At 66.2% G+C, this 57671-nt stretch carries 48 protein-coding genes (1 of these 48 only partly in view); 31 read left to right on the forward strand and 17 right to left on the reverse strand.

Annotated elements, in window-relative coordinates:
- The first annotated feature begins 9 nt into the window (after positions 1 to 9).
- From C7H85_RS01250 to C7H85_RS01265, 4 genes are all read left to right on the forward strand, one after another.
- Positions 10 to 1143 carry an efflux RND transporter periplasmic adaptor subunit gene (locus tag C7H85_RS01250; RefSeq protein ID WP_245879570.1) on the forward strand — a complete coding sequence of 378 codons (1134 nt, stop codon included), beginning with the start codon at positions 10 to 12 and terminating at the stop codon, positions 1141 to 1143.
- Positions 1140 to 4199 carry an efflux RND transporter permease subunit gene (locus C7H85_RS01255; protein ID WP_106727906.1) on the forward strand — a complete coding sequence of 1020 codons (3060 nt, stop codon included), beginning with the start codon at positions 1140 to 1142 and terminating at the stop codon, positions 4197 to 4199. The genes C7H85_RS01250 and C7H85_RS01255 overlap by 4 nt, the downstream gene beginning before the upstream one ends.
- A gap of 147 nt (positions 4200 to 4346) precedes the next feature.
- Positions 4347 to 5447 carry an efflux RND transporter periplasmic adaptor subunit gene (locus C7H85_RS01260; protein WP_106727907.1) on the forward strand — a complete coding sequence of 367 codons (1101 nt, stop codon included), beginning with the start codon at positions 4347 to 4349 and terminating at the stop codon, positions 5445 to 5447.
- Positions 5444 to 8494: an efflux RND transporter permease subunit gene (locus C7H85_RS01265; RefSeq protein ID WP_106727908.1), complete on the forward strand. Its 3051-nt coding sequence runs from the start codon at positions 5444 to 5446 to the stop codon at positions 8492 to 8494. The genes C7H85_RS01260 and C7H85_RS01265 overlap by 4 nt, the downstream gene beginning before the upstream one ends.
- A gap of 125 nt (positions 8495 to 8619) precedes the next feature.
- Here C7H85_RS01265 and C7H85_RS01270 read toward each other — a convergent pair whose 3' ends face one another.
- The gene (locus C7H85_RS01270; RefSeq protein ID WP_106727909.1) at positions 8620 to 9660 is read right to left on the reverse strand and encodes a PLP-dependent cysteine synthase family protein; all 1041 of its coding nucleotides are present in this window, start codon (positions 9658 to 9660) and stop codon (positions 8620 to 8622) included.
- Positions 9661 to 9783: 123 nt separating this feature from the next.
- Between C7H85_RS01270 and C7H85_RS01275 the strand changes: the two genes are divergently transcribed.
- On the forward strand, positions 9784 to 10242 hold the full coding sequence (locus C7H85_RS01275) for an Lrp/AsnC family transcriptional regulator (protein WP_106727910.1): 459 nt from the start codon (positions 9784 to 9786) through the stop codon (positions 10240 to 10242).
- A 231-nt stretch (positions 10243 to 10473) separates the two neighbouring features.
- Here the strand turns inward: C7H85_RS01275 and C7H85_RS01280 are convergent, their stop codons facing one another.
- Positions 10474 to 10803 carry an antibiotic biosynthesis monooxygenase gene (locus C7H85_RS01280; protein WP_106727911.1) on the reverse strand — a complete coding sequence of 110 codons (330 nt, stop codon included), beginning with the start codon at positions 10801 to 10803 and terminating at the stop codon, positions 10474 to 10476.
- Between the two features lie 103 nt (positions 10804 to 10906).
- Positions 10907 to 11701 (reverse strand): AraC family transcriptional regulator, encoded by a 795-nt coding sequence (locus C7H85_RS01285; protein ID WP_106727912.1) that lies wholly within the window; start codon positions 11699 to 11701, stop codon positions 10907 to 10909.
- Between the two features lie 92 nt (positions 11702 to 11793).
- Between C7H85_RS01285 and C7H85_RS01290 the strand changes: the two genes are divergently transcribed.
- Positions 11794 to 12768, forward strand: coding sequence for a bile acid:sodium symporter family protein (locus C7H85_RS01290; RefSeq protein WP_210433566.1), 975 nt, complete (start codon positions 11794 to 11796; stop codon positions 12766 to 12768).
- Here the strand turns inward: C7H85_RS01290 and C7H85_RS01295 are convergent.
- Complete coding sequence (locus C7H85_RS01295) at positions 12752 to 13912, reverse strand: Na/Pi symporter (RefSeq protein ID WP_106728589.1); 1161 nt, start codon at positions 13910 to 13912, stop codon at positions 12752 to 12754. The genes C7H85_RS01290 and C7H85_RS01295 overlap by 17 nt on opposite strands.
- Before the next feature lie 163 nt (positions 13913 to 14075).
- Here C7H85_RS01295 and C7H85_RS01300 point away from each other — a divergent pair, with 163 nt between their 5' ends.
- The 7 genes from C7H85_RS01300 to cobO all read left to right on the forward strand — a co-directional run bounded on the left by C7H85_RS01300 (position 14076) and on the right by cobO (position 20272).
- Entirely contained in the window at positions 14076 to 15311 is a 1236-nt protein-coding gene (locus tag C7H85_RS01300) for an RNA polymerase sigma factor (RefSeq protein WP_106727914.1), read from the forward strand.
- A 75-nt stretch (positions 15312 to 15386) separates the two neighbouring features.
- On the forward strand, positions 15387 to 16226 hold the full coding sequence (locus tag C7H85_RS01305) for a YciI family protein (protein ID WP_106727915.1): 840 nt from the start codon (positions 15387 to 15389) through the stop codon (positions 16224 to 16226).
- A complete protein-coding gene (locus tag C7H85_RS01310; RefSeq protein WP_106727916.1) occupies positions 16223 to 16600 on the forward strand; it encodes a YciI family protein in 378 nt (125 codons plus the stop codon). The genes C7H85_RS01305 and C7H85_RS01310 overlap by 4 nt, the downstream gene beginning before the upstream one ends.
- The gene (locus tag C7H85_RS01315; RefSeq protein ID WP_106727917.1) at positions 16597 to 16950 is read left to right on the forward strand and encodes a DUF1428 domain-containing protein; all 354 of its coding nucleotides are present in this window, start codon (positions 16597 to 16599) and stop codon (positions 16948 to 16950) included. Before C7H85_RS01310 ends, C7H85_RS01315 begins: the two co-directional genes overlap by 4 nt.
- A 346-nt stretch (positions 16951 to 17296) precedes the next feature.
- Positions 17297 to 18076: a CLCA_X family protein gene (locus C7H85_RS01320; RefSeq protein WP_106727918.1), complete on the forward strand. Its 780-nt coding sequence runs from the start codon at positions 17297 to 17299 to the stop codon at positions 18074 to 18076.
- Positions 18077 to 18102: 26 nt separating this feature from the next.
- The gene (locus tag C7H85_RS01325; RefSeq protein WP_245879529.1) at positions 18103 to 19650 is read left to right on the forward strand and encodes a cobyric acid synthase; all 1548 of its coding nucleotides are present in this window, start codon (positions 18103 to 18105) and stop codon (positions 19648 to 19650) included.
- 4 nt (positions 19651 to 19654) lie between these two features.
- Complete coding sequence (gene cobO / locus C7H85_RS01330) at positions 19655 to 20272, forward strand: cob(I)yrinic acid a,c-diamide adenosyltransferase (protein WP_106727919.1); 618 nt, start codon at positions 19655 to 19657, stop codon at positions 20270 to 20272.
- A gap of 129 nt (positions 20273 to 20401) precedes the next feature.
- Here the strand turns inward: cobO and C7H85_RS01335 are convergent, their stop codons facing one another.
- Together C7H85_RS01335 and C7H85_RS01340 are read right to left on the reverse strand one after the other, a co-directional pair.
- Positions 20402 to 20893, reverse strand: coding sequence for a GNAT family N-acetyltransferase (locus C7H85_RS01335; RefSeq protein ID WP_106727920.1), 492 nt, complete (start codon positions 20891 to 20893; stop codon positions 20402 to 20404).
- Positions 20894 to 21086: 193 nt separating this feature from the next.
- Positions 21087 to 21521, reverse strand: a complete 435-nt coding sequence (locus tag C7H85_RS01340; protein WP_106727921.1) for an IS1096 element passenger TnpR family protein — start codon at positions 21519 to 21521, stop codon at positions 21087 to 21089.
- Positions 21522 to 21844: 323 nt separating this feature from the next.
- On the opposite strand from C7H85_RS01340, the gene C7H85_RS01345 reads away from it, so the two are divergent.
- Positions 21845 to 22402 (forward strand): macro domain-containing protein, encoded by a 558-nt coding sequence (locus C7H85_RS01345; protein WP_106727922.1) that lies wholly within the window; start codon positions 21845 to 21847, stop codon positions 22400 to 22402.
- A 163-nt stretch (positions 22403 to 22565) separates the two neighbouring features.
- Positions 22566 to 24293, forward strand: coding sequence for a potassium/proton antiporter (locus tag C7H85_RS01350; RefSeq protein ID WP_106727923.1), 1728 nt, complete (start codon positions 22566 to 22568; stop codon positions 24291 to 24293).
- A gap of 94 nt (positions 24294 to 24387) precedes the next feature.
- On the opposite strand, the gene C7H85_RS01355 is transcribed toward C7H85_RS01350, so the two are convergent.
- The 6 genes from C7H85_RS01355 to C7H85_RS01380 form a co-directional block, all read right to left on the reverse strand.
- A complete protein-coding gene (locus tag C7H85_RS01355) occupies positions 24388 to 24738 on the reverse strand; it encodes a rhodanese-like domain-containing protein (protein ID WP_245879530.1) in 351 nt (116 codons plus the stop codon).
- Positions 24739 to 24873: 135 nt separating this feature from the next.
- Positions 24874 to 25323, reverse strand: a complete 450-nt coding sequence (locus C7H85_RS01360; protein ID WP_106727925.1) for a YtoQ family protein — start codon at positions 25321 to 25323, stop codon at positions 24874 to 24876.
- A gap of 82 nt (positions 25324 to 25405) precedes the next feature.
- Entirely contained in the window at positions 25406 to 26488 is a 1083-nt protein-coding gene (locus tag C7H85_RS01365; protein ID WP_106727926.1) for a PQQ-dependent sugar dehydrogenase, read from the reverse strand.
- Between the two features lie 60 nt (positions 26489 to 26548).
- Complete coding sequence (locus tag C7H85_RS01370) at positions 26549 to 27433, reverse strand: transglutaminase family protein (protein WP_106727927.1); 885 nt, start codon at positions 27431 to 27433, stop codon at positions 26549 to 26551.
- An 11-nt stretch (positions 27434 to 27444) separates the two neighbouring features.
- Positions 27445 to 30054 (reverse strand): circularly permuted type 2 ATP-grasp protein, encoded by a 2610-nt coding sequence (locus C7H85_RS01375; protein WP_106727928.1) that lies wholly within the window; start codon positions 30052 to 30054, stop codon positions 27445 to 27447.
- 71 nt (positions 30055 to 30125) lie between these two features.
- The gene (locus C7H85_RS01380) at positions 30126 to 33458 is read right to left on the reverse strand and encodes a transglutaminase family protein (RefSeq protein ID WP_106727929.1); all 3333 of its coding nucleotides are present in this window, start codon (positions 33456 to 33458) and stop codon (positions 30126 to 30128) included.
- A 308-nt stretch (positions 33459 to 33766) separates the two neighbouring features.
- Between C7H85_RS01380 and C7H85_RS01385 the strand changes: the two genes are divergently transcribed.
- From C7H85_RS01385 to C7H85_RS01395, 3 genes are all read left to right on the forward strand, one after another.
- Positions 33767 to 35221, forward strand: coding sequence for a circularly permuted type 2 ATP-grasp protein (locus C7H85_RS01385; protein ID WP_106727930.1), 1455 nt, complete (start codon positions 33767 to 33769; stop codon positions 35219 to 35221).
- Between the two features lie 2 nt (positions 35222 to 35223).
- The gene (locus C7H85_RS01390; RefSeq protein ID WP_106727931.1) at positions 35224 to 36210 is read left to right on the forward strand and encodes an alpha-E domain-containing protein; all 987 of its coding nucleotides are present in this window, start codon (positions 35224 to 35226) and stop codon (positions 36208 to 36210) included.
- A 125-nt stretch (positions 36211 to 36335) separates the two neighbouring features.
- Positions 36336 to 36614 carry a PTS sugar transporter subunit IIB gene (locus C7H85_RS01395; RefSeq protein ID WP_106727932.1) on the forward strand — a complete coding sequence of 93 codons (279 nt, stop codon included), beginning with the start codon at positions 36336 to 36338 and terminating at the stop codon, positions 36612 to 36614.
- A 25-nt stretch (positions 36615 to 36639) separates the two neighbouring features.
- Here C7H85_RS01395 and C7H85_RS01400 read toward each other — a convergent pair whose 3' ends face one another.
- Positions 36640 to 37566, reverse strand: a complete 927-nt coding sequence (locus C7H85_RS01400) for a LysR family transcriptional regulator (protein ID WP_106727933.1) — start codon at positions 37564 to 37566, stop codon at positions 36640 to 36642.
- Positions 37567 to 37921: 355 nt separating this feature from the next.
- On the opposite strand from C7H85_RS01400, the gene C7H85_RS01405 reads away from it, so the two are divergent.
- From C7H85_RS01405 to C7H85_RS01440, 8 genes are all read left to right on the forward strand, one after another.
- On the forward strand, positions 37922 to 39187 hold the full coding sequence (locus C7H85_RS01405) for an ABC transporter substrate-binding protein (RefSeq protein WP_106727934.1): 1266 nt from the start codon (positions 37922 to 37924) through the stop codon (positions 39185 to 39187).
- 73 nt (positions 39188 to 39260) lie between these two features.
- A complete protein-coding gene (locus C7H85_RS01410; protein WP_106727935.1) occupies positions 39261 to 40262 on the forward strand; it encodes a carbohydrate ABC transporter permease in 1002 nt (333 codons plus the stop codon).
- Positions 40259 to 41104, forward strand: a complete 846-nt coding sequence (locus C7H85_RS01415) for a carbohydrate ABC transporter permease (RefSeq protein ID WP_106727936.1) — start codon at positions 40259 to 40261, stop codon at positions 41102 to 41104. The genes C7H85_RS01410 and C7H85_RS01415 overlap by 4 nt, the downstream gene beginning before the upstream one ends.
- A 38-nt stretch (positions 41105 to 41142) precedes the next feature.
- Positions 41143 to 42504 carry a family 4 glycosyl hydrolase gene (locus C7H85_RS01420; RefSeq protein ID WP_106727937.1) on the forward strand — a complete coding sequence of 454 codons (1362 nt, stop codon included), beginning with the start codon at positions 41143 to 41145 and terminating at the stop codon, positions 42502 to 42504.
- A gap of 295 nt (positions 42505 to 42799) precedes the next feature.
- Entirely contained in the window at positions 42800 to 43912 is a 1113-nt protein-coding gene (locus C7H85_RS01425) for an ABC transporter ATP-binding protein (protein WP_106727938.1), read from the forward strand.
- Between the two features lie 30 nt (positions 43913 to 43942).
- Positions 43943 to 45604 carry a glycoside hydrolase family 13 protein gene (locus tag C7H85_RS01430; protein WP_106727939.1) on the forward strand — a complete coding sequence of 554 codons (1662 nt, stop codon included), beginning with the start codon at positions 43943 to 43945 and terminating at the stop codon, positions 45602 to 45604.
- Between the two features lie 514 nt (positions 45605 to 46118).
- Positions 46119 to 47798 (forward strand): glycoside hydrolase family 13 protein, encoded by a 1680-nt coding sequence (locus C7H85_RS01435; RefSeq protein ID WP_106727940.1) that lies wholly within the window; start codon positions 46119 to 46121, stop codon positions 47796 to 47798.
- 78 nt (positions 47799 to 47876) lie between these two features.
- Positions 47877 to 48485 (forward strand): sugar O-acetyltransferase, encoded by a 609-nt coding sequence (locus tag C7H85_RS01440; RefSeq protein ID WP_106727941.1) that lies wholly within the window; start codon positions 47877 to 47879, stop codon positions 48483 to 48485.
- Between the two features lie 230 nt (positions 48486 to 48715).
- Here C7H85_RS01440 and ppnP read toward each other — a convergent pair whose 3' ends face one another.
- Complete coding sequence (gene ppnP / locus C7H85_RS01445; RefSeq protein ID WP_106727942.1) at positions 48716 to 49030, reverse strand: pyrimidine/purine nucleoside phosphorylase; 315 nt, start codon at positions 49028 to 49030, stop codon at positions 48716 to 48718.
- Between the two features lie 250 nt (positions 49031 to 49280).
- Here ppnP and glk point away from each other — a divergent pair, with 250 nt between their 5' ends.
- Positions 49281 to 50246, forward strand: a complete 966-nt coding sequence (glk, locus tag C7H85_RS01450; protein ID WP_106727943.1) for a glucokinase — start codon at positions 49281 to 49283, stop codon at positions 50244 to 50246.
- A gap of 115 nt (positions 50247 to 50361) precedes the next feature.
- Positions 50362 to 50691 carry a PTS transporter subunit EIIB gene (locus tag C7H85_RS01455; RefSeq protein ID WP_158260047.1) on the forward strand — a complete coding sequence of 110 codons (330 nt, stop codon included), beginning with the start codon at positions 50362 to 50364 and terminating at the stop codon, positions 50689 to 50691.
- 39 nt (positions 50692 to 50730) lie between these two features.
- Here the strand turns inward: C7H85_RS01455 and C7H85_RS01460 are convergent, their stop codons facing one another.
- Entirely contained in the window at positions 50731 to 51762 is a 1032-nt protein-coding gene (locus tag C7H85_RS01460; protein WP_106727945.1) for a LacI family DNA-binding transcriptional regulator, read from the reverse strand.
- 242 nt (positions 51763 to 52004) lie between these two features.
- Between C7H85_RS01460 and C7H85_RS20190 the strand changes: the two genes are divergently transcribed.
- From C7H85_RS20190 to C7H85_RS01475, 3 genes are all read left to right on the forward strand, one after another.
- Complete coding sequence (locus tag C7H85_RS20190; protein ID WP_106727946.1) at positions 52005 to 53129, forward strand: alpha-amylase family glycosyl hydrolase; 1125 nt, start codon at positions 52005 to 52007, stop codon at positions 53127 to 53129.
- 41 nt (positions 53130 to 53170) lie between these two features.
- A complete protein-coding gene (locus C7H85_RS20195) occupies positions 53171 to 53599 on the forward strand; it encodes a hypothetical protein (RefSeq protein WP_483887914.1) in 429 nt (142 codons plus the stop codon).
- A 67-nt stretch (positions 53600 to 53666) separates the two neighbouring features.
- Positions 53667 to 54695 carry an early set domain-containing protein gene (locus C7H85_RS01475; RefSeq protein ID WP_106727948.1) on the forward strand — a complete coding sequence of 343 codons (1029 nt, stop codon included), beginning with the start codon at positions 53667 to 53669 and terminating at the stop codon, positions 54693 to 54695.
- 237 nt (positions 54696 to 54932) lie between these two features.
- Here C7H85_RS01475 and C7H85_RS01480 read toward each other — a convergent pair whose 3' ends face one another.
- Positions 54933 to 56624 (reverse strand): alpha-glucosidase, encoded by a 1692-nt coding sequence (locus C7H85_RS01480; RefSeq protein ID WP_106727949.1) that lies wholly within the window; start codon positions 56622 to 56624, stop codon positions 54933 to 54935.
- A 21-nt stretch (positions 56625 to 56645) separates the two neighbouring features.
- Positions 56646 to 57671: the 3' portion of an ABC transporter ATP-binding protein gene (locus C7H85_RS01485; protein ID WP_106727950.1), read on the reverse strand. The gene runs 108 nt beyond the window's last position; the window shows 1026 of its 1134 coding nt (coding positions 109-1134); the start codon falls outside the window, past its right edge — the gene reads right to left on this strand; the stop codon is at positions 56646 to 56648.

The raw sequence follows: 57671 nt of genomic DNA on the forward strand, positions 1-57671 counted from the left end.
TTGGCGATCGTGCTGTTGTCGCTGTTCTGGATATGGCGGGGGCAGCTCTATCAGGCTCAGGCCTCGGCGCCGGATCCTTCCCCGCCCGTTGCATCGGGCACGGCACCGCCCCGGGTGGAAGTGGCGGTATTCGAACAGCAGCATTACCGGCCCGAGCTGGTCCTGCAGGGGCAACTGCTTCCTGCCCGGCAACTGATGCTGCGCTCCCAGATCAACGCAACGGTGCAACGGCTGCCCGCCCTGGGCGCCGAGGCCGGCGCCGGCGAGCTGCTGCTGGAGCTGAGCGTGGATCAGCGCCAGGCCAGCCTCGACCAGGCCCGGGCCGAGCTGGCCCTGCGTCAGGCGGAGCTGAACGCCGCCCGCAAGCTGCGCCGGAACAATATGGTCTCCGAAACCAACCTGCTCAGCCTGCAATCGGCGGCGGCGGCGGCCGAGGCGGCGCTGGCCGTGGCCCGGCTGGAGCTGGAGCACACCCGGATCCGGGCGCCCTTCGGCGGGGTGGTAGAGCGATTGCCGGTCGAGCTGGGCACTTTCCTGCAGCCCGGAGACGAACTGCTCGCGCTGGTGGACGTGTCCCGTCTCAAGATGACCGCCATGGTGCCGCAGCAGCAGGTCGGCGGGCTCGCGCCGGGCATGCCGGTACGGGCCCGGCTGCTGGACGGCCGGCAGCTGGACGGCACCCTGACCTTCGTGGCCAGCGCCGCCGATCAGCGCAGTCGCAGCTTCGCCCTCGAAGCCGAGCTCGATAATCCCGAGCGGCTGCGGGTGGCCGGGGCCAGCGCCAGCCTGCACATCGGGCTGGCCGAGCGGCAGGCCCATCCCCTGTCTCCCTCCCTGCTGACCCTGGACGATCAGGGCTACCTCGGGGTGACCCTGGCCGACGAACAGGACCGGGTGCGCCAGGCCCGGGTGGAACTGCTCAGCATCACCCCCGACCAGGCCTGGGTTGCCGGGCTGCCGCCGCGGATCCGGGTGATTACCCGGGGCGCCGGTTTCGTCGCCCCGGGCCAGCAGGTGGCGGTGATCGAGCGCCAGCCCGATTTCGGGCCGGAGGCCGAGCAGCTGGCCGACCGCGGCGCCGAGCCGGAGCTGGTGATGGCCGTGCCGCCGGTGGTGGCGGACGACGCGGTCGCCGGACCATGAGGGTGTTGATCCAGGCCGCCGTGGAACGGAGCCGCGCCACCCTGATGGTGTTTGTCTTTCTGCTGCTGGGCGGATACACCGCCCAGCAGCTGATCCCCAAAGAAGCCGCCCCGGACGTGACCATTCCCCGCATGAATGTGTCGGTCAAGCTGGAGGGCATCAGCCCGGAAGACGCGGATCGCCTGCTGGTGCGGCCGATGGAGCAGGAGCTGCGCTCCCTGGCCGGTATCCGCAGCATGACCTCGACCGCCAGCGAAGGCCAGGGCGTGGTGTCGCTGGAGTTCGACGCCGGTTTCAATCCCCGGCAGGCGCTGCAGGACGTGCAGGAAAAGGTGAACGCGCTGCGCGGCAAGCTGCCCGAGAAGGCGGAGTCCCCCCGGGTGCAGGAAATCAACGTGGCGCTGTTCCCGGTGCTGTCGCTGGCCTTGTCCGGCCGGCTGACGGAGGCGGAGCTGGTCACCATCGCCCGGAAAATGAAGCTCGCTATAGAAAGTATTCCCGAGGTGTTGGAGGTGGTGATCGCCGGTGACCGGGAAGAAGTGGTGGACATAGTGGTGGATCCCCAGGTGCTGGATCGCTACCACATCGATTACCAGCAGCTGTTCAACCTGGTGTCGCGCAACAATCAGCTGGTGGCCGCCGGCAACCTGGAAACCGACACCGGCCTGCTGGCGGTGAAGGTGCCGGGGGTGATCGAGAGCCTGGAGGACATCCTCTCCCTGCCCATCAGGGTGGAAGGCGATATCGTGATCACCTTCGGCGAGGTGGCGCTGCTGCAGCGCGGCTTCAAGGCGCCCACCAGCCTGGCCCGCATCAACGGCGAGCCGGGGGTGGTGCTGGAGATCAGCAAGCGCACCGGGGCCAACATCATCGACACCATCGACAAGGTCAAGGCGCGGGTGGCCGAGGCCGGGACCCGGCTGCCCGACGGGGTGAGCATCAATTACATCATGGATCAGTCGGTGCGGATTGACGCCATGCTGGACGACCTGCTCAACAACGTGCTCACCGCCGTGGTGCTGGTACTGGTGCTGATCATCGCCACCATGGGGCTGCGTGCCGCCGTCATGGTGGGGCTGACCATTCCCGGCGCCTTCCTCTGTGGCCTGCTGATGATCTGGGCCATCGGCTACACCCTCAACGTGATCGTGCTGTTCGCCCTGATCATGGTGGCCGGCATGCTGGTGGACGGCGCCATCGTGATCTCCGAGCTGGCGGATCGCAACCTGCACCAGGGCCAGTCGCCCCGGGCGGCCTGGATCAACGCCGCCCACCGCATGAGCTGGCCGGTGTTCGCCTCCACCGCCACCACCCTGGTGGTGTTTCTGCCCATGCTGTTCTGGCCCGGGGTGGTGGGGGAGTTCATGAAATACCTGCCCGCCACCATTATCCTCTGCCTGCTGGCCTCCCTGGCCATGGCGCTGATCTTCCTGCCCGCCATGGGCGGGGTGAGCCGTTACCGTCCCCGCCGGGGCGAGCCCATCTACGTCCCCGGGCTGACCCTGTACCGGGCCCTGCTGAGCCGGCTGCTGAGGCGGCCGGGCCTGGCCCTGGCCGGCACCCTGCTGGTCATCGGAGTTATCTACACCGCCTACGGGCGCTTTCACCACGGGGTGGAGTTTTTCCCCAGCATAGAGCCGGACAGCGCCCAGTTGCAGGTGCGCGCCCGGGGCGATCTGTCCCTGCACGAGAAAGACCGCATCCTGCGGGAGGTGGAGCAGCGGCTGCTGGGGCTGTCCGAGGTGCGGGCGCTGTATGCGCGCAGCCTGGCGACGCCCGGCCACCAGATGGGCACCGACGTCATCGGGGTGCTGCAGTTCCAGATGACGGACTGGCACCGGCGCCGGCCGGCGGCGGAGATCGAGCAAAGCATAGCGGCGCTGACCCGGGACATTCCCGGCATCGTGCTGGAATTTCGCGAGCAGAAACAGGGGCCGGCCCGGGGCAAGCCGGTGGAACTGCAGATCAGCAGCACCGACGGCACGCCGCCGGGGCCCTTCGTGGATGAACTCCGGACCCTGATGGGCCGGCTGGGCGGCTTTACCGATATCGAGGACAACAGGGCGCTGCCGGGCATCGAATGGCGTATCGAGGTGGACAGGGCGGCGGCGGCGCGCATGGGCGCCGATATCCTGAGTGTGGGTAACGCGGTGCAGCTGGTGACCAACGGCCTGAAGCTGGCCAGCTACCGGCCGGAAGCGGTGCCCGACGAGGTCGACATCCGGGTGCGCCTGCCCCAGGGCTGGCGCTCCCTGGATCAGTTCTCCCGGCTCAGCCTGACCACCGAGCGCGGCCAGGTACCGCTGGCCCATTTCGTGACCCTGACGCCGGCGCCCAAAACCGGGCGCATCCACCGCATCGACGGGCTGCAGGCGGTGACTCTGAAGGCGGACATCGCGCCCGGATACCGGCTGGACGAACGGCTGGCGGCGCTGCGTCCCTACCTGGCCCAGCTGCCGCCGGAGATCGGGCTGGCGTTCGGGGGGGAAGACGCGGATCGGCGGGAGGCCGGCACCTTCCTGCTGGCCGCCTTCGGCGTCGCCATCTTCCTGATGATGCTGATCCTGGTGCTGCAGTTCAACAGCCTGTACCAGACCGCCCTGGTGCTCTCGGCCATCGTGCTGTCCACCGCCGGGGTGCTGATGGGGCTGCTGCTCAACGGCCAGCCGTTCGGCATCGTGATGGTGGGCATGGGCATCATCGCCCTGGCCGGCATCGTGGTGAACAACAACATCGTGTTGATCGACACCTTCAACCAGCTGATCGCCGAGGGCATGAGCCCGCCGGAGGCGGCGCTGGAAACCGGCTGCCTGCGGCTGCGGCCGGTGCTGCTCACCGCCCTGACCACGGTGCTGGGGCTGATGCCCATGGTGCTGGGGGTCAATATCGACCTGCTGGCGCCCAGCCTCGGCGTGGGCGCCCCCTCCACCCAGTGGTGGACCCAGTTGTCCAGCGCCATCGCCGGGGGGCTGACCTTCGCCACCCTGCTGACGCTGCTGTTGACGCCCTGCCTGTTGTTGTGGGGCGCCCGGAGCAGGCCACCGCCCTCGGCCTGATCCGGTTTTGCGGCGCCTCCCGGTGTTGTTGCGGAGGCGCCCTCCTTTCTGTGTGGACCCGCTCCCGCTTTGCGCCGGCCGCTGTTGTCCGGTGTTCCGCTCCGTTGGTATGCTGAGCATTGACTCTATTACCCGGACGGTATCGGCATGAGCAAAACAGGCGGCAGACAGTGGCTGAACGAGCATCGCCAGCTCGGGTGGTGGCTGTTGATCGGGCTGGTGGCGGTATTCTGGCTGTGGCGCGGCGAGCTGTACCAGGCGCAGGAGCAACTGGCCGAGGTACAGGGCACCCCGCAGGCGCCGCGGCTGACCATGGTCGAGGCCCGGTGGCTGCAGGCCCGGCGTTACCGGCCGGAGCTGGTGTTGCAGGGCCAGTTGCTGCCTGCCCGGCAGGTCAGCCTGCGCGCCCGCATCAACGCCATCGTCGTCCGGGTACCCGTTCTGGGTGAGCGGGTGGCCGAGGGAGAACTCATGCTGGCCCTGAGCGAGGACGATCGCCGGGGCAACCTGCTCCGGGCCGAGGCCGAGCTGGCGCTGCAGCAGGCTGAAGTCACCGCCGCCGAACGGCTGCGCCGCAACAACCTGGTGTCCGAAACCGAGCTCCTGGCCCAGAAAGCCGCCGCCGCGGCGGCCCGTGCCGCGCTGGACTCGGCCCGGCTGGCGCTGGCGCACACCCGCGTCACTGCGCCCTTTGCCGGCAGCATCGACGCCCTGCCGGTGGAGGCGGGCGACGTGGTGCAGGCGGGGGACGAGCTGCTGACCCTGGTGGATGTGTCGGCGCTGAAAATGACCGCCCAGGTGCCCCAGCAACAGGTGGCCGGGCTCGAGCCCGGCCTGCCGGTGACGGCGGTGCTGCTGGACGGCCAGGCGCTCGAGGGCACGCTTACCTTTGTGGCGCGCAGTGCCGATCCCCAGACCCGCAGCTATGCCCTGGAGGCCCGGTTCGACAACCCGCGGCAGTGGCGGGTGGCCGGTGCCAGCGCCAGCCTGCATGTCCGCTTGCCTGAACAGCCGGCCTACCGGCTGTCGCCGGCCCTGCTGACGCTGGACGGCGACGGCCGGCCCGGCGTCAAGACGGTGGATGAAGCCAACCGGGTGCGCTTTATGCCGGTGACCCTGCTCGGCATCACCCCCGGCGCGGCCTGGGTAGGCGGCCTGCCGGCGCGGGTGCGGCTGATCACCCGGGGCGCCGGGTTTGCGGCGCAAGGGGAGGAGGTGACGGTGACCGAGCGGGAGCCGGCAGCATGAGGGCGATGATACAGGCGGCGGTGGAGCGCAGCCGCGCCACCCTGATGGCGTTTATCTTCCTGCTGCTCGGCGGCTACGGCGCCTACCAGGCCATCCCCAAGGAAGCCAACCCGGACGTGACTATCCCCATGATGTACGTGTCCATGGGGCTGGAAGGCATCAGCCCGGAAGACGCCGAGCGGCTGCTGGTGCGGCCCATGGAGCAGGAGCTGCGCGCCCTGGAAGGGGTCAAGAAGATGAGCTCCACCGCCGGCGAGGGTCACGCCTCGGTGATGCTGGAGTTCGATGCCGGCTTCGACCCTAGGCGGGCGCTGCAGGAGGTGCGCGAGAAGGTGGACTCGGCGCGCAGCAAGCTGCCGGAAGAGGCGGACGAGCCGGTGGTGCACGAGATCAACGTGGCGCTGTTCCCGGTGCTGTCGGTGGCGCTGTCGGGGCCCCTGGCCGAGGCGGAGCTGGTGATCCTCGCCCGCCGCCTGAAGGAGGAGATCGAAGGCATTCCCGAGGTGCTGGAGGTGGACATCGGCGGCGACCGGGAAGACGTGCTGGAGATCCTGGTCGACCCCCAGGTGCTCGACGGCTACGGTATCGACTACAGCCAGCTGTTCAACCTGGTGTCGCGCAACAACCGGCTGGTGGCCGCCGGCAGCCTGGACACCGGCGCCGGCCGGCTGACGGTGAAGGTGCCGGGGGTGATAGAGAACCTGGACGACGTGCTCGGCCTGCCCATCAAGGTGGACGGCGACCGGGTGGTCACCTTCGGCGACGTGGCCAGCATTCGCCGCGCCTTCAAGGATCCCACCGGCTTCGCCCGCATCAACGGCGAACCCGGGGTGGTGCTGGAGGTAAGCAAGCGCGCCGGGGCCAACATCATCAACACCATCGCCCAGGTCAAGGCGCTGCTGGAGCAGGCCGGCCCGCTGCTGCCGGAGGGGGTGGAGGTCCACTACATCATGGATCAGTCGATCCAGATAGAAACCATGCTGTCGGACCTGCTCAACAACGTGCTCACCGCCGTGGTGCTGGTGCTTATCCTGATCGTCGCCACCATGGGCCTGCGTTCGGCGGTGATGGTAGGACTGACCATCCCTGGCGCCTTTCTCGCCGGCATCCTGGTGATCTGGGCCATCGGCTTCACCATGAACATCATAGTGCTGTTCTCGCTGATCCTGGTGGCCGGCATGCTGGTGGACGGCGCCATCGTGGTGTCGGAGCTCGCCGATCGCAATCTGCACGACGGCCAGCCCCCGGCCCAGGCCTGGGTGAACGCCGCCCACCGCATGAGCTGGCCGGTGATCGCCTCCACCGCCACCACCCTGGCGGTGTTCGTGCCGCTGCTGTTCTGGCCCGGGGTGGTGGGGGAATTCATGAAGTACCTGCCCGCCACCGTCATCATCTGCCTGCTGGCTTCATTGGCCATGGCGCTGGTGTTCCTGCCCACCATGGGCGGCGTGAGCCGGCACCGGCCCCGCTACGCCCGGCCGGTGACCGTGCCCGGGCTCGCGCTGTACCGGGCCGTGCTGAGCCGGTTGCTGCGCCGGCCCGGGCTGACCCTGGCCGGCACCCTGGCCCTCATCGCGCTGCTGTACGCCGCCTACGCCCGCTTCAACCACGGGGTGGAATTCTTCCCCGATATCGAGCCGGACAGCGCCCAGCTGCAGGTGCGCGCCCGGGGCGATCTGTCGGTGTACGAGAAGGACGCCATACTGCGCGAGGTGGAGCGGCGGCTGCAGGGGCTGACCGAGGTGAAGGCGCTCTACGCCCGCAGTTTCGCCATCGCCGACGGCCAGATGGGCACCGACGTCATCGGGGTATTGCAGTTCCAGTTCACCGACTGGCACCGGCGCCGCCCGGCCAGCGCCATCAAGGAGACCATGACCGGGCTGACCCGGGACATTCCCGGCGTGGTGCTGGAGTTTCGCGAGCAGCAGATGGGGCCGGGGGCGGGCAAACCGGTGGAGCTGCGGGTGTCGGGCACCGACGAGCGCGCCCTGAGCGAGGCCACGGAGCGGATCCGCGCCGCCATGCAGGCCCTGGGCGGCTTTGCCGACATCGAGGACAACCGCACCCTGCCGGGCATCGAGTGGCGTATCCGGGTCGACCGGGAGGCCGCCGCCCGCTTGGGCGCCGACGTGCTGAGCGTGGGCAACGCGGTGCAGCTGGTCACCAACGGCTTGAAGCTCGCCAGCTATCGCCCCGAGGACGCCAGCGACGAGGTGGACATCCGGGTACGGCTGCCCCAGAGCTGGCGTTCCCTCGATCAGTTGTCGCGCCTGACCCTGAACACCCAGCGCGGCCAGGTGCCGCTCAGCCATTTCGTGACCCTGACCCCGGCGCCCAAAATCGGCACCCTGCACCGGGTGGACGGGCGGCGCACCATCACCATCCAGGCGGACATCGCCGAGGGCTACCGGCTGGACGAGCGGCTGGCGGCCCTGGCGGGGCAGAACATCGGGCTGCCGTCCGGGGTCGGCCTGGTGGTGGCGGGGGAGGACGCGGATCAGCGCGAGGCGGCCCGGTTCCTCACCACCGCCTTCCTGGTGGCGCTGTTCCTGATGACGCTGATCCTGGTCACCCAGTTCAACAGCCTGTACCAGACCGCCCTGGTGCTGTCGGCCATCGTCTTTTCCACCGCCGGCGTGTTGATGGGGCTCTTGCTCAACGGCCAGTCCTTCGGCATCGTGATGGTGGGCATGGGCATCATCGCCCTGGCGGGCATAGTGGTGAACAACAATATCGTACTGATCGACACCTACAACCAGTTGCGCACCGACGGCCTGCCGCCCTTCGAGGCGGCGCTGGAAACCGGCTGCCTGCGCCTGCGCCCGGTGCTGCTCACCGCCGTCACCACCGTGCTGGGGCTGATGCCCATGGTGCTGGGGGTGAACGTGGATCTGCTGACCCCCAGCCTCGGGCTGGGGGCGCCGTCCACCCAGTGGTGGACCCAGCTCTCCAGCGCCATCGCCGGCGGCCTGAGTTTTGCCACCCTGCTGACCCTGCTGCTCACCCCCTGCATGCTGGTGCTGGGCGCTCGCAGAAAGGTTCACTGAAGTGGACGATGGATTTTGTAGGGTCGAATTTATTCGACCGAACACGGTGTCGGATAGTGGTTGGTCCATTGAAATGGACGACGGCGTTCGGCAAATCCCGGCGAGATGCCGGGGGCGTCCCTTGCCTAACCCAGCTCCGCCAGCTGCTGCCGGTAGGGGGCGATATCGCCGATATGCGCCGCGACCCAGTCCGGATTGTAGTAGGTGTCGAGGTAGCGCTCGCCGCCGTCGCACATCAGGGTGACGATGGAACCCCGCTCGCCTGCCTCCTGCATGCGCCGGGCCAGTTGCAGCGCGCCCCACAGGTTGGTGCCGGTGGAGCCGCCGGCCTTGCGGCCCAGGATGTGTTCCAGCCAGTGGATGGTGGCGATGCTGGCGGCGTCCGGTACCTTGATCATCTCGTCGATCACCTCGGGCAGGAAGGAGGCCTCCACCCGTGGCCGGCCTATGCCCTCGATGCGGCCGCCGGCCTGGCTGGTGAGGCCGGGGTTGCCGGTGCGGTAACTGTCGTAGAACACCGAATGTTCCGGATCCACCACCACCAGCCGGCTGTCCAGCCCCAGGTAGCGGATATAGCGGCCCAGGGTGGCGGAAGTGCCGCCGGTGCCGGCGCTCATCACGATGGCCCTGGGCACCGGGTGGGGCTCTTCCGCCATCTGCCGGAAGATGCTCTCGGCGATGTTGTTGTTGCCGCGCCAGTCGGTGGCCCGCTCGGCGTAGGTGAACTGATCCATGTAGTGGCCGCTGCACTCCCGCGCCAGCCGCTCGGCTTCGGCATAGACTTCGCCCGCATGAGTCACGAAATGGCAGCGTCCGCCCAGCCGCTCCACCTGGGCGATTTTGCTGCGGGTGGTGTGGCGCGGCATCACGGCGGTGAAGGGCAGTTGCAGCAGCCGGGCGAAGTAGGCCTCCGACACCGCGGTGCTGCCGGAGGAGGCTTCCACCACCGGGGTACCTGCGCGAACCTTGCCGCTGCAGATGGCGTGCAGGAACAGGGAGCGGGCCAACCGGTGCTTGAGGCTGCCGGTGGGGTGGGTGCTCTCGTCCTTCAGGTAGATGTCGACGCCCCTGAGACCGGGGATATCCAGCCGGTAGAGGTGGGTGTCGGAGGTGCGCAGCTGGTCGCTGGAGAGGGTGCGCAGGGCGGTACGGATCCAGTGGTTCATGGTCGGGTTCCCGGTGGCGGTAGGCGGAAATTGTATCCCCGTCTTCGGGAAATAAGTTTTCCTTCTTTCCGTCATGGGTGCTATTTTTTGGAAAGTTTTCCTATTTATTTAAGGTTTAATAGAATGGATACTTTCGACAGGCGGATCCTGGCCCTGTTGCAGCAGGACGCGACCCTGGCGCTGAAGGATCTGGCCGAGGCGGTGAATCTGTCCACCACGCCCTGCTGGAAGCGGGTCAAGCGGCTGGAGGAAGAGGGCTATATCCGCGCCCGGGTGGCGCTGCTCGACGGCGAGCGGCTGGGGCTCGGGTTGTCGGTGTTTGTGCAGATCAAGACCCAGCGCCACGACAGCCGCTGGCTGGCCCGCTTTGCCGAGACGGTGACCGCCTTCGAGGAGGTGGTGGAGTTCTACCGCATGTCCGGCGACTGGGACTATCTGCTGCGGGTAGTGGTGGCCGATATCAATGCCTATGACCGCTTTTACAAGAAGCTGATCACCAGCACCGAAGGGCTGTCGGACATCACCTCCAGCTTCGCCATGGAGCAGATCAAGTACAGCACGGCGCTGCCGTTGGGTGGGTAAAAAGCCGCCGACTGCCGATACCCCTTTGAACGCCTAAAAACGTAATTCCCAGGCTGGGGAGGTGGCCAAAGGGAACCGCCCCACCGACCGTCACATGCCAGGGATGGCATGTGCCGAGCGTCACATGGACGTGCTTGAAGCGTGTCGGCGGAGTGGACCCTTTGGTCGACTTCTTCGGCTATGACAAATGAGTTTGTCACCCAACCTGCGGGGCCGGCATCCGCCCGGCTGTCAGATATTCAGGCTTTCGTCCTCCGTCGTTCCGGACCGGGCGGTGATCATGGTGGTGACCGGGCCGCCGCTGATCTCGGGCGGGGCCACCACCAGGGCGGCGATGTTCTCCCTGACCCAGTCGGCGGCCAGCCGGTTGGAGGCGGCGGCGGTGTCGGCGCTGTCGAACAGGCTGAACGATACCACCACATTGTTGCCGGCGTTCAGCGCGTAGTAGGCGAGAAAGCCGGGCGCCTGGCTGATGATGGCGGCAAATCCCGCGTTGACCCGCTGCAGCAGTTCTTCCGCCGCACCGGGCCGGGTTTTGTACCTGCGTATGCTCGCATGCATGATGTTCTCCTTCCGCAAGAGCCGGTGTCATGCCCGCCTCGTGCCGGGCGGGCACTTTAATTATCGGCGCAAAGGGTGGCCCTTGCCGGGGAGCTGAACGCCGTCAGCCTGGCGGCATATAGTCCCCCGGGGTACGGCCGAGCAACGCCCGGAAGGCGGCGATAAAGGCGGACAGGCTGTCGTAGCCGCAGGCCAGGGCCACGTCGGTGATGCGCTCGCCCCGCTCCAGCAGGGGCAGGGCGGCCAGCAGCCGGCAGCGCTGGCGCCACTGGCGAAAGCTCATGCCGGTGTCGGCTTTGAACGCCCGGCTCAGGGTCTTGTCGCTCAGCCCCAGTTGGGTGCTGAAATGGCCCAGCGGCTGGGGGCAGTCCGGTTGCGCCGCCAGTTGCCGGCACAGGGGCTGCAGCCGTGGATCCCGCGGCCAGGGCAGCACCAGATCGCGGCTGGGGGCGGCGGCCAGCCGGTCGAGCAGCACCCGCGCCAGCCGGCCCTCGGCGCCGGCGTCGTCGTATTCCACCGGAAAGTGGCTGAAGGCGACGATCAGCTCCCGCAGCAGGGGGCTGATCTCCAGCACCTGGCAGGCCCGCGCCGGCAGGGCATCGGCCGCGATATAGAGGCTGCGGATGCGGGTGCCGGGCCCGAGCCGCACGCCGTGCTCCAGGCCGGGCGGTATCCACACCGCCAGGCTGGGTGGCGCCAGGTAGCGGGCAGCGGGCGTGTCCACCGTCACCACGCCGCGCTCCGCGTAGGAAAGCTGCACCCAGGGGTGGCGATGGGGCCTGTCTATGGCCTGGTTGGGCAGGGAGTGAATATGGCCCAGCACCGGGCGGGGCAGGGCCCTGAGCTGCTCCAGTTGCCCTAGCAATGCGCTGGCTTTGTCCGTTTGGCGATACTTCATCTTCTTTTGCCGACAAACTCCGGTTGGAGTCCAGGGTACAGTGACTTTTTTACCGACTCAACCCGGAGCCTGCCATGCTCGGCCATTTGCGATTGCTGTTCGACAATTTCACCCTGACGTTGCTGGCGGTGGTGGCCGCCGCCACCTTGCTGCCGGCCCGGGGCCAGGGCGCGCTGTTCTGCGAGGGGGTTACTACTGCCGCCATCGCCCTGCTGTTCTTTATGCACGGCGCCAGGCTGTCGCGCCGGGCCATCATCGACGGCGCCACCCACTGGCGGCTGCACCTGCTGGTGTTCGGCTGCACCTTCGTGCTGTTTCCGCTGCTGGGGCTGGCGCTGAGGCCGGTGCTGCTGCCGCTGCTGGGCGAGCCGCTTTACCTGGGCGTCTTGTTCCTGTGCGTACTGCCGGGCACGGTACAGTCGGCCATCGCCTTTACCTCCCTGGCCGGGGGCAATGTGCCGGCGGCGGTGTGCAGCGCCTCGGCCTCGAGCCTGCTCGGCATCCTGCTTACGCCGGTGCTGGCGGGGTTGCTGCTCCAGGTGCAGGCGGACAGGGCGGCCGGCTCTACCCTGGAGGCCATCGGCGCCATCAGCCTGCAGTTGCTGCTGCCCTTCGTGGCGGGCCACCTGTTGCGGCCCCGTATCGGCGGCTGGGTGGACCGGCGCCGGGCCCTGTTGTCCAAGGTGGATCAGGGCTCCATCCTGCTGGTGGTCTATACCGCCTTCAGCGCGTCCGTGGTGGAGGGATTGTGGAATGCGGTGTCGCCCGCGCGGCTGGCGCTGCTGACGGCGGTGTGCTGCCTGCTGCTGGCCCTGGTGCTGGGGCTCACCGCCTGGCTGGGGCGGCGGCTGGGGTTTAACCGGGAAGACAGGATCACCATCGTCTTCGGCGGCTCCAAGAAAAGCATGGCCACGGGGGTGCCCATGGCCAAGGTGCTGTTTGCCGGATCCATGCTGGGCCCGGCGCTGCTGCCGCTGATGCTCTTTCACCAGATCCAGCTGATGGCGTGCGCCGTGCTGGCCCGGCGCTACGCCCGGCGGGGCGAGGCCATCAGAACAGCTGGCTGACGCCCACCATGGCCAGCGGCAGGGCGAAGAAGACGCCACCGATATAGGCGACCACATAGCCCTTGTTACGCTGGGCCTGCTGGGCCAGGGTCTCGGCCATGCGCACCGGTACCTGGCGCAGGAAGGGCAGCAGGTAGATGAGGGCGATGGCCAGCAGGTTGAACAGCAGGTGCACCAGGGCGATTTGCAGCGCCACCAGAGCGGAGGCGCCGGTGATGGCGGTGGCGGCCAGCAGGGCGGTGATGGTGGTGCCCACGTTGCTGCCCAGGGTGAAGGCATAGACCTGTTTGAGCGAAAACACGCCGGTGCCGGCCAGGGGCACGATCAGCGAGGTGGTGGTGGAAGAGGATTGCACCAGCACGGTGATAAGGGTGCCCGAGGCCATGCCGGACGCCGGGCCCCGGCCCACGGCGCTGTGCAGTATCTGCATGGCCCGGCCCACCATCAGGGTGCGCAGTATGCGGCCAATCTGGGTCACCACCAGCAGGATCAGGCCGATGCCCGCCAGGATCAGCGCCACCCCCGACCAGATACCCGGCAGCCAGCCGGTGGCGGTGTCCAGCACATTGCCCGCCGGCGCCAGCAGGGTCTTCATAAAGTTGAGGTTGCTCATGCTGACGCTGGCATCGCTCACCAGCAGCCCGGCCAGGTATTCGGAGGCGGTGGCCAGGGGACGGAACAGCAGCTCCAGGGGCAGCAGTATGGCCACCGCCAGGATGTTGAAACTGTCGTGGATGGTGGCGGCGGAAAAGGCCCGGCGGAATTCCTCGCCGTTGCGGATATGACCCAGGCTGACCAGGGTGCTGGTCAGCGAGGTGCCGATATTGGCGCCCATTACCATGGGAATGGCGATGGCGATGGGCAGGCCGCCGGCCACCATGCCGACGATGATGGAAGTGACGGTACTGGAGCTCTGGATCAGCGCCGTGGCCACCACTCCGATAATCAGCGCGATGGCCGGGTTGGAGGCGAAGGCGAACAGCTCCTTGGCGTTGCTGCCGGTGGCGGCCTTGAAGCCGTCGCCGATGGCGCCCACGGCGGCCAGCAGCACGTAAATCAGAACGGCAACCAGCAGCCAGGACAGCCAGTTCGACTGGGCGGTGTCGCCTGCGGCTCCGGGAACGGCGGTGGATTCCAGGTTCATCATGCTTTCTCATCGGCTTAAGTTGGCGCCACTATGCCGAGAGAATATGACGGTTTTATTACAATACGACAGTTTTATGACCGTTGTGTTGCAGCGCCGACCACCCGGGCCGCCCGCCCCGCCCTGGCCTACACTGAACCGGTGTTTAACCAGAGAGACGCCCATGCCCGCCATCCAGACCCTCGATGATCTTTATCGCCAGCACTCCCGCCGGGTGCTGGCCACCCTGATCCGCCTGCTGGGCGACTTCGATCTGGCGGAAGAGGCCATGCAGGAGGCCTTCGCCGCCGCCCTGCAGCAATGGCCGCAGCAGGGCCTGCCCGAACAGCCCCTGGCCTGGCTGATCGGCACCGGTCGCCACAAGGGCATCGACCAACTGCGACGCCGGCAACGGCTGCAACCGCAGCACGATGAGGAGCCTTGGGTGTTGCCAGCGGAAGAGGCAGCCGGCATCGACGACGATCTGCTGCGGCTCATCTTCACCTGTTGCCATCCGGCCCTGGCCACCGAGGCCCAGCTGGCCCTGACCCTGCGCGAAGTCTGCGGCCTGACCACCGAGCAGGTGGCCAGCGCCCTGTTGCAGCGGCCGGCCACCCTGGCCCAGCGCATCGTGCGGGCCAAGCAGAAGATCCGCGCGGCGGCCATTCCCTACGAGGTGCCGGAAGCCGCCGCCCTGCCCGAACGGCTGGCGGTGGTGCTGAAGGTGGTGTACCTGATGTTCAACGAGGGTTACTCCAGCAGCCAGGGCGAGCAGGTGCTGGATCTGGGTCTCTCGGCCGAGGCCATCCGCCTGGCCTGGCTGCTGGCGCAGCTGTTGCCCGCCGGCGAGGTGTTTGGCCTGCTGGCGCTGATGCTGCTGCACGATGCCCGCAAGTACGCCCGGCAGGACGCCGCCGGCGACCTGGTCACCCTGGAAGAGCAGGATCGCCGTCTGTGGGACCGGACCCAGATAGACGAAGGGCTCGACCTGCTGGCGCTGGCCTGGCGGCAACCGGTGGGGCCTTACGGCCTGCAGGCGGCCATTGCCGCCGAGCATGCCCAGAGCTCCCGCCCGCAGGACACCGACTGGCCCCGCATCGCCGAGCTGTACCAGGCGCTGTACCGGCTGCAGCCCTCGCCGGTGGTGGCCCTGAACCGGGCGGTGGCCCTGGCCATGGCCGACACCCCGGCGCGGGGACTGGCGTTGCTGGACGAGCTGGGCGGCCACAAGGCCATCCAGGGCTACCACCTCTACCATGCGGCCCGGGCCGATCTCTACCGCCGGGCGGGGCAGCACGCCGCCGCCCGGGCCGCCTACCGGCGCGCCCTGGACTTGTGCCGCCAGCAGCCGGAGCGCCGCTTCCTGGCCCGGCGGCTGCGGGAGCTGGACGGGGTATCCGAAAAAAACGGAAAAAAATGACCGACCCTTGTCGATTTGCCCTCGGCCCGCGCGACTTATTGATAACCACAAGCGAACCACCACGGGAGAACCACCATGAAATTCATCTTGATGCGCAAGGCCGACGCCGCCACCGAGCAGGGCGTGATGCCCTCGGAGGAACTGCTGCAGGCCATGGCGGACTACAACGAGCGGCTGGTGCAGGCCGGGGTACTGGTGTCCGGCGAAGGGCTCAAGCCCAGCCGCGAAGGCTGCCGTATTTCCTTTCGCAACGGCGAGCCGACGGTAACGGACGGCCCCTTCGCCGAGACCAAGGAACTGCTGGCGGGCTTTTCGGTGCTGGAGGTGGCCTCCAAAGAAGAGGCGATCGCCTGGGCGCGGCAGTGGCCCCGGCTCGACGGCGACGTCACCCTGGAACTGCGGCCCTACTACCAGTTGGAAGACTTCACCCCGGGGGCGGCCATCGACCAGCACCGGACGCTGGGCGAACGGATGGCCAAACTGCCGGCCGGCGTGGCCACCTACCTGGTGTTCGCCGGCCGCTGCCGGGAGGCCATGACCTTTTATGCCGAGCTGCTGGGTGGGCAACTGGAGATGATGCTGCCCTATGCCGAGACCCCGGCGGCGGCCGAGGTGTCGGCCGACTGCCAGCAGCACATCGCCCATGCCCGGCTGAACCTGGGCGGCCGCCTGCTGATGGCGAGCGACGCCGCCGGAGACTGCTACCAGCCGCCCCAGGGGGTGTCGATACACCTGGAGTTTCCGGAGCCGGCCCGGGCCGAGCAGGTGTTCCAGGCCCTGGCCGAGGGCGGCCGGGTGCAGATGCCCTTGGCCGAGACCTTCTGGGCGCACCGCTTCGGCATGGCGACCGACCGTTTCGGCATCGACTGGATGGTGAGCTGCGAGCAGGCCGGCGGCCAGGGGAGGCCATCATGAAATACCTGGCGCTGGTGTACTACCGGGAAAGCCGGGTCGACGCCATGTCCGAGCGGGAATGGCATTCTCTCAACCAGGAATGCATCCGCTGCGTGGAGCGGCTGAGCGAGCAGGGCCACTTCGTGGCCGGCCAGGCCCTGCAGCCGGTGGCCAACGCCACCACGGTGCGGGTGCGCGACGGCGAGGTGCTGATCTCGGACGGCCCCTTCGCCGAAACCAAGGAGCAACTGGCGGGCTTCTACCTGCTGGAGGCCCGGGATCTGAACCAGGCGCTGCAACTGGCCGGCCGCATCCCTCCGGCCCGGCTGGGCAGCATAGAGCTGCGGCCGGTGCGCGAGCTGCCGCCCAAGGACCGACAAGGAGACGAAAAATGAACTATGTAGACGGATTTGTGGCCGCCGTGCCCACCCAAAACAAGGAGATCTATATCCACCATGCCCGCGCCGCCGCCGAGGTGTTCAAGGAGCACGGCGCCCTGCGGCTGGTGGAATGCTGGGGCGACGACGTGCCCCAGGGCGAGCTGACCTCCTTCCCGATGGCGGTGAAGTGCCGGGAGGACGAGACTGTCGTATTTTCCTGGATTCTCTGGCCCTCCCGCGAGGTGCGCGACCAGGCCATGCCCAGGGTGATGGAAGATCCACGGCTCAAGCCCGAGGTCAACCCCATGCCCTTCGACGGCAAGCGGCTGATCTACGGCGGCTTCGCCATGGTGGTGGACGAATAGCCGCCGGCACGGTGGCCCCGCGCAGAGGCAAGGCTGTTCGGTGAGATGCGTTTTTTCCGCCGCCACCGAACAGCCCCTCCCCCTGGCCGCCGATCCGCCAGCATGGCGCCGGGGCACAAGCGAGGGGGAGGCTGGGTGGGGGTGTCACCCCATCACCAGCGGGTCTGACGGTCATCACCAACCACTCCACCCCGATGCTCCCCTTGGTTTCAGTCGCTCAGTCTTCCTGTGGCTCAATGAGCCCGAGGGGAGGGGGAAGCCCGTCCGGCACCCCAGGGTTTGTCAGTACGTGGTTCCCACCGGTACAATCCCGTGCTCGACCGAACAGCAGCAGGGAGCCGGCGCCATGGCGGGCGAACACAACACCGATCGTTTTTATCGCCGGGGGCCGATACACGGCGGCGAGGGGGTGGATTTCGTGGCCCTGCGCCGGCGCTTCGACTTTCGCGCCATCGAGCTCGGCCGCTGGGTCACCCGGGCCGAGCGGGAGCGGGCGGCGGGCCTGTTCTACAACGCCCTGTGCGATCTGATGCTGATCCTGCAGGGGCCGGAGCAGCTGGTTTCCCTGCGCGGCACCCTGAGCCTGCAATACGGCATCGGCGGCCGGCCCGGGGTCTCGGCCCACTATAACCCGGCCAGCCGCAGCTTCGCCCTGGCCAAGAACGCCGGCCCGGGCAGCATCGCCCACGAGTGGTTCCACGCCTTCGACCACCATATGGCCGACAAGGCCTTTACCGGCACCGGCCCCAACGTTTTCGCCTCCCGCGCCTGGCTGGACGAGGCGGCCCGGGTGGCGCACCCGCTCAACCAGGCGCTGTTCGACTGCTTCCAGGCGGTGCTGCTGGACGAAACGGGCGAGCAGCCCAGCGAGCTGTTCCGCGCCTCGGCCGAGGCGGACCGGCGCCATGGCATCCTGTATTACAGCCAGCCGGAAGAGCTGTGCGCCCGTGCCTTCGAGGCCTTTGTGCAGGACGCGCCCATCAAGAACACCTTTCTGGTCAAGGGTACCCGCGCCAGTGCCGAGGCCGAGCAGGGCCTCTATCCCCGGGGTGGGCAACGGGCGCGCTGCAACGCCGCCTTCGGCCGCTACTTTCGCGCCCTGGGCGGGGCCCTGGCGCGCCAATGACCCTTTATCACCCAAGGAAGACCCCCATGCCTGACCCTTTCTCTCTCCCTCCCGGCCCGGACGGCCGGGCCCTGACCCTGATGGTGCAAGGCACCGCCTCGGACGCGGGCAAGACCACATTGGTGGCGGGGCTGGGCCGGCTGTTCGCCCGCCGCGGCATCAGGGTGGCGCCGTTCAAGCCTCAGAACATGGCGCTGAACAGCGCCGTTACCGTCGACGGCGGCGAAATCGGCCGCTCCCAGGCACTGCAGGCGGCGGCCTGTTTACTGGCGCCGCAGATCGACTTCAACCCGTTGCTGCTCAAGCCCGAGAGCGACACCCGCGCCCAGGTGATACTGCAGGGGCGGGCGCTGTCCTCGGTGGAAGCGAGCGAGCTGTTCGGCCCCGACAGCCTCAACAAGAATAAAGCGCGGCTCTTCGCCGCCATCCTCGACTCCTACCGGCGGCTGTGCGGCCAACACCAGCTGGTGCTGGTGGAAGGGGCGGGCAGCCCGGCGGAGATCAACCTGCGCCAGGGCGACATCGCCAACATGGGCTTCGCCGAGGAGGTGGACTGCCCGGTGATACTGGTGGCCGACATCGACAAGGGCGGGGTCTTCGCCCAACTGGTGGGCACCCTGGCGCTGTTGAGCGACGCCGAGCGTGCGCGCATCAAGGGCTTTGTGATCAACCGCTTTCGCGGCGACCTCCGCCTGCTGCAGGACGGCCTGACCATGCTGGAGCGGCTCACCGGCAAGCCGGTGCTGGGGGTGCTGCCCTATCTCACCGATCTGCGGCTGGACGCCGAAGACGCCATCATGCGCACCACCAGCCGAAGCGCCGAGGCCGAGCCGCTGCGGGTGCTGGCCCTGGTGGCGCCGCGGATCAGCAACCACACCGACCTCGAGCCCCTGCGGGCGCATCCGGGGGTGGAACTGACCCTGGTACACAGCAGCGAGGAGCCCGGCCGGCTGCCGCCGGCGGACCTGATTATCCTGCCCGGCAGCAAGGCGGTGCGCGCCGATCTGGCCTGGCTGCGCCGCCAGGGCTGGGATAGGGCCCTGGCGCGCCACCTGCGCTACGGCGGCAAGGTGCTCGGCATCTGCGGCGGCTACCAGATGCTGGGCCAGCGGGTCAGGGATCCGCTGGGCCTCGAAGGCGAGGCCGGCGAAAGCCGGGGCCTGGGTTATCTGCCGCTGGAGACCGAGTTAAAAGACCACAAACAGCTGCGCAACGTCACCGGCACCCTGCGACTGGCGGGCGGCCGGGTACCGGTGCGGGGCTATGAAATCCACTGCGGCGAAAGCCGGCTGCTGGCGCCGGGCGAGCGGCCCTTCGAGCTGGTCCGCGCCGGGGGCGAGACGGCGACGGACGGCCTGCTGTCGGACGATGGCCAGGTGCTCGGTACCTATCTGCACGGCCTGTTCGACCACCCGGAGGCCTGCGACCGGCTGCTGGCCTGGGCCGGGATCCAGAGCGGCCGGCAGTCCCCGGACCGGGACGCCCTGCGCGAGCAGAGCCTGGAGCGGCTGGCGGATACCCTGGAACAACACCTCAACCTGGAGCTGCTACTGGCTTCGATACAACAAGGATAAAAACATGAGTGAACAAGACGACCGCGAGCAGACCAAGGCCCGGCGCCACCGGGAGCGCCAGCAGCGGCTGAAGGAAAAGGTGGACGCCAAAATAGCCGCCGCCACCGAGGAGCGGGGCGTGCTGCTGGTGCTGACCGGCAACGGCAAGGGCAAGAGCACCGCCGGCTTCGGCACTGTGGCGCGGGCGGTGGGCCACGGCAAGCGGGCGGCGGTGGTGCAGTTTATCAAGGGGGCCTGGGAATGCGGCGAACGCAACCTGCTGGAGCCGGCGGGCGTGCCCTTTTTCGTGATGCGCACCGGCTTCACCTGGGAAACCCAGAACAAGGAGCAGGACATCGCCGCCGCCGAACAGACCTGGGCCGACGCCGAGCGACTGCTGGCCGACCCGGCCATCGATCTGGTGCTGCTGGATGAGCTGACTTACATGGTGAGTTACCACTACCTGGAGCTGGAGCGGGTGCTGACCGCCCTGAAACACCGCCCCGCCCACCAGCACGTGGTGATCACCGGCCGTGCCTGCCACCGCGCCATTATCGAGCTGGCGGACACGGTGAGTGAAGTGCAGCCGGTCAAGCACGCCTTTGAGGCCGGCATCAAGGCCCAGCCGGGGTTCGATTACTGACAGGGGTGGCGGGGCGCAGGCGGCCCGCCTGACTTCCCGCGCAGCGGGAAATATGGCGGCATATTCATGCGGGCGGGCCGCCCGCGCCCCAATGCTGGTCCTTGCTTCAACCTTAAACCATAGGGCGCGCTAAAGTTCCAGCGCCATGGCCCTGGGGTCGTCTCCGTAGCTGGCGCAGAGTTCGGCATTGCGCAGGGGCCGGAAGCCGAAGCGGGCCCAGAAGCCTTCGGAGCCCTGCACCGAGACCAGGCTGACGCGCGCGAACCCTTGTGCCCGGGCGCGGTCGAGCAGCGCCGCCACCAGCCCCTTGCCCACCCCCAGGCCGTGGGCCCGGGGGCTGACCGCCAGATCGTGCAGGTACAGCCGATCGCTGGGGCCCGCTATTTCATACTCCCGGTGCAGGGCCGGCAGTCCGGCGTGGGGCCAGGGGTGGCTCAGCAGGTAGCCGAGCAGGGCGCCGCCCTGGTCCCGGCATTGCAGGCAGGTGGCGGGGGAGGCGCGCCACTTGCTGCGCAGCACCGCTTCGCTTTCGGGTGCCAGCTCCTGGTAGCACCGGGCCTGGAGCGCCAGGATCTGCGGCCAGGCAGCCTCGGTAATGGGTTCGATGGACAGTAACGACATGATTCCCCGGTATAAAAACGGACATCGAGCGTCATGATAACAGGCCGCCGGCAAATCGTCGTCGCTCGGTTATCGCTTCAGCGAAGGCGGGGGTTCGGTGCAAAGGGTCATGGATCTCCGCCTGCGCGCAGTTGAGCCGCCTTTTCCCGGAGATCGGTCACCAGGTCGCTCCTGGCCGAGTCGGCGCAACGTATTATTCCTCTTCCCAGTCGTCATCCCAGCCCGGGTATTGCTCCGGCTTTTGCCCTTTTTCCTCGAGCAGGCGGGGGTAGTGCACCCCGTCAACGGCCGCGAACGGCTTCTTCCGGGTTTTGGCGATCTGGAAGGTCCAGCTGTCTCCATAATCGAACAGGTAGAACAGCTTGCGCTTGTTCTTCAGCGGGAACAGGCTGCCGATGGTGGTGCTGTACACCTTTTCGTTTTCGTCGTCGAAACAGCTTTGATCCCGGCTCGTTGGAGTGAGGGCGATAAAGAACTCGTAGAGATGATCGTCGTCGAAATTGACTACCCGTCGGATAATATCATGCAGCTTGTCCAAGGTGGTGTCTTCTTCCAGCTCCAGGGAGCCTTCCCAGGGGTGTTTGGCATTAAGCCCGTAAAGCAGTGTTACCTTCAGCGTGATGATCATCGCCAGCCCTTTCTCCTGTGCCTGTCATCTAAAACGATGGCGCCAGCTTAGCAGAAACGCCTGATTTGGGGAGGGAGCCGCCGGGATATCGGGTATTTCGCTCTGGAGTCTTGCGGGCATGGATGTGCTCCCAGGGGGTTGGAGTGCATTGCGTTGCTCTTTCAGCCGGCGGCATGGCGGTGAACCCGGTGATTTTCCGTGGGCGTGGTTCAAGTATCGACCGTTTTCGGTCGCGTTGCCGGGCGGACGACAGGGTAAGGCGTCGCCGGTTGCGGTTTTTTGCCGTACGCTTTGAGGTGTAGCACAACCGGGAGGAGACGATGATGAGTCTGCAGATTCAGGGGGTGATCATCGAATGCGTCCGCGGCAATATCGCCGACCAGCCGGACATGGAGGCCATCGTCAATGCGGCCAACGCCGAACTGCGCACGGGCGGCGGCGTGGCCGGGGCCATTCACCGGGCGGCGGGGCCGGAGTTGGAGCAGGAATGCCGTGCGCTGGCACCGATCCGGCCCGGGCAGGCGGTGATCTCCGGCGGCCACCGGCTGCCCAACCGCCATGTCATCCATTGCCTGGGACCGGTGTACGGGGTGGACCAGCCGTCGGCGGCGCTGCTGGCGTCCTGTTATCGAAACGCACTGCAACTGGCCGAGCAACAGGGCCTCGCTTCGCTGGCCTTTCCGTCCATTTCCACCGGGGTGTTCGGCTATCCGATGGCGGAGGCGGCCGGGGTGGCCTTTACCACCATACTGGGCGAGCTGGCGCGACTGAAGTCGGTGCGGCGGATCCGCTTCGTACTGTTCGGCGAGGCGGATCTCGATCTGCACCAGAAGGCGTTGCAGCAAGCGGCCGGACGGGCTGGGCAGGGCGAGGTACGCTGATGTCGCGGCGGACACGCCGGGGCCGCTCTCGGGCCGTCCCGGAACCATAACGGCTGCCTGTAAATGAATATATATTTTTAATTTTTAACTAAAAATTCATTTTTATCTGGCCGGGGTGAATGTGATATAACTACACCATCTAAACCCTGCCGGAATTGCCTAGTTGAATAATATCGAGCACCTGTTTTTGTTGTCCGGGGTTTTACTCTGTTTAAGCGTATTGGCCACCCTGCTGTCGGCCCGCTCCGGTATTCCCATCCTGTTGATCTTCCTGTTTATCGGCATGCTGGCCGGCGAAAGCGGGCCCGGCGGCATCGAGTTCGAAAGCTATTCCCTGGCCTATGGCATCGGCAACCTGGCGCTGGCCATCATACTGCTGGACGGCGGCATGCGTACCCGTATGGAAACCTTCCGGGTCGGCCTGCGCCCGGCGCTCAGTCTGGCTACCCTGGGGGTGGTGATCACCAGCGGCATCACCGGCCTTATCGCCGTCTATATCCTCGATCTGAGCTGGATGCATGGCCTGTTGCTGGGGGCCATCGTCGGCTCCACCGACGCGGCGGCGGTGTTCTCGCTGCTGAGCGGCAAGGGCATGCACCTCAACCAGCGGGTGGGGGCCTCGCTCGAAATCGAATCGGGCACCAACGATCCCATGGCCATCTTCCTCACCCTGACCCTGATCGGCCTGATCACCGGAGAAATGGACGGCGCCGGCGATGCGCTGCTGTTCCTGCTCACCCAGTTCGGGGTGGGCGCCGTGGCCGGCCTGTTGGGCGGCCTCATGCTGGTGCAGTTGATCAAGCGGGTGGAGCTGGCCTCGGGCCTGTATCCGATACTGGTGACCGGCTTCGGTCTGGCGCTGTTCGCGCTGACGGCCTTCCTCGCGGGCAGCGGCTTCCTGGCGGTGTACCTGGCCGGCCTGGTGCTGGGCAATGCCCGGCTGCGCCACATGGAGGCGATTCTGCCGGTGTACGACGGCTTGGCGTGGCTCAGCCAGATCGGCCTGTTCCTGGTGTTGGGGCTGCTGATCTCGCCCTCCGACATGTGGGCCATGGCCATTCCCGCCAGCCTGATCGCCCTGGCGCTGATTTTCGTGGCCCGGCCGCTGGCGGTGCTGGCATCGCTGGTGCCCTTCTTCCGTTTCAACCTCCGTGAGCTGGGCTTTATTTCCTGGGTGGGGCTGCGCGGCGCCGTGCCCATTGTGCTGGCTATCTTCCCGCTGATGGCGGGCATTCCCGAAGGTTCGATGCTGTTCAACGTGGCCTTTTTCGTGGTGCTGATTTCGCTGCTGGTACAGGGTTCGACCCTGCCGCAAATGGCGCGGTTGCTGGATGTGGAGGTGCCGCCCGAGCCGGCGCCCAAGCGGCGCTCCATGCTGGGCATCTTTCAGGAGGACGACTTCGAGATGTTCCTCTACACCGTGGACAGCGAGTCCATCGATGGTGTGGTGGTGCGCCAGCTCACCTTTCCGCCCCACTGCCGGGTGGCGGCGGTGTTCCGGGGCGAAAACCTGCTGCCGGCCTCGGGCAGTACCCGGCTGGCGATGCACGATACCCTGTGCGTGATCGGCCGCAGCAACCACCTGAAAACCCTGAACAACATGTTCGGCGGTGATCTGGACGCGGCGCGCAGCAAGGCCCGGGCCTTCTTCGGCGACTTTATCCTCGACGCCGGTGCCCGCATGGGCGACGTGGCGCTGATGTACGGGGTGGACGTGGACGAAAGCGAGGTGGGGCTGACCCTGGGTGATTTTATGCTCAAGCACAACAGCGGCCACCCGGTGGTGGGCGACCATTTCATCCGCTACGACATGGTGTGGACGGTGGCTGACGTGGACGGCGACCGGGTGCTCAAGGTGGGCCTGCGCGAGCACGAACTCGACAAACACTGAACACGGCGGGCTCAGGGAGCATCGGCGTGTTCAGCATTGTTCCATCAGGCCGGGCCCCGGCATCGGGGGGCGTCGGTTCCGGGTAGGCGGGCCGCTACGGTGCGGGTTCGCCTTGTTCCGCCGCGCTGCGGGTTTCCATGCCGGCAGCCTTCAGGGTTTCCAGCGCACCGTGATCCACCACGTTCCGGTAGCCCAGGGCCTGCAGGGCTTCCCGCGCCATCTGCGAGCGGTTGCCGCTGCGGCAGTAGAGGTTGAGCGGGGTCTGCTTGTCCGGATATAACTCGGTCACGCCCCGGGCGATGCGGGTATGGGGAATGTTCACGGCGTCGGGCAGGTGTTCCTGCCGGTATTCCTCGGCGGTTCTGACGTCTATCCACACCGGCTCGGCGGCCAGGGCCAGCGGGCTCAGACACAGCAGCAGCAGTGCGGCCATCCAGTTCTTCATGGGGTACATCCTGTATGGGGGAAGCCGCCAGTGTAAAACAGAAAAAGCTGAATCACCCGGGCCGGGCCGGCAGAAACCGACAAAAACCGGCACAGCAAACAAAATAAGCGGAGACCATGGCCCGCTCCTTGGGTATCAGGACAGCAGGTAGGCCAGGATGTCCACCACCTGCTCCGGGTGGCGGCAGGTGGCCTTGGCGGCTTCGTCCACTTCCTTCAGGGCGTGGTCGTGCTCGGCGTCGTGCAGGGTGATGACGGGTTTGCCCCGGGCGACCGCAACGCCGGCGTCGAAGGCGGCGTTCCACTGCTTGTACTTGGGCCCGAAGCGCACCACCACCAGGTCGGCGTTGTTGATATGGGTGGAGGTGCGGATACTGTTGATGCCGGAGGCCTTGCGATCGCGCCAGAAGGGGTCTTCCTCGCTGCCCAGGATATTCACCCCCACCAGGTCGCTGGCGTCGTGATCGGTGACCGCCGAGCTGAACTGCACGGCCAGTCCCCTGGCGCGGGCGCCGTCGATGATGCGTTCACGCCAGTCGCTGTGGATCTCGCCGGACAGGTAGACATTCCATATTTTCTGACTCATGTTGCGTCCCTTATTGTTCACAAAAATAACAAATAAAAAGTACAGTTGTTAAAGGTTAACGCAATTCAAACCGAAAATCAGCCTATTGTGCCGGCAGCAGCTTCAGCAGTTTGCCGTCGGTCTCGTCGGTCAGTACATGGATGCCGCCGTCGCCGGCCTGGACCACGGCGCGGATCCGGCTGTTCAGCTCGCTCAGCAGGTGATGCTCCTGCACCACCCGGTCGCCGTCCAGCTCCAGCCGCACCAGCTTGCGCCCGGCCAGGGCGCCGACGAACAGCTGGTTCCGCCACCGGGGGAACAGCTCGCCGGTATAGAACATCATGCCGGAGGGGGCGATGGACGGCACCCACACCCAGAGCGCGTCCTCCATGCCCGCCATCCGGCTGCCCTGGCCGATACGGCCGCCGCCGTATTCCTCGCCGAAGGTCACCACCGGCCAGCCGTAGTTGGCTCCCTTCTTGATCAGGTTGACCTCGTCGCCGCCCCGGGGGCCGTGCTCCTGGGCCCAGAGCACGCCGGTTGCCGGATGGATGGCGGCGCCCTGCACGTTGCGGTGGCCGTAGCTCCAGATTTCGGGCAGGGCACCGGCCTGGCCGACGAAGGGGTTGTCGGCGGGTACCCGGCCGTCGTCGTGCAGGCGGAGGATCTTGCCCAGGTGGCTGTCGAGCCGCTGGGCCTGATCCCGGGAGTGGAAACGATCGCCGGTGGTGATGAACAGGTAGCCGTCGGGGTCGAAGGCCAGGCGCGAGCCGAAGTGGGCGCCGCCCGAGGTCTTGGGCCGCTGCTCGAACAGCACCTGCAGTTGCTCGAGCCGGTCGCCTGCGAGCCGGGCCCGGGCCACCGCCGTGCCGGCGCCACCCCGCCCGGGCTGGCTGTAGCTGAAGTAGAGCCAGCGGTTGTCGGCGAAGTCCGGGTGCAGGGCGAGATCCAGCAGGCCGCCCTGGCCGGCGGCGGCGATGTCCGGCAGGCCGCGGATCTCGCTGTGCGTGCCGCCCTCGGTCAGCCGCAGCAGCCGGCCCCGGCGCTCGCTGACCAGGATGTCACCGTCGGGCAGTTCGGCCAGGCCCCAGGGATGATGCAGGCCCTCGGCCAGGGTGTCGACCCGGTAGTCCTGGGCAAAGAGGGCGGTGCTGAGCAACAGCAACAGGGCGGCAAACAGGCGCATAAGTCTCTCCGTGCGGAATCAAGATATTGATTCTGTTCACTATAGTGCCGAATACCCGGTTCAGACAGGGGCTTCGTCCGCCAGCGGGATCACGTCCACCGCCACCGTCAGCCGATCATTGCCGCCGCCGGTCATCACTCCCTTGAGCGGGGTCACGTCGGAAAAATCCCGGCCCCAGCCGAGGATGATGTAGCGCTCGTCGGGCAGGCAGCCGTTGGTGGGGTCTATTTCCAGCCAGCCCCAGCCGGGGATAAACACCGCCAGCCAGGCGTGGGTGGCATCGGCGCCCTGCAGCCTGGGCTGGCCCGGGGGCGGCAGGGTTTCCATGTAGCCGCTCACATAGCGCGCCGCCAGCCCCAGCGAGCGCAGGCAGCCGATGGCCAGGTGGGCGAAGTCCTGGCACACCCCGCGCCGGCTGGCGAGCACGTCGAGGATGGGAGTGGCGATGGTGGTGTGTTCCGGGTCGTAGGTGAACTCGTTGAAGATCTGCAGGTTCAGGGCATAGATGGCGTCCACCAGCGAGCGCCCCGGGGTAAAGCTGGCCCGGGCGTAGTCGGCCAGGGCGGGATCGGCTGACACGAAATCGGAGTCGAGCATGAACAGCCGGGCATCCAGGCACTCGGTACCTTGTCGCAGGCATTCGATGGCCTGCTCCCAGGTGATGAAATAGTCGTTGTCGGGCAGGGGGCGCGGGCTGGTGGTGATCCGGCTGGTGGTGGTGACTTCCAGGCTGTCGTGCAGCTCCTGGATGGAAAAATAGCCGACCCGGTTGCCGAAGAAATCCCGCCGCTCCCGCAGCCGGACCGGGGTGGGATGGATCACCGTGTCCGTCTGCTCTACCCGCTGCCAGGACAGCTCCCGCGGCAGCAGCCGGGCTTCATTGTGGCTCAGGGCCACCTCGGCGGAATAATCGTAACGGGTGGTGTGGCGCAATTGATAATGCATGGTCGGCATCCTTACACGGATTTCTGCATGGTCACCAGCTGGCGGGGCGCCTCGGCATGGCTGAAATGACTGTGGGAGACGGCGTTGGACAGCTCCGACAGCGGCGCCAGCAGGCTGTCCAGCAGCCCGCTCAGCACGTCCCGCGCCTCGTTCGAGTGCTCCAGATCGCCGAGCCGGCTGATGTCCACCAGGTGCAGGGTGCTGGAGGCCTGGATCACCAGCCGGGTTTCCTGATTGCGGTAGGGGATGTTCTCGGGCTGGGGCAGCTTGTCAATCTGGCGCTCCAGCCGGCGCAGCATGTAGCCCACCGAGCGCGGATTGGTCTCGTCGAACAGCAGCAGATCCAGAATGGCCGAGGGATGCAGCTGGGAGCGGTAGCGGCGGCGGTACACGGTCAGGTTGTCGGTGGTGGCCAGCACCACTTCCCACAGCGGGATGCCCGGGCGGCGGGCGGTGAGCAGCGCCAGCTTGAGCAGTTCCAGGCTGCAGATGACCCGTTCGATAAAGCGGCCCAGGTCGAGGAAGCGCCAGCCGTAGTGATGGGGCATGGTCTCGTTGCACAGGCCGAAGAAGGCGGCCAGGTCGGTCACCACGCCCTCCAGGTGGCGCTGGCCGCCCATGGCGCCCTGGTCGCGGGGCATGTCGTTGAATTTCTGGCGCAGGCTGTTGACGGTACGCCAGGCGTCGTCGCCCAGGTGGTCGCGCACCGCCCGGCAGTTGCGCAGGAAGTGGTTGAACAGCCAGGGCAGACCGTCCGGGTGCTCCTCGCTGAACAGCTCCAGCAGGCGCTGGCGCAGGAAGATATAATCCTGCTTGAAGCGGTGGCGGGCGGGTTGCTCCCGGTACAGGGCGGCCAGTTCCTCGGGGCTGGGGTAGGTCAGCTCCAGGGCGGTGAACAGGTCCGGGATCAGGCTGTCGCCCGCGTCGCCCTGATCTTCCTGCAGCAGCCGGGAAAAGGCCTCGCGCAGCAGCCGGGAGCGGATATCCAGCCGTTCGCCGTAGCGCCCCATCCAGAACAGGCTGTCGGCCACCCGGCAGGGCAGATCCTGGCCGTCGCGGGTGACCACGATGGGGCCGTGGGCCTGGCGCAGCAGGCTGATATGGGGCTGGGGCACCGGTGCCAGTACCCAGATGTCCTTCACCGTCCGGCTTTCCATCAGCGGGGTGCCGGGCTCGCCCACCCAGGCCAGGCCGCCGGGCATGATGCGGTAGTGCCGTTCGCCGGACGGCTTGTGGATGTCGTCGGGCTCCACCAGACTGAACAGCCGCAGGTTGACCGGTTGCGGCTCGAGCTGGCGGGTCCTGACGTCGAACACCGGCGCGGTGGCGCCACTGAGCCGGGCCTGGGCCACGAACAGGTGGGGATAGCGCTGCATCCGCCGGTGCAGGGAGGCCAGGTCATCCGGGGCGAGCTGCTCCGGGCGGATGATCTGCGCCGGGCTCTGTACGTCGCGCAGCCACCAGCGGCCGGGCTCGGCCAGCACCTGGGCCAGCCGGGCGGCCTCGCCGCACCAGAGGGTGTCGCGGCCTTTCAACTGCAGTTCCTCGCCGAGCAGATGGCGGCACAGCTGTGGCAGGTAGCCGGCCAGGGCCGGGTGTTCGAGGATACCGGCGCCGAGGGCGTTGGCGATGGCCACCTCGCCGTTGCGCGCCGCCTGCATCAGGCCGGGCACGCCCAGCAGGGAGTCACCGCGCAGCTCCAGGGGATCGCACCAGGGGTCGTTGATCTGGCGCACGATGACGTCCACCTGCTTGAGTCCGCCCAGGGTGCGCATGGACACCTGGCCGTCGCGCGCCACCAGATCGGCGCCTTCCACCAGTGAGCAGTTCATGTAGTTGGCCAGCCAGGCATGCTCGAAGTAACCGGGGCTGCCGGGGCCGGGGGAGAGCAGCACTATGTTGGGCTGCTCGCGCTGGTTGGGGCACAGCGCCGCCAGGCTGCGCAGCTGGGCCTGCAGGAAGCCGGCCAGGCGCTTGAGCGGGGCTTCCCGGTACAGGTTGGGCAGGGCGCGGGCCAGGGTGATGCGGTTCTCCAGGGCATAGCCGGTACCGGAAGGGGACTGGGTCCAGTCGCCCAGCACCAGCCATTGGCCGTCGCTGTGGCGTACCAGGTCGGTGCCGTGAAAGATCACCAGCGGCCGATCCGGGGGCGGGGTATCGTCGGCGGCGGGAAACAGGAAGCTCGGGTGGGTATAGATCAGCTCGGGCGGCAGCAACCCTTCACGCAGGATGCGGCGTTCGCCGTAGATGTCTTCCACCAGCGCTTCGAGCAGCCGGCTGCGCTGCTTCAGTCCCTGCTCCAGCTGTTCCCATTCCTCGGTACCGAGCACGAAGGGCAGGCAGTCGAGCTGCCAGGAGCGCAGCCGGCCCGGGTCGTCCTCGTAGGTGTTGAAGGTGACCCCGTTTTCATGCAGCAGGTTCTGCGCCTCTTCGCAGCGGCCGAGCAGGGCCTGGGTGCCGAGCTGGCTCAGTTCGTCCAGCACCGGTTGCCAGCGGGCATGGATCCGCTGTCGGCCGGTCAGCAGTTCGTCGTGGCCGGGTGCCCCGGACTGCAGCAGCTTGCCGGCATAGTTGGCCAGCAGCGTCTGCAGCTCGGCACTGAAATGGTTGGGATCGAGCATGGTGGTTACCGGGTGAAGGCCGACCGCACCGGCTCTCCGGTGCGGTCGGCGCGGTTGCGCTTATGCGGGCATTATAGACTGGCATCGCCGGCGGATCTGTAGTGGCGGCGCAGATCCAGGGTATGGGGGTATTCGCCGGCCGGGGTTTCCGGCGGTATCGCCACCGGCCCCTGGCTGTGGCCCATGGCCCAGAAGCGGGCCAGGCGCCGGGCCTCGGCCTCGTTGGCGTTGACCGGAAAACGCTGGTAGTTGCGCCCGGCCGGGTGAGCCACGTGGTAGGTGCAGCCGCCGAGGGAGCGCTGGTTCCAGCTGTCGATCAGGTCGAACACCAGCGGCGCCTGCACCGGGATCAGCGGGTGCAGCGCCGAGGACGGTTGCCAGGCCCGGTAGCGCACCCCCGCCACCGCCTCGCCGTTGACCCCGGTGGGGACGAGCGGCACCCGCCGGCCGTTGCAGGTGAGCACGTGACGGGCCGGGTTGTAGCCGGACAGCTTCACCTGTAGTCGCTCCACCGAGGAGTCCACGTAGCGGGTGGTGCCACTGCCGCTCACTTCCTCGCCCAGCACATGCCAGGGCTCGATGGCCTGGCGCAGCTCCAGCTGCACCTGGTCGTAGCACACCTGGCCGTAGTGGGGAAAGCGGAATTCCAGGAAGGGGGAGAACCACTCGGGGTTGAAGTCGGTGCCGTGGCGGCGCAGATCGGTGAGCACGTCGAGCAGGTCGGCCCACAGGTAATGGGGCAGCAGCCAGCGGTCGTGCAGCGCCGTGCCCCAGCGCACCAGCGGCCGGCGATAGGGCTCGGCGGCGAAGCGGGCCACCAGGGCACGGATCAGCAGTTGCTGCATCAGGCTCATGCGGGCATGGGGCGGCATCTCGAAGGCGCGCATCTCCACCAGCCCCAGCCGGCCGGTGGGGCTGTCCGGGGAGTAGAGCTTGTCGATGCAGAACTCGGCCCGGTGGGTGTTGCCGGTGATGTCGGTGAGCAGGTTGCGCAGCAGCCGGTCCACCATCCAGGGTTGGGGCACCTCGCCCACCGGCATCTGCTGCAGGGCGATCTCCAGCTCGTACAGCGCCTCGTGGCGGGCTTCGTCGATGCGCGGCGCCTGGCTGGTGGGCCCCATGAACAGGCCGCTGAACAGATAGGACAGGCTGGGGTGGTGCTGCCAGTAGCCGAGCAGGCTGGCCAGCAGATCCGGCCGGCGCAGGAAGGGCGAATCCGCCGGCGTCTCTCCCCCCAGGGTGATGTGGTTGCCGCCGCCGGTGCCGGTGTGGCGGCCGTCGAGCATGAACTTCTCGGTGCCCAGGCGCGACAGGCGGGCCTCTTCGTACAGGATTTCGGTGTTGCGCACCAGCTCGGGCCAGCTTTTGGCGGGCATGATGTTCACCTCGATCACGCCCGGGTCCGGGGTGATCATGAACTGCTCCAGGCGCGGATCCGCCGGCGGCGCGTAGCCCTCGATACACACCGGCAGCTCCAGGGCGGCGGCGGTCTGCTCCACGGCGGCCAGGAGCGCCAGGTAATCCTCCAGCCGGGGCAGGGGCGGCATGAACAGGAACAGCTTGCCCTCGCGCGGCTCCAGGCACAGGGCGGTGTGGATGGTGCCGTTGTTCTGCTCGGCCTGCTGCTCCTGCCACTGCTGGCCCGGTGCCGGCTGGTGGTGGCCGCCCGACTCGAACCGGTGCTGCCAGGCGCTGTAGCGGCTGGCCACCTCACCGTGCAGGTCGGGCAGCGGCGGCCTCGATTCGAACAGGCTGGCCGGCTGGGGCTGGTCCTCGCGCCCGGCCATGGGCAGGGACGACAGCGGCAGGCGCAGTCCCATGGGGGAGTCGCCGGGGATCAGGAACAGCGACTCGCGGCGCACCGGCCAGGGCCCGGTGCGCCAGCGTTGCCCGCTCTGCTCGCGCAGCAGCGGCAGGGCGAAGCCGGTGATGTCGTCGAGTCCCCGCTCCAGCAGCCGGGCCAGGCGCCGGCGGTTGTCCTCGTCCTTGAGGTTCTCGCCGCGCAGATCCACATCCACCGGTTGGCGCTGTTCCAGCCAGAGGTAGTAGTAGGCGTCTTCGAAGCAGGGGATCAGCCACTTGTCGGCGATGCCGAGGCGCTTGACCAGGGCCTGGCCGAACAGCCGGGCGTGCTCGGGGGTGACGGCATAGTGTTTGCCGATGTCCGCCAGCCAGCGGTCGTCCCGCCACACCGGCTGGCCGTCCTTGCGCCAGTAGCAGGCCAGGGCCCAACGGGGCAAGGGCTCGCCCGGATACCACTTGCCCTGCTGGTAGTGCACCAGGCTGCCGGGGGCGAAGTGGGGCCGCAGCCGGTGCAGCAGTCCTTCCGCCAGTCGGCGCTTGGTGGGGCCCTGGGCGGCGGTGTTCCACTCCGGGCCGTCCATGTCGTCGATGGACACGAAGGTAGGCTCGCCGCCCATGGTCAGGCGCAGATCCTGCTGTTGCAGCCGCTGGTCCACCTGCTCGCCCAGGGCGAGGATGGCTTGCCACTGCTCGTCGCTGTAGGGCCTGGTGACCCGCGGATCCTCGTGGATGCGGGTCAGCTGCATATCGAAACCGAAGGTCACCTCGCACTCGTCGGTAAAGCCGGTGATGGGGGCGGCGCTGGCGGGTTCGGGCGTGGCGGCCAGGGGCAGGTGGCCCTCGCCGGCGAACAGGCCGGAAGTGGGGTCCAGCCCTACCCAGCCGGCACCGGGAAGGTAGACCTCGGTCCAGGCGTGCAGATCGGAAAAGTCGGCCTCGGTGCCGGAAGGGCCGTCGAGGGCCTTGACGTCGGCGGTGAGCTGGATGAGATAGCCGGACACGAAACGGGCCGCCAGCCCCAGCCGGCGCAGGATCTGCACCAGCAGCCAGGCCGAATCCCGGCAGGATCCCCGGCGTTTTTCCAGGGTTTCTTCCGGGCTCTGTACCCCCGGCTCCATGCGGATGTTGTAGTCGATGTCCCGCTGCAGGCGCTGGTTGAGCGCCACCAGGAAGTCGACCACCGGGCTGGGGCGGGGGGCCACCTCGCTCAGCCAGGCGCCGAGCCGGGGACCGGCCTCTTCCAGCTCCAGGTAGGGGGCCAGTTCCTTTTTCAATGCGTCGGAATACTCGAAGGGGAAGTCCTTGGCGTAGTCTTCCACGAAGAAGTCGAAGGGGTTGATCACCGTTTGCGGCGCGATCAGCTCCACCTCCACCTGCAGGTGGGAGATCTTTTCCGGAAATACCAGCCGGGCCAGGTAATTGCCGAAAGGATCCTGTTGCCAGTTGATGAAATGTTCGCCGCCCGACACCCTGAGTGAATAGGCGTCCACCGGCGTCCGGCAGTGGGGAGCCGGGCGCAGCCGGATCAGGTGGGGAGACAGCGAAACCGGCTTGTCGAAGTCGTAACGGGTAACATGTCTGAGTGCAACGCGAATGGTCATGGGCGGATCCCGGCAGGTTGAGGTCAAGGCGATGGCTACGTCTGCTGCAGGCATAAGCATAGCAATAGCTATGCCATCGCAGGCGAGCTCTCTGTTCGCGTGGCAGTCTGTTAACAGCACTAAAACATCAGTGATATCAACACCATAAAATGCACACTTATGGTGCGTGGCTGCAGCGCAAAAAGCGCCGCCGTGGTGCGGGCGGAGAGGGCCGATCATGGCTTTGGTTCTATAATTGGGGCTTGGTACAGCGATTGCAGAGTGCGGTGACGGGCCTTCCGTTTTCATCAGTACCGGGAATCACGCTTATGAGCAAAGTGAACTGGCAGAACTACGCGTGCAATGGGTTTTATGACGAATTGATCGCCGGGCGGGGCCTGCCGCGGGCCGAAGCCAGAATGTTGTGTGAGTACCTGGCTCAGCTGGAGTCCGATGACCTTGCCGAGCTCAAGGCCGCCGCCGAGGTGGCCATCCAGGCGATGGGCATCACCTTCACCGTCTACACCGAAGGCAACATGATCGACCGGGCCTGGCCCTTCGACATAGTGCCGCGCATCATACCGCTGCAGGAGTGGCAGAAGACCGCCGCCGGCCTGAAACAGCGGGTGCGGGCACTCAATCTCTTTATCGACGATCTCTATCACGAGCAGCGCATCGTCAAGGAGGGAATACTGCCCGCCGAGGTGCTGGCCCAGTCGGTCAACTTCCGGCCCCAGTGCGTGGGGGTGACGCCGCCGCACCGGGTGTGGGCCCATATCTGCGGCTCGGATCTGGTGCGCGACAAGGACGGTACCCTCTATGTACTGGAAGACAACCTGCGGGTGCCATCGGGGGTGTCCTACATGCTGGAAAACCGCAACGTCACCAAGCGGGTGCTGCCGGAGCTGTTCGCCACCGGTCGTATCCAGCCGCTCGACGACTATCCGGCCCAGCTCTACGACATGCTGGCCGGCATGTCGCCCCGGCCGGGGGAGGAGCCGCAGATCGTGGTGCTGACCCCGGGCATCTACAACGCCGCCTACTTCGAGCATTCCTACCTGGCCCAGCAGATGGGGGTTGAGCTGGTGGAAGGGCCGGATCTGGTGGTGCAGGACGACGACTGCGTGTACATGCGCACCGTGGACGGCCTGCGGCGGGTGGACGTGATCTATCGCCGCATCGACGACATGTTCCTCGACCCGGAAGCCTTCAACCCGGACTCCATGCTGGGCGTGCCCGGCCTGATGCGGGCCTGGCGCCGGGGCAAGGTGGCGCTGGCCAACGCCCCCGGCGCCGGGGTGGCGGACGACAAGGTGATCTATGCCTTCGTGCCGGAGATCATCCGTTTCTATCTGAGCGAGGAGCCCCTGCTGCCCAATGTGCCCAGCTATTTGTGCATGTTCGAGCAGGATCGCGCCCACGTGCTGGCCAACCTCGACAAGCTGGTGGTCAAGCCCGCCAATGAGTCCGGCGGTTACGGCATGCTGGTGGGGCCACACGCCACGGCGGCGGAGCGGGCCCGCTTCGCGGATCTGATCAAGGCCAACCCGCGCAACTACATGGCCCAACCGACGCTGGCGCTGTCGACCTCACCCACCCTGTGCGAGCAGGGCATGGAGCCGCGCCACGTGGATTTGCGGCCCTTCATCCTGTCGGGCGAAGACACCTATGTCACCATGGGCGGCCTGACCCGGGTGGCGCTGACCAAGGGCTCGCTGGTGGTCAATTCCTCCCAGGGTGGGGGTAGCAAGGACACCTGGATAGTGGATGTGGGAGGGAACTGATCATGTTGTCGAGAGTCGCTGAAAACATTTACTGGCTGGCCCGCTATCTGGAACGGGCCGAGGACACGGCGCGCCTGATCAGCGTCAACAGTCACCTGTTGCTGGACTTTCCCCAGGCGACCAGCCTGGGCTGGTCGTCGCTGGTGACCATCACCGGCAGCGACGAGCTGTTCAACCGGCACTACCGGGAGCACGACGAGGTCAGCGTGCTGAGTTTCCTGTGCATGGACCGGCGCTATTCCGGCTCCATACTGTCGTCGCTGGCGGCGGCGCGGGAAAACCTGCGCACCACCCGGGACGTGATGCCGCGCAGCATCTGGGAAGAGGTGAACCAGCTCCACCTGAACGTGGTCAGGCAGGCGGAGCGGGGACTGAGCCCGCGCCAGCGCGATGCCTTCCTCGGCCAGGTGATCCGCAGCTGCGAAACCGTCAACGGCATCATCGCCGGTACCCTCAGCCATACCCAGGTGCGTACCTTCTTGAGCCTGGGCCGGCAGCTGGAACGGGCCGACATGACCACCCGCATCATCGACGTGCGCTCGGCCAACCTGCTGCCGCGCAGCGCCGAGGATCTCAAGCCGTTCGAAACCCTGCAGTGGATGAGCGTGCTCAAGTCCCTGAGCGGTCACCAGATGTATCGCCAGCAGGTGCGGCTGGCGGTGCGCGGGCCCGACGTGCTGCGTTTCCTGCTGCAGGACGAGTCCTTTCCCAGGGCGGTGGTCTGTTGCATCGGCCAGCTGTCGCGGGAGCTGGCCCCCCTGCCGCGGCACCGGCCGGCGCTGGCGGCGGCGGAGCGCTGCCTGCAGCTGCTCACCGGTGCCTGCATCGACAAGCTGGCGCGCCAGCCGGATCGGCTGCACGATTTTATCGACGAGGTACAGATTGCCGTCAATGAGCTGCATGCGGAAATTTGTCTCAGCTGGTTCGCGCCCTTTGCCACCGGGCTTGCGGAGGAACGACAGGGGCAGCATCAGCGGCAGCAGGGCTGAACGCCGTGCCCGGCACAATATAGACTTAATCTATATTGTGCCGGTAAAAATCGATTTCATTTCTATATTCGGCCGCCGCTATCATGGTCTGGAATGGGTACCCATTGTTGATTCAGGAGGCGGTAATGGAAACGAGACAACTGGCGGTGGCGTTGCTGGACGCGCTGGGCGGCAGGCACAACCTGACGCGGCTGCGCTACTGCGCCAGCCGTGTCCGGCTCGCGCTGCGCGACGAGGCCCTGCTCGACCGGGAGAAGATTGCCCGACTCGGCGAGATCCGCGCCCTGGTGGCGGGCGCCGGTGGCGAGCATCAGCTGGTGCTGGGGCCGGGCAAGGCCAGGCCGCTCTACCAGCAACTGGTGGCGGCAGGCGGGCTGGAGCGGCTGGTGGCCGAAGACAGGTAAGCGAAGGGGCCGGCATGGCCCCTTGTTATTCCAGCAGATGGCGGTTCTGCTCCATATGCCGGCGCATCAGGGTCAGGACCGCCATGATATGGGGATCTTCGACTTTTTCCCGCATCAGGTAAATGCCGACCATGTTGTCGCGCTGAGGCTCCTTCAGGTTGAGCGGACGTACGTCGAAGCGGGCGAAGTAGCTGCCCATGCAACTGGGGAACACCAGTATGCTGTTGGTGGCGGCCAGCATGTCGATGGCGGTCACGATGGAATTGGTGGAATAGTGGATCCGCTCGGTGACGTGCAGCTGCAGCCGTTCCCGCTGCTTGGGCTGCATGTCCTCCATCACATTCTGGTAACGGGGCTCGTCGGGGGTGAGCTCGAGGTAGGGAAAGTGCTGCAGCTCGTCCTGATGCACCACGCGCCCGAGCAACGGGTGGCCGGTGCGCACATAGCAGGCATCGGTCGAACTCAGCAGCGGCAGGAAGCTGACCCCGGCCCTAGGGTTGAGCCCCTGGATCTCGTGGCCGATAAAGAGATCGATATCGCCGCTCAGCAATAAATCCATCAGCCGCAGGTGGTTACCCAGATCGACGTGGATATTGGCGGTGGGGTGCTGGCGCCGGTGCTGCTCGAAGGTCTCCCGCAGGAACATGTGCCACCAGGCGTGCCCCGTTCCTATCTTCAGACTGCGCTCCTGGCGCTCCTTCAGAAAGTCCATCTTGATCAGGGTGTTGTCGTAGATGCGCTGCATCATCCGCGCCTGCTCCAACAGCAGCTCGCCGTATTCGGTGAGGCGGACCCCACTGGAACTGCGGATCAGCAGCTGCACCCCCAGGTTTTCCTCCAGCTTCTTCATGTTGTGGGTCAGGGTCGGCTGGCTCAGGCACAGCTTGTTGGCCGCCTGGCTCACATTCTTGAAGGTGGCCACCTCGATAAACTGGCGCAATAGTTTGTCCACGGTATTTCCTTGTCAGGGATAGATGGTTTCTATCGCAGAGCTTAAATAACTGGCGCCTGTTGCGCCAGCCCGGCGGGAATTCGTGCCGGTCGCCGTGTGCGAGTCCGTGTGCCACCCCGTCTGCCGGGGAAGGGACTTGCGGGGTGATCACATTTTTGATCCCGGCGCTTAACATGGAAGCCGCATTAAGTGTGACGAAGATCACTCGCCTGGTTTTCATTATAGGTTTTATCTATGACGGACAGGTAATAAAGCATTTCAATTTATGGTACTGCCTCTTCTAGGATGAACACAGCTAACGTTAAGGGTGGTGGATGCCACCGATACCCTCCTATCAGGAAGACGAGAGGTCAAGATGAAAGTACGTACGCTCAGCATGGTGGCGGCCCTGGTGGCCGCATCCCTGAATGTGGCCAAGGCCGACACCCTGCGCATGGAATGCGCCCCCACCGGCGCCGGTAAGGAATTCTGCGATTACGTGAAGGATCGCTTCGAGACGCAGACCGGCCATACCCTGGAATTTATCGAATTTCCCCCTTCCTCCGATGAAAAGCTGGGCCTGTTCCAGCAGCTGTTCGCCGCCCGCGATGCCGACGCCGTGGATCTGTTCCAGGCCGACACCGTCTGGGTGGGCCTGCTCGATCGCCATACCCTGGATCTGACCGACCATGTGGCGGAGCTCGAAGCCGACTTCTTCCCCGGTGCCTGGCAGAACAACATCGTCAACGGCCGGGTCAAGGCGGTGCCGGCCTTCCTCGACGCCGGCGCCCTCTACTACCGCCAGGATCTGCTGGAAAAATACGGCGAGCAGCCGCCCGCCAGTTGGGAAGAGCTGACCCGTATCGCCACCCGCATCCAGGAAGGGGAGCGGGCCGCCGGCCAGCGCAACTTCTGGGGCCTGGTGTTCCAGGGCAAGTCCTACGAGGGGCTGACCTGCAACGCCCTGGAGTGGGTCGCCTCCTCCGGCGGCGGCGCCTTCGTCGACGCCGAGGGCCAGGTCACCATCGACAATCCGCAGGCCGCCCGGGCACTGGATCTGGCCGCCGGCTGGGTCGGCACCATAGCGCCCCAGGGCGCCCTCGGCTACATGGAGGAGGAAGCCCGCGCCGTGTTCCAGAACGGTGGCGCCCTGTTCATGCGCAACTGGCCCTACGCCTATGTGCTGGCCCAGGCCGACAACAGCCCGGTCAAGGGCAAGGTGGGGGTGATGCCGCTGCCGAGCGGGGCCGACGGCGAGTCGGTGGCCACCCTGGGCGGCTGGCAGTGGTCGGTGAGCGCCTACAGCAAGAACCCCGAGGCGGCGGTGGCCCTGCTGAAAATCGTGAGCGACGCCGAGGCCCAGAAGATGGCGCTCAGGCTGGTGGGCGTGGCTCCCTCGCGCGTGGCGCTGTACGAGGATCCGGAGGTGCTGGCCATGGCGCCCTATCTCGCCGAGTTCAGGGACATCTTCGCCAATGCCCTGCCGCGTCCGGCCACCCAGACCAGGAGCCAGTACGCCCGGGTGTCCAACGCCATCTACAACGCCACCTACAACGTGCTGAGCGGGCGCAGCAGCGGCGAAGAAGCGGTGTCGGATCTGCAGAGCCGGCTGGAACGCATCAAGGGGAAAGATTGGCGCTAGGTCCGTGCCCTTGGCCGCCCGTCGCCGGGTGGTCCTTCTTTCCCACGCCGATCTGAATTGCATGGAGTAACCCATGGATCACTACACCAAGACCCTGACCCCGGCCCAGCGCGCCAAGGCGACGGCAAATGCGGCGGTGTCCGGCCTGGCGGGGCGGCGCAAGCTCAACCACCAGCAACGGCGCGCCCGCGTCGCCTGGCTGCTGGTGGCCCCGGCGCTGCTGCTGCTGGCGGCGGTGGCCGGCTGGCCGCTGCTGCGCACCCTGTTTTACAGCCTGACCGATGCCGCCCTGGATGCGCCGGGCGAGTACAACTTCGTCGGCCTGGCCAACTACCTGGAGCTGACCGACAGCGGCGCCTACGGCGTGCTGGCCGATCCCCTGTGGTGGCAGGCGGTGGGCAATACCCTCTGGTTCAGCGCCGTGTCGGTGTCGCTCGAACTGGTACTCGGCATGCTGCTGGCGCTGCTGATGAACCAGACCTTCCGCGGCCAGGGCCTGGTGCGCACCGCCATCCTGGTGCCCTGGGCCATTCCCACCATCGTCACCGCCAAGATGTGGGGCTGGATGTTCCACGACCAGTTCGGGGTGGTGAACGATCTGCTGCTGCGCGCCGGCCTGATCGACCAGCCCCTGGCCTGGATAGCGAGCCCGTCGCTGTCGATGTGGGCGGTGGTGCTGGCGGACGTGTGGAAGACCACCCCCTTTATGGCGCTGATGCTGCTGGCCGCGCTGCAGCTGATCCCCAAGGACTTGTATGAGGCGGCCCGGGTCGACGGCGCCAACGCCTGGCAGCGCTTCTGGCGCATCACCCTGCCGCTGATCATGCCGGCGCTGATCGTGGCGCTGATCTTCCGGGTGATGGACGCGCTCAGGGTATTCGACCTCATCTATGTGCTCACCTCCAACAGCGAGGCCACCATTTCCATCTCCGGCTACGCCCGGGACCAGATGGTGAGCTACCAGGAGATGGGCTTCGGCTCCGCCGCCTCGGTACTGGTGTTCATGATGGTGGCCGGCATCGCCGCCTGCTTCCTTTACGCGGGCCGTTTCAACGACAAGGAGAACAAGGCATGAAGCTCAGCCGTCAGCAACGGGAATGGGGCCACAAGGGCCTGATCTACGCCGGTGCCGCCCTGGCCGGCCTGATCTGCGTCTTCCCCTTCTATTATGCGGTGCTCACCTCGCTGCGCACCGGCCAGGAGTTGTTCCTGACCAACTACCTGCCCTCGGGCTTCCACTGGGACAACTACATCGGCGCCCTGGTGGACAACGGCATCGCCCGCAGCCTGCTGAACTCGGTGCTGGTGGCCACCGTCACCGTGGGGCTCTGCCTGCTGGTGTCGATCACCGCCGCCTTCGCCCTGGCGCGGATCTCCTTCCGCGGGCGCAAGTATCTGCTGTTCACCATACTGTGCGTGTCCATGTTCCCCCAGGTGGCGGTGCTGTCGGGCATGTTCGAGCTGGTGCGCTTTATGGGGCTGTACGACTCATTGGGCGCCCTGGTGTTGTCCTACACCACCTTCTCGCTGCCCTTCACCGTCTGGGTGCTGACCACCTTTATGAAGTCGATGCCGGTGGAGCTGGAAGAGGCGGCCATCGTTGACGGGGCCAGCACCTGGGTGATCATCAGCCGCATCTTCGCGCCCATCATGGGGCCCTCGCTGGTCACCACCGGCCTGCTGGCCTTTATCGGTGCCTGGAACGAGTTCATGTTCGCGCTCACCTTCGTGATCTCGAGCGGCAAGCGCACCGTGCCGGTGGCCATCGGCATGTTCCAGGGCGCCTCCCAGTACGAACTGCCCTGGGGCAGCATCATGGCCGCCTCGGTGGTGGTGACGCTGCCGATCATCGTGCTGGTACTGATTTTCCAGAAACGCATCGTCAGCGGCCTGACCAGCGGTGCGGTCAAGGGTTGATCCCACTTAACAACAGTGTCTGAACAAGGAGAAAACGAATGGCTACAAAAATCGTCCTGATCGGCGCCGGCAGCGCCCAGTTCGGCTACGGCACCCTGGGTGACATCTTCCAGAGCACCACCCTGGCCGGCAGCGAAATCGTGCTGCACGACATCAACCCCCGCGCCCTGGCGGCCACCGAGCAGACCGCCCGCGACTTTCTCGCCGCCCGGGACCTGCCTTTTACCGTCAGCGCCACCGTGGACCGCAAGGCCGCGCTCCGGGGCGCCGACTTCGTGATCATCTCCATCGAGGTGGGCGATCGCTTCGCGCTCTGGGACCAGGACTGGCAAATTCCCCAGCAATACGGCATCCAGCAGGTCTACGGCGAGAACGGCGGCCCCGGCGGCCTGTTCCACTCCCTGCGCATTATCCCGCCGATCCTGGAGATCTGCGCCGATATCGCCGACATCTGCCCCGATGCCTGGACCTTCAACTACTCCAACCCCATGAGCCGGATCTGCACCACGGTGCACCGCCGCTTTCCCGGGCTCAACTTCGTCGGCATGTGCCACGAAATCGCCTCCCTGGAGCGCTACCTGCCGGAAATGCTGGACACCCCCTTCAGCAACCTGGCGCTGCGCGCCGGCGGCCTCAACCACTTCAGCGTGCTGCTCGAGGCCAGCTACCGGGACAGCGGCAAGGACGCCTACGCCGACATCCGCGCCAGGGCGCCGGGCTACTTCGGGAAATTGCCGGGCTACAGCGACATCCTGGAATACACCCGCACCCACGGCAAGCTGGTGGACACCGAGGGCAGCACCGAGCGCGATGCCCTGGGCGGCGCCGACAGCGCCTACCCCTGGGCCGATCGCACCCTGTTCAGGGAAATCCTCGAGAAGTTCCACCACCTGCCGATCACCGGCGACAGCCACTTCGGCGAGTACATCCGCTGGGCCCATGAGGTGAGCGACCATCGCGGCATCCTCGACTTCTACACCTTCTACCGCAACTACCTGGGCCAGGTGGAGCCGGTGATCGAGCTCAAGCTCAAGGAGCGGGTGGTGCCCATCATGGAAGGCATGCTCACCGACGCCGGCTACGAGGAAGGGGCGGTCAACATCCCCAACCAGGGCTTTATCCGCCAGTTGCCCGAGTTCATGGCGGTGGAAGTGCCGGCCATCATCGACCGCAAGGGCGTGCACGGCATCCGGCTCGACATGCCGGCCGGGGTGGCGGGGCTGCTCTGCAACCAGGTGGCGGTGCACGACCTCACCGCCGAGGCGGTGCTGCAGGGCTCGCGGGATCTGGTGATCCAGGCGCTCTTGGTGGATTCGGTCAACGACAAGTGCCGCCGTATCCCGGAAATGGTGGACCTGATGATCGACCGCCAGCGGCCCTATCTGGACTACCTCAAGTAAGGCAGGGGCGGGGGCTACCACTTCAGATAGCGGAATCTCGAAGAGGACAAGGGGGGCTGCTCCCTAAAGCTCAGTATCGTCTGTTGGCGCTACCATCAGACCACAGCGGGGCCTGGAAGAGGCAACAGGGATTGCCTACACCGACCGTCACATGCCAGGGATGGCATGTGCCGAGCGCCACAGGGACGTGCTTGCAGCGTGTCGGTGGAGGTGGCCCTGTTGACTCTTCGATGAGCCGTTACAGACAAGCTTTACAAAGATCGTAAACGGATTATCAAAAACAGGATGTAACAACATGGCGCAATTAACACTGGAAAAACTGCAAAAACGCTACGGCAAATCGGCCGAGGTGATCAAGTCGCTGGACTTGCAGATCAACAGCGGCGAGTTCGTGGTGTTCGTCGGCCCCTCGGGCTGCGGCAAGTCCACCCTGCTCAGGATGATAGCGGGGCTGGAGGAAATCAGTGGCGGCAGCATGTATATCGACGGCCAGTACGTCAACGACGACACCCCCGCCGAGCGCGGCATCGGCATGGTGTTCCAGTCCTACGCCCTCTACCCGCACATGAGCGTGTACCAGAACATGGCCTTCGCCCTCGAGCTGGCCGGTCACCCCAAGCAGGAGATAGACCAGAAGGTGCGCGACTCGGCCCGCATCCTGCAGCTCGAGCCCCTGCTGGAGCGCAAGCCCAAGGACCTGTCCGGCGGCCAGCGCCAGCGGGTGGCCATCGGCCGCGCCATCGTGCGCGAGCCCAAGCTGTTCCTGTTCGACGAGCCCCTGTCCAACCTGGACGCCTCGCTGCGGGTGCAGATGCGCATGGAAATCGCCACCCTGCACCAGCGGCTGGGCTCCACCATCATCTACGTGACCCACGACCAGGTGGAGGCCATGACCCTGGCCGACCGCATCGTGGTGCTGAGCAAGGGCAACATCGAGCAGGTGGGCACCCCGCTCGAGCTCTACGACCACCCGGCCAACGAATTCGTGGCCCAGTTCATCGGCTCGCCCAAGATGAACCTGATCCCCGCCATCCTCAAGCGCGCCGGGGACGAGCAGAGCCTGGTCGAGCTCGACAACGGCAAGGAGCTGCTGCTGCCCATCGCCACCACGGCCGAGGCCGAAGGCCAGAGCGTCAACCTCGGCATCCGCCCCGAGCACGTCCAGTGGGGCGAGCAGGCCGAGTGCGAATACCAGGGGGAGGTGATGTTCGTCGAGCACATGGGCAACGAGACCTACCTCTACCTCGACAACGGCAACGCCGGCGAGCCCTGGGTGGTGCGCAATGCCGAGCGTTCGCCCATCGAGGCAGGGACCCTGGTCGGCATCCGCCTGCCGGTGGCCTGCTGTTACCTGTTCGACCGCGAGGGCCGGGCCTTCCAGCGCCTGCTGCCCACCGCCCAGCATTAATTTCTTTCACTTTTTGAGACAGAGCCGGACATGAACCCAGCAACAGACAAAAAATGGTGGCACGACGCCGTGGTCTACCAGATCTACCCGCGCAGCTTTATGGACGCCAACGGCGACGGCATCGGCGATCTGGCGGGCATCATCCAGCGGCTCGACTACCTGCAGCGGCTCGGCGTCAACGTTATCTGGCTGTCGCCGGTGTTCAGCTCGCCGATGGACGACAACGGCTACGATATTTCCGACTATCAGGACATCGCCCCCGAGTTCGGCACCCTGGCCGAGATGGAGCAACTGATCGCCGAGGCCGGCAAGCGGAATATCCGCATCCTGATGGATCTGGTGGTCAACCACACCAGCGACGAGCATCCCTGGTTTGTCGAGGCGCGCCGCTCCCTCGACAACCCCTACCGGGACTTCTACATCTGGCGCCAGCCGGCGGCGGACGGCGGCCCGCCCAACGACTTCCGCTCCTACTTCGGCGGCAGCGGCTGGCAATACGACGCGGCGACCGGAGAGTACTACTTCCACCAGTTTTCCAGGAAGCAGCCGGATCTGAACTGGGAAAACCCCCGGGTGCAGGCCGAGGTGCACAAGATGATGAACTGGTGGCTGGACAAGGGCATCGGCGGCTTTCGCATGGACGTGATCGATCTTATCGGCAAGGAAGTGGACGCCCAGATCATGACCAACGGCGCCCGCCTGCACCCGCTGCTGCAGGAGATGAACAAGGCCACCTTCGGCGGGCGCGACCTGCTCACCGTGGGCGAAACCTGGAGCGCCACCCCCGAGATAGCAAAGCTCTACTCGGATCCGGCGCGGCAAGAACTGTCCATGGTGTTCCAGTTCGAGCACATCACCCAGACCTGGGACGACGAAGAAGGCAAGTGGCGCAGCCGGCCCTTCAGCCTGGCGGCGTTCAAGGCCATCACCGACAAGTGGCAGCTGGGCCTGGCCGACAGCGGCTGGAACTCCCTGTTCTGGAACAACCATGACCTGCCCCGGGCGGTGTCCAAGTTCGGCGACCCGGGGCGCTACCGGGTCGAGTCCGCCAAGATGCTGGCCACCGCCCTGCATGGCCTCAAGGGCACGCCCTATGTCTACCAGGGCGAGGAGATCGGCATGACCAACGTGCGCTTCGAGCGCATCGACCAGTACCGGGACATCGAGAGCCTCAACCTGTACCGGGAGCGCACCGCCGCCGGCGTGCCCCACGAGCAGATGCTGGCCGGTATCCACGCCAACGGCCGGGACAACGCCCGCACCCCCATGCAGTGGAACGGCGAGGCCAACGCCGGCTTTACCCGGGGGGCGCCCTGGATTGAGGTCAACCCCAACCACGACCGGATCAACATGGCCGCCGCCCTGGACGACCCGGACTCCGTCTTCTACCACTATCAGCGGCTGATCCACCTGCGCAAGGCCCATCCGGTGCTGGTGTACGGCGACTACCAGCCGCTGCTGAGCGAGCATCCGCGGGTGTTCGCCTACCAGCGCCGGCTCGGCGGCCAGCGGCTGCTGGTGCTGTGCAACTTCTTCGCCGGCCGCGCCAGCCTGACCCTGCCCGCCGGGCTGCAGCAGCCGGCGGGAGAAGTGTTGGTCAGCAACTACGCCCCCCGCGACCACTGGCGCGGCGAACTGGAGCTGCAGCCCTATGAGGCCTTTATGGTGCTACTGGACGAGACGGCCGGCTGAGGCTTGGCCTGTTGCCGTGCAATAGAGAAGCGGCAACAGGGCCACCTCCGCCGACACGCTTCGGGACGTGACACTCATTGTTTCAGCCTGCTGCGAACATTCACCGGATGTTCGGTCAGGCTGAAACAGTTCGTCACGGCGAGCAAGCTCGCCCCCTGTACGCTCGGCACATGCCATCTGACCGCCAGGGATGGCGGGAATGCCGAAAATGCAGGAGCAATTTTCGGCCCTGGCATGTGACGGTCGGCGGAGGCGATCCCTGTTGCCTCTTTCAAGCCCCGCCGCCGTCTGCTGGTGTTGCCAGCAGCGCCACCGGTGCATGGAGGAGGACAAAGGGTGCTGCTCAGCCGACCTTCTGTTTCAGGGATGAAACAGAGAGCGTACAGGGAGGTATTCACAGCGTGTCTGCTGGGTAGTGCCCTTTGGCCGAGCGTCCGCACTCCATCAAGGATCAACACAGACCGATTTTCTATCCCGGCGGCGCTGTGCCGCCCCTGATAACAAGGACAATGCCATGACCACAACAACAAGCGGCCGGCTGCAGCGCAGCTGGTGGAAGGAAGCTGTTGCCTACCAGATCTACCCGCGCAGCTTTATGGACGCCAACGGCGACGGTATCGGCGATCTGAACGGCATCATCATGAAGCTGGATTACCTGCAGGAGCTGGGGGTGGACGTGCTCTGGCTCTGCCCCATGTACAAGTCGCCCAACGACGACAACGGCTACGACATCAGCGACTACCAGGACATCATGGCCGAATTCGGCACCCTGGCCGACTTCGACCGGCTGCTGGCCGAGGTGCATGCCCGGGGCATGAAGCTGATCATCGACCTGGTGGTCAACCACACCAGCGACGAACACCCCTGGTTCCTCGAATCCCGCTCCTCCAAAGACAACCCCAAGCGCGACTGGTATGTGTGGCGCGACGGCAAGCACGGCGCCGAGCCCAACAACTGGGAGAGTATCTTCAAGGGGCCGGCCTGGCGGCGCGACGAACAGACCGGCCAGTATTTCCTGCACCTGTTCTCGAGCCGCCAGCCGGATCTGAACTGGGAAAACCCCGAGGTGCGCGGCGCGGTGTACGACATGATGCGCTGGTGGCTGGACAAGGGCATCGACGGCTTTCGTATCGACGCCATCAGCCACATGAAGAAAGTACCGGGGCTGCCCGATCTGCCCAACCCGCAAGGGCTGCGCTGCGTGCCTTCCTTCGACGGCCACCTCAACGTCGAGGGCCTGCTCGACTATGTGGACGACATGTGCCGTAACACCTTCCGCCATTACGACATCATGACGGTGGGCGAGGCCAACGGGGTGTCGGCGGAGCAGGCCCTCGACTGGCTGGGCGAGAAGAACGGGCGGCTCAACATGATCTTCCAGTTCGAGCACGTCAAGCTGTGGGAGAGCAGCAACAGCGAGCCGCTGGACGTCAATGCCCTCAAGGCCATCTTCAGCCGCTGGCAGACCGTGCTGGAGGGTCGGGGCTGGAACGCGCTCTACGTGGAGAACCACGATATCCCGCGCATCGTCTCCAAGTGGGGGGATACCCGGGGCTACTGGCGGGAAAGCGCCACCGCCATCGCCGCCATGTACTTCCTGATGCAGGGCACGCCCTTTATCTACCAGGGCCAGGAAATCGGCATGACCAACACCCGCTTCGACAGCCTGGCCGACTTCGACGATGTTTCGGCCAAAAACCAGTACGCCGAACTGCAGCGCCAGGGCTGGGCCGAATCCGACATACTGGCGCTGCTGTCCCGCACCGGGCGGGACAACTCCCGCACGCCCATGCAGTGGGACGCCGGCCCCGGGGCGGGCTTTACCACGGGGACGCCCTGGCTCAAGGTCAATCCCAACGTCGAGGCCATCAATGTGGCCGCCCAGCAAGGCGACCCGGACTCGGTGCTCAATTTTTACCGCGCCCTTATTCGCCTGCGCAAGGCCGCGCCGGCGCTGATCTACGGCGACTACCAACTGCTGCTGGCGGAGCATCCGCAGATCTACGCCTACCGCCGCAGCCTGGGGGAGGAGCGCTGGCTGGTGCTGGTCAACCTGAGCGGCGAGCCGGCGGCGTTCGGTGCCCTGGAAGCGCCGGTCCGGGGCCTGACGCCGCAACTGGCCAACTATCCGCCGGCCACGGAAACGGAGGAGACCCTGCGCCCCTTCGAGGCCCGGGTATACCGGCTGGATTGAGCGTCATGGGGCGGGCATCCGGTCCGCCCCTGGCGTATCATGATTCATTCAAGTCCAAACCAGATCCGGGAGGAAAAGATGAACGACAAGGCACGCATGCTGGCGGGAAAACTTTACTCGTCCCTGGGGCCCGAACTCAGGGACGATGCCCGGCGTTCGCGGCGACTGACCCGGTTGTTCAACGCCACCACCGAAGAGCAGCAGGAGGAGCGGCTGGCGCTGCTGAAAGAACTGTTCGCCGCCACCGGCGAGCGGCTCTACATAGAGCCGCCCTTTCGCTGCGACTACGGCGGTAATATCTCCATCGGCGAGGGCTTCTACGCCAATTTCGACTGCATCATCCTCGACGTGTGCCGGGTCGGCATCGGCGAGCGGGTGATGTTCGGGCCCCGGGTCTGCGTCTATACCGCCAGCCATCCCATCGACGCCGGGGTGCGCGCCGAGCTCGAGCTCGGCCGCCCGGTGACCATCGGCGACGACGTCTGGGTGGGCGGCAACACGGTGATCAATCCCGGCGTGCGTATCGGCAACCGGGTGGTGATAGGAGCGGGCTCGGTGGTGACCCGGGACATTCCCGACGACGTGGTGGCCGCCGGCAACCCCTGCCGGGTCATCAGGCCGATCACCGAGGAGGACAGACGGTACTGGCGGCAACTGCGTGACCAATACCGGGCGGAGGCGGGGTAGCCCAGAACGCCATATAGTTTAAAAATAAGGCAGCGACGCTTCTTGGTGTGCGGGCTGCCGCTATGGCTTGACTGCTGCACGCCCCACCAGCAAGGCGCACATCTGCACACGGCGGTGTTTTCCTACCGGCTAAAGTGGCAGGGGTAGCACTGCGGCTGACCGCTTGATTTTTAAACTATACGGCCTTCGCGGTACAGACGAGTCCCGGGGCCAAGGCCCCGGGATCAGGCTTAATCGAAGTAGGAGCAGCAGTAGTCCACCAGGCTGTGGACCTTGAGCTTGAAGATGGCGTTGGCGGGCACGTTGAAGGACTCGCCGCCCTTGATGGCCTGCCAATCGTCGCTGCCCGGCAGCTGGACGTCCAGCTCGCCGTCGAGGATTTCCATCAGCTCGGCGGCGGCGGTGTCGAAGGTGTACTCGCCCGGCAGCATGATGCCGAGGGTCTTGCGGCTGCCGTCGGCGAATTTGACCACCCGGCTGGTGACCTTGCCGCCGTCGTAGACATTGGCCTTCTTGATCACGGTAACGTTGTCGAATTGAGACATGATACTTCCTGTAGCTATGCGAAAAAACGGCCTCTGGTTATAGCACAAAGGCCGGCGGCATAAACGGAATTTTTATGCCGTAAGGCATCGCCCGGCGGCAGGGGGAAAATGCCGCCTCATTGCATAGAAAAAACCTATATTGCCGGCAATAAAATCGATTTCATTTGTGGCATTACCCTTTTTATGCTGGCCCCAGTCCGCGCGGGCCCGGCCCGACAAGCCTCTTCCTTTGATCAAGTGAGTAACGACGATGAGCCAATATATTCTGGTGGGAGACGTGGGCGGCACCAATGCCCGCCTGGCCCTCTGTGAACGCGCCACGGGCGCCCTGTCCGCCATCCGCAGCTATCCCACCGCCGATTCCCCCGGCCTGGAGCCGGTGATCCGGCAGTATCTGGCCGAGCAGGGGCAGGCGGTGGCCGAGGCCTGCATCGCCATCGCCTGCCCGGTGCAGGGGGACCAGGTGGTGATGACCAACCACAGCTGGCACTTTTCCATCTCGGCCATGCAGGCCGGCCTGGGGCTGGCGCGGCTCGAGGTGATCAACGACTTTACCGCCGTGTCCATGGCGATACCGGCGCTGGCGCCGGAAGATCGCTGCCAGCTCGGGGGCGGGGAGGTCCGGCCCGGCCACCCGGTGGCGGTGTACGGCGCCGGCACCGGCCTGGGGGTGGCCCACCTGGTGCCCTGCGGCGATACCTGGCTGAGCCTGCCCGGCGAGGGCGGCCACGTGGATCTGGCCCCGGGCAACGCCGAGGAAGAGGCGCTGCTGCGGGTACTGCGCCGGCGCTGGCCCCATGTGTCGGCGGAGCTGCTGCTCTCCGGCAGCGGCCTGGTCAACCTGTACCAGGCCCTGGCCGAGCTGGCGGGCCGGGCGCCCGAGGCGCTGGCACCCGGGCAGATCACCGAGCGCGCCCTGGGCGGCGACTGCGAGCTGTGCCGGCGGACCCTGGCCCTGTTCTGCGAGCTGATGGGACGCTTCGGCGGCAACCTGGCGCTGAACCTGGGCACCTTCGGCGGCGTCTATCTCGCCGGCGGCATAGTGCCGCGCTTCCTCGACTTCTTCCGCGACTCCGGCTTCCGGGCGGCGTTCGAGGACAAGGGACGCTTCAGTGACTACCTGACCGCCGTCCCCGTCTACCTCATCACCCACCCGCATCCGGGGCTGCTGGGGGCGGGGGCCTATCTGCGCCAGCAGTTGGGGATACGGCTCTAACGGTAGGGTGATGTCGCTCACTCAATCAGCGCTTTGTCTGCCCTGGGTGATGGGGTAGTATATGTTGAATTTAAAGCGCTTTAATTTTTATCGCCACTATTACCGAGGAGTCAACATGAACCAAGCATCCATTGCCGCCGAACTGCTCGCCGCCCTGGGTGGGGCCGATAACCTGGTCCGGCTTTCCTGCTGCGCCACCCGGCTGCGGGTGGATCTCCATGACGATACCCTCCTCGACAGGGCGTGCCTCGAGCGGCTGGCGCCGGTGGTCGCGGTGATCGAAGGCAGCGCGCTCGGGCAGCACAAGGCCTATCAACTGGTGGTGGCACCGGGTAACGCCCAATCTCTGTACGAGGCCCTGGTCAAGGCCGGCCGGCTTGACCAGCACGAAGAGCGCGGCTTGCTGAAAGGACTGGGCCGGCGGCTGTTCGGCAGCAGGGACTGAGCCCGTCCAACCGGCGCGCTTGCCGCGCCGGTACCGGGTTCAGGCGCGGGGACAGGGCCCGCAGGAGCGGCGCACGATCAGCTCCACCGATGCCACGGTTTGCAGGGGCTGGGGATCGGCACCGTCGAGCAGCGCCACCATCATCTCGGCCAGTGGCCGACAGGCGTCCATAAAGGGCGAGCGGGTGACCGTCAGCGGCGGATCGAAATGATCGGTGCGCAGGAAAGACACCACATCGTCGTGGGCGATCACCGACAGCTCCCTGCCGATGGCGATGTCCAGTTCCCCGGCGGCCCGGTAGACGCCCAGTGCCTGGGTGGCCGAGGCGCAGATGATGGCGCTCGGCATGGGCTGGGAGGGAGCTTCCAGCCAGCTCCGGGCCTGCTGGTAGCCTGCTTCGTCCGATGTTTCCTGGTGGGTCATCCAGCCGACGGGGACCGTCAGGTCCTGCTGTTGCAGGCGATCGTGAAAGGCGCGGGCCCGCTCGGTGGCAAAGGCCAGGTGGGCCGGGCCGTTGAGCAGGGCGATACGCTGGTGCCCGAGGGCGAGCAGCAGCTCGGTCGCCTGGGTCATGGCGTCGTAGTTGTCGATGTCGTAGTAGGGATAGTCAACCCGGCTGGCCGAACGGCCGTGCATCACGAAGGGAAAGCCCTGTTCTTGCAGAAAGGCGACCCGTTCGTCTTCGAGCTCCGGGCTGTTGAGGATAAGGCCGTCCACCGCCCGGCCGGCCACGAAGCGCTTGAACGAGTCCAGCGCGTTGCCCTGGCGGGCCGAGTTGATCAGCAGATCGTAGCCCGCATCGCCCAGGTGGCGGCTGATCTCGGCGATCATCTGCACATATTCCGGGGCGTTCACCAGCTCGTCGCTGGACTTGAGTACGATGCCCACCATGCCGGACTTGCCGGTGGCCAGCTTGCGGGCACCCAGGTTGGGCAGGTAATTGAGCTGCCTGGACGCTTCCAGCACCCGGCGCCGGGTCTTTTCGTTGACCTCGGGATAGCCGTTCAGGGCCCGGCTCACCGTCGCCTGCGACAGCCCCAGATGCTCGGCCAGATCCTTTAACGTGACCACGTTCTCTCCTCATGCTGTAAGCGTTTCAATTAAGTATGCCGTTGCCGGCCGGGTAAAAACAGCACAATATCGTCATTTTAACGGGATTGATCAACCAAAAGACGGGGTGAATCACAGATTTTTCATCGGGAAACGCGGGTGTCTTGCACTTAAAAATTAAAGCGATTTAATTTTGTGTCGGGTATCACCCGTTTTCCTCCGGTCCCCGGGCCGGCACTTCCATCATCCATAGGGACTTGCAGATGAATCATACCGTACTGGCCATGGCGCTGGGCGCCATCATGGCCACGCCCGTCCTGGCGGACACCCAGCCCCGCACCCTGTTCGACAGCCCGCGCCACGGCATCGAGGACGAGGTGTTCTACTTCGTGCTGCCGGACCGTTTCCATGACGGCAACCCGGACAACAACCAGGGTGACCCGAACGATTCCCATGCCTTCGGCGGCTATGATCCCGCCGACAAGGGCATGTTCCACGGCGGCGACATCGCCGGCCTGCAGCAGAAGCTCGACTACCTGGAGGGGCTGGGGATCACCGCCATCTGGCTGACGCCCATCCTCAAGAACAAGGCGGTGCAGGGCGATTCGGCCGGCTACCACGGTTACTGGATCCTGGATTTCACCCGCCTGGATCCCCATTTCGGTAACAACGAGGAGATGAAGGCCTTTATCGCCGCCGCCCACGAACGCGGCATCAAGGTATTCTTCGACATTATCGTCAACCACACCGCCGACGTGATCAAATACCGCGAATGTCATAGGGAGGACGGTGCCCACCTGCCCGGGCTGGACAGGTGCGACTACCGCTCCCGGGAGCGGGTGGCGGCCGGGGAGGGCTACACCCCCTTGATCCCGGCGGGAGAGGAGCGCGGCAAGGTGCCGGCCTGGCTCAACGATCCCCGTTTCTACCACAACCAGGGCGACTCCAGCTTTTCCGGCGAGGACAGCCTCTACGGCGACTTCTTCGGGCTGGATGATCTGGATCCCGGCAACCCCGAACTGGTGGCCGGGATGATCGACATCTTTACCGAGCTGATCGACGAGTGGAGCCCCGACGGCTTCCACCTCGATACCGTCAAGCACGTGGATGCCGACTTCTGGCGGGCCTTCGCGCCGGCCGTGCTGCGCCACGCTCGCGACGACGCCGGCATCGCCCATTTCACCATGCTCGGCGAGGTGTTCAGTAGCGATCCGCGCGAGCTCAGCTTCTACACCCGCAGTGCCGGCCTTCCCACCGTGCTCGACTTCGGCTTCCAGGCCGCCGCTGGCGGTGCCCTGGCCGGCCAGGGGGGGCATCGGCCCTGGCGGCCCTGTTCGAGCAGGATGACCGCTACAACCATGCCGGCGGCTCCGCCAACCAGCTGCTGAACTTCCTCGGCAATCACGATATCGGCCGCTTCGGCCACTTCCTGCAGGCGGGCGGCGAGCAGGACGACGACCCGTTGCTGGCCCGCTACCGCCTGGCCAACGCCCTGCTGTTCTTCAGCCGGGGCGTGCCGGTGATCTACTACGGGGACGAGCAGGGCTTTACCGGCGAGGGCGGCGACAAGGATGCCCGCCAGAATATGTTTCCCTCCCGGGTGGCCAGCTACAATGCCGGTCGGCTGATCGGCACCAGCGCCACCACCGCCGACGACAACTTCGACCCCACCCATCCCCTGTACCGGGATATTGCCGGCCTGAGTGCCCTGTACCGGGAGCATCCGGTGCTGCGTAGCGGCATCCAGATGGCCCGCCCCAACAGCGACGACAGCGACAGGGTACTGACCTTCTCGCGGGTGGATCTGGCAGGGGGGTGGAATACCTGCTGGCCTTCAACCTGGCCGACGAGGCCCTGAGCCTGACCCTGCCGGCGGCCGGCGACTATCGGCCGGTGGCGCGGGCGAGGCCGGGGCCGGGGCCCGGGTGCACCAGGGCGAGCTGCAGCTGACCCTGGCGCCGCTGCAGTTCACCATCCTGAGGGCCGAAGATATCGTCCCTTCGCCGGTGGCGGAGCCGGTGCTGAGCGGGCTGGCATCGGGGGCCCGTACCTCGGGTCTGCTGGAGCTGGAGGTCACGGCAGAGGCGCTGGCCGGGCAGGCGCTGCCCCAGTACCAGGTGCGGTTCGAGGCCAGCCTCGACGGCGGCGATTTCGAGGCCCTGGCGGTGGACAACAACGCCCCTTATCGCCTCTACTGGGATACCGGTGCCCTGGCCGAGGGCACCGAGGTGACCCTGCGCGCCAGCCTGAGCAACCTGGTGGCGCCACCGCGCCAGGCCGAAGTGTCTTTCATCCTGGACGGCCGTTCGCCCCGGCTCGAGCTGAGCTACGCCAACCCCCGGGAGCTGCCCGAGCTGCTGCTTTACGACGAGGCCGGCGGCATGACCCTGCTGCGGGATGCCGATGCCGCCACCCCGGGCTTCCAGGCCGCCTTCGGCTGGGGCGGGACCGCCCGCCGCAGCCTGGTGTTCGCCCGCCTGGACCGGGAAGGGAGCGCTACCGTGCTGGAGCAACCGCTGCTGCTGGAACGGGAACGGGTGATGGCGGCGAGCCGGGAAGACGACGCGGGCGAATTGGTGGCCCCGCTCCGGCTGGAGGGCGCGCCCAGGCCCCTGCTCGAGCTGGTGCCGGAGCCCCTGGCCACCGAGCTGTACTTCCGGGGCGGTGCCAACGACTGGGGGCTGAGCCCGCTCGCGGCGGTGGCCCCGGGCACCTATGCCGGCACAATCCAGGCCCGGGCCGGAGTGAGCGAGTTCAAGTTCGCCGACGCCAGCTGGGGCCTGCTCAACCTGGGCGCGCCGCTCACCGCCACCGGCCTGAGCGCGGGCGGCAACCCGGGCAACCTGCGCTACCGCTTCGCGCAGGACGGCGACTACGGGGTGACCCTGTGGCGGGCCCGGGATCCGGACGGGGGCGAGTACTACCTGCCGCTGCTGGAGCCGGCGGCAGAATAACCCACAAGGGCGCCGCGGCTGCCGGGTTTGGTCGATACGGGCGGCGACGGGTTACACCGGGTCTGCCGTAGGGTCCACTTCAGTGGACCTTTCCGATAACGGCGTTGGGGCTTGGTCGACTGAAGTCGACCTACGGTGAGTTTGTGCGGTGGCTTGGCCGAACAGGCATGGCGGTGGGAATATCGGGAGGAGCCAGGCCGGCATGGGGCCCCATGCCGGCATTATGGGGGGAGGGGATCAGTCGTTCAGCCGGTACACCCGGGTTTCGAACGGACGCAGATCCAGGGTGTCGCCGGCCGGGTGTGGCGCCACCGGGTAGTTGGCCAGGGCCAGCCGCTCATGGTTCAGCGGCCAGGGCAGTTGCCGCCGCTGTGCCGGACGGTTGCTCAGGTTGACCAGCACCAGCCAGTGCTGGCCGTCGAGCAGGCGGCTGTAGGCGTACACCTGGGGATCGGACTCCAGCTCCAGCCGGTAGCGGCCGTATACCAGCACCGGCTCGGCCTTGCGCAGACGGATCAGCCGGCGGTAGAAGCCGAGCACCGAGTCCGAGTCTCGCCACTGGGCCGCCACGTTGACGGTCTCGTAATTCGGATTGAGCGAAAGCCAGGAACGGCCGGTGGTAAAGCCCGCCCCGGGGCCGGCGTCCCATTGCATGGGGGTACGGGCATTGTCTCGGCTGGTATGCGACAGGGTCCGGATGATGTCGGGCTCGTCCATGCCCTGTTGTTTCAACTGAGCATACTGGTTTTTGGCGGCCACGTCGTTGAAGTCGTCAATGCACCCGAAAACCGTGTTGGTCATGCCGATTTCCTGACCCTGGTAGATAAAGGGTGTGCCCTGCATCAGGAAATAGAGGCTGGCGATGGCGGTGGCGCTCTGCTGCCAGTAGTGCTCGTTGTCGCCCCACCTGGAGATGATGCGTGGCACGTCGTGGTTTTCCACGAAGAGCGCGTTCCAGCCAAAGTCTTCCACCCCTGTCTGCCAGCGGCCGAAGGCCTGCCTGAGCCGGTCCAGATCCAGGCCGGCCCCGGCATCGTCCGCCCACAGCCCCACGTGATCGAAGGCGAAAATCATGTTGAGCCGCCGGTGCCGCTCGCCTATCCAGTCTTCCGCCTGGGTCGGAGACACCCCGTTGGCCTCGCCCACCGTCATGATGTCGTAACGGTTGAAGGTTTCCCGGCACAGCTCGTCCAGGTGCTCGATAATGCCTTCGACGTTCATCATCTTGTCCCAGGCGGCACCATAGGGCTGGCCTTCCGGGGCGGAAACGTCGCTCAGGCCGGCTTCCTTCTTGATATGGCTGATGGCGTCGAGGCGGAAGCCGTCGATGCCCTTGTCCAGCCACCAGCGCACCATGTCGTAGATGGCTTCGCGTACTTCGTGGTTTTCCCAGTTCAGATCCGGCTGCTTGCGGGAAAAGAGGTGCAGGTAGTACTGCCCGGTGTTCTGGTCGTACTCCCAGGCCGAGCCCTTGAAGATGCTCTCCCAGTTGTTGGGCTCGGCGCCGTGCTTGCCGTCGCGCCAGATGTACCAGTCGCGTTTGGGGTTGTCGTGCGAGGACCGGGACTCGAGAAACCAGGGATGCTCGTCGCTGCTGTGGTTGACCACCAGATCCAGGATCAGCTTCATGCCCCGGGCGTGCACCTCGGCCAGCAGCCGGTCGAAGTCGGCCAGGGTGCCGAACTCGGCCATGATGCCCTGGAAGTCGCTGATGTCGTAGCCGTTGTCGTCGTTGGGGGACGGGTACATGGGACAGAGCCAGATCACGTCCACCCCCAGTTCCTGCAGGTAGTCCAGCTTGATGATGATGCCGTTCAGATCGCCGATGCCGTCGCCGTTGGAGTCCATGAAGCTGCGCGGGTAGATCTGGTAGGCCACGGCTTCTTTCCACCAGTGGCGGCTAATGGGATCAAGGGGTTGACCGGACATAATAATCCTCGTTGATTCGGGTTACTTGAGCAGTAATTCGGTGTGGGGATCGAAATAGCAAACGTGGTCCATCTCGGCGGCCAGGGCCAGCGGCTGGTCTTCCGCGACCCGGGTGCGTCCTCCGAGGCGGGCGCTGATCCTGTGCTCCCCGGCCCGCAGTTGCACGAAGGTGTCGGATCCGGACGACTCGACGTTGACCACCGGCAGGCGGATGGCATGCTCATGCTGCCCTTCGCGGTACAGGTGCAGCGCCTCGGGGCGCAGGCCCACCACCACCGATTTGCCCTGATAGTCGCCCAGACGGTCGCCGGCACGGGGATCCACCAGGGTAAAGCCCTGGTCCTGCTCGCCCACGCTGAGCATGGCACCGGCGTCGCCGAGTTCGACCCGGGCGGGAAACAGGTTCATCGGTGGGGTACCCATAAAGTTGGCCACGAACATGTTGGCCGGCTCGTCGTAGATCTGCTGCGGGCTGCCTACCTGCTGGATGTGGCCGTCGCGTAGCACCACTATCTTGCTGCCCAGGGTCATGGCTTCGATTTGATCGTGGGTCACATAGACGATGGAGGCATTGGTCTGCTTGTGCAGGTGATGGATTTCGGCGCGCATCTCCACCCGCAGTTTGGCATCCAGGTTGGACAGGGGCTCGTCGAACAGGAACAGCACCGGCTCCCGCACCAGGGCCCGGCCCATGGCCACCCGCTGGCGCTGGCCACCGCTGAGCTGGGCCGGCTTGCGCTCGAGCAGATGATCGATTTGCAGCAGGCGCGCCACTTCCCGGGTCTTGCGCTGCTGCTCTTCCCTGGAGACCTTACGGATCTTCATGCCGAAGGCGATATTCTCGGCCACCGTCATGGTGGGGTAGAGGGCATAGGACTGGAATACCATGGCGATGTCCCTGTCCCGGGGTGGTACCCGGGTCACGTCCCGGCCGTCGATCAGGATCTGGCCGCCGGTCACCTCTTCCAGGCCGGCAATGCAGTTGAGCAGGGTGGATTTGCCGCAGCCCGAGGGGCCGACCAGCACCAGGAAGTCCCCTTCATTCAT

Origin of the sequence: Zobellella endophytica (assembly GCF_003012775.1) — a bacterium.
Lineage (GTDB): Bacteria > Pseudomonadota > Gammaproteobacteria > Enterobacterales > Aeromonadaceae > Oceanimonas > Oceanimonas endophytica.

Excerpts from the sequence above, each read along its gene's own strand:
- C7H85_RS01255 (WP_106727906.1), top strand. The coding sequence starts at position 1,140 with ATGAGGGTGTTGATCCAGGCCGCCGTGGAACGGAGCCGCGCCACCCTG.
- C7H85_RS01260 (WP_106727907.1), top strand. The coding sequence starts at position 4,347 with ATGAGCAAAACAGGCGGCAGACAGTGGCTGAACGAGCATCGCCAGCTC.
- C7H85_RS01265 (WP_106727908.1), top strand. The coding sequence starts at position 5,444 with ATGAGGGCGATGATACAGGCGGCGGTGGAGCGCAGCCGCGCCACCCTG.
- C7H85_RS01270 (WP_106727909.1), bottom strand. The coding sequence starts at position 9,660 with ATGAACCACTGGATCCGTACCGCCCTGCGCACCCTCTCCAGCGACCAG.
- C7H85_RS01275 (WP_106727910.1), top strand. The coding sequence starts at position 9,784 with ATGGATACTTTCGACAGGCGGATCCTGGCCCTGTTGCAGCAGGACGCG.
- C7H85_RS01280 (WP_106727911.1), bottom strand. The coding sequence starts at position 10,803 with ATGCATGCGAGCATACGCAGGTACAAAACCCGGCCCGGTGCGGCGGAA.
- C7H85_RS01285 (WP_106727912.1), bottom strand. The coding sequence starts at position 11,701 with ATGAAGTATCGCCAAACGGACAAAGCCAGCGCATTGCTAGGGCAACTG.
- C7H85_RS01295 (WP_106728589.1), bottom strand. The coding sequence starts at position 13,912 with ATGAACCTGGAATCCACCGCCGTTCCCGGAGCCGCAGGCGACACCGCC.
- C7H85_RS01300 (WP_106727914.1), top strand. The coding sequence starts at position 14,076 with ATGCCCGCCATCCAGACCCTCGATGATCTTTATCGCCAGCACTCCCGC.
- C7H85_RS01305 (WP_106727915.1), top strand. The coding sequence starts at position 15,387 with ATGAAATTCATCTTGATGCGCAAGGCCGACGCCGCCACCGAGCAGGGC.
- C7H85_RS01310 (WP_106727916.1), top strand. The coding sequence starts at position 16,223 with ATGAAATACCTGGCGCTGGTGTACTACCGGGAAAGCCGGGTCGACGCC.
- C7H85_RS01315 (WP_106727917.1), top strand. The coding sequence starts at position 16,597 with ATGAACTATGTAGACGGATTTGTGGCCGCCGTGCCCACCCAAAACAAG.
- C7H85_RS01320 (WP_106727918.1), top strand. The coding sequence starts at position 17,297 with ATGGCGGGCGAACACAACACCGATCGTTTTTATCGCCGGGGGCCGATA.
- C7H85_RS01325 (WP_245879529.1), top strand. The coding sequence starts at position 18,103 with ATGCCTGACCCTTTCTCTCTCCCTCCCGGCCCGGACGGCCGGGCCCTG.
- cobO (WP_106727919.1), top strand. The coding sequence starts at position 19,655 with ATGAGTGAACAAGACGACCGCGAGCAGACCAAGGCCCGGCGCCACCGG.
- C7H85_RS01335 (WP_106727920.1), bottom strand. The coding sequence starts at position 20,893 with ATGTCGTTACTGTCCATCGAACCCATTACCGAGGCTGCCTGGCCGCAG.
- C7H85_RS01340 (WP_106727921.1), bottom strand. The coding sequence starts at position 21,521 with ATGATCATCACGCTGAAGGTAACACTGCTTTACGGGCTTAATGCCAAA.
- C7H85_RS01345 (WP_106727922.1), top strand. The coding sequence starts at position 21,845 with ATGAGTCTGCAGATTCAGGGGGTGATCATCGAATGCGTCCGCGGCAAT.
- C7H85_RS01355 (WP_245879530.1), bottom strand. The coding sequence starts at position 24,738 with ATGAAGAACTGGATGGCCGCACTGCTGCTGCTGTGTCTGAGCCCGCTG.
- C7H85_RS01360 (WP_106727925.1), bottom strand. The coding sequence starts at position 25,323 with ATGAGTCAGAAAATATGGAATGTCTACCTGTCCGGCGAGATCCACAGC.
- C7H85_RS01365 (WP_106727926.1), bottom strand. The coding sequence starts at position 26,488 with ATGCGCCTGTTTGCCGCCCTGTTGCTGTTGCTCAGCACCGCCCTCTTT.
- C7H85_RS01370 (WP_106727927.1), bottom strand. The coding sequence starts at position 27,433 with ATGCATTATCAATTGCGCCACACCACCCGTTACGATTATTCCGCCGAG.
- C7H85_RS01375 (WP_106727928.1), bottom strand. The coding sequence starts at position 30,054 with ATGCTCGATCCCAACCATTTCAGTGCCGAGCTGCAGACGCTGCTGGCC.
- C7H85_RS01380 (WP_106727929.1), bottom strand. The coding sequence starts at position 33,458 with ATGACCATTCGCGTTGCACTCAGACATGTTACCCGTTACGACTTCGAC.
- C7H85_RS01385 (WP_106727930.1), top strand. The coding sequence starts at position 33,767 with ATGAGCAAAGTGAACTGGCAGAACTACGCGTGCAATGGGTTTTATGAC.
- C7H85_RS01390 (WP_106727931.1), top strand. The coding sequence starts at position 35,224 with ATGTTGTCGAGAGTCGCTGAAAACATTTACTGGCTGGCCCGCTATCTG.
- C7H85_RS01395 (WP_106727932.1), top strand. The coding sequence starts at position 36,336 with ATGGAAACGAGACAACTGGCGGTGGCGTTGCTGGACGCGCTGGGCGGC.
- C7H85_RS01405 (WP_106727934.1), top strand. The coding sequence starts at position 37,922 with ATGAAAGTACGTACGCTCAGCATGGTGGCGGCCCTGGTGGCCGCATCC.
- C7H85_RS01410 (WP_106727935.1), top strand. The coding sequence starts at position 39,261 with ATGGATCACTACACCAAGACCCTGACCCCGGCCCAGCGCGCCAAGGCG.
- C7H85_RS01415 (WP_106727936.1), top strand. The coding sequence starts at position 40,259 with ATGAAGCTCAGCCGTCAGCAACGGGAATGGGGCCACAAGGGCCTGATC.
- C7H85_RS01420 (WP_106727937.1), top strand. The coding sequence starts at position 41,143 with ATGGCTACAAAAATCGTCCTGATCGGCGCCGGCAGCGCCCAGTTCGGC.
- C7H85_RS01425 (WP_106727938.1), top strand. The coding sequence starts at position 42,800 with ATGGCGCAATTAACACTGGAAAAACTGCAAAAACGCTACGGCAAATCG.
- C7H85_RS01430 (WP_106727939.1), top strand. The coding sequence starts at position 43,943 with ATGAACCCAGCAACAGACAAAAAATGGTGGCACGACGCCGTGGTCTAC.
- C7H85_RS01435 (WP_106727940.1), top strand. The coding sequence starts at position 46,119 with ATGACCACAACAACAAGCGGCCGGCTGCAGCGCAGCTGGTGGAAGGAA.
- C7H85_RS01440 (WP_106727941.1), top strand. The coding sequence starts at position 47,877 with ATGAACGACAAGGCACGCATGCTGGCGGGAAAACTTTACTCGTCCCTG.
- ppnP (WP_106727942.1), bottom strand. The coding sequence starts at position 49,030 with ATGTCTCAATTCGACAACGTTACCGTGATCAAGAAGGCCAATGTCTAC.
- glk (WP_106727943.1), top strand. The coding sequence starts at position 49,281 with ATGAGCCAATATATTCTGGTGGGAGACGTGGGCGGCACCAATGCCCGC.
- C7H85_RS01455 (WP_158260047.1), top strand. The coding sequence starts at position 50,362 with ATGAACCAAGCATCCATTGCCGCCGAACTGCTCGCCGCCCTGGGTGGG.
- C7H85_RS20190 (WP_106727946.1), top strand. The coding sequence starts at position 52,005 with ATGAATCATACCGTACTGGCCATGGCGCTGGGCGCCATCATGGCCACG.
- C7H85_RS01480 (WP_106727949.1), bottom strand. The coding sequence starts at position 56,624 with ATGTCCGGTCAACCCCTTGATCCCATTAGCCGCCACTGGTGGAAAGAA.